General features: G+C 47.9%; 55 protein-coding genes, 2 tRNA genes, 1 rRNA gene and 1 pseudogene (1 of these 59 running past the window's edge). 16 read left to right on the top strand and 43 right to left on the bottom strand.

The window, feature by feature from the left end; genetic code table 11:
* The 4 genes and pseudogenes from DFQ01_RS21030 to DFQ01_RS21045 all read right to left on the bottom strand — a co-directional run.
* A 16S ribosomal RNA gene (locus DFQ01_RS21030) occupies positions 1-241 on the bottom strand; the annotation flags it as partial.
* 314 nt (positions 242-555) lie between these two features.
* Positions 556-2,057, bottom strand: a pseudogene (locus DFQ01_RS21035) (amidase family protein).
* Between the two features lie 169 nt (positions 2,058-2,226).
* Positions 2,227-3,276, bottom strand: a complete 1,050-nt coding sequence (locus DFQ01_RS21040) for a cysteine peptidase family C39 domain-containing protein (protein WP_110045889.1) — start codon at positions 3,274-3,276, stop codon at positions 2,227-2,229.
* A 120-nt stretch (positions 3,277-3,396) separates the two neighbouring features.
* On the bottom strand, positions 3,397-4,290 hold the full coding sequence (locus DFQ01_RS21045) for a DMT family transporter (RefSeq protein ID WP_110045890.1): 894 nt from the start codon (positions 4,288-4,290) through the stop codon (positions 3,397-3,399).
* 389 nt (positions 4,291-4,679) lie between these two features.
* On the opposite strand from DFQ01_RS21045, the gene DFQ01_RS21050 reads away from it, so the two are divergent.
* Positions 4,680-5,681 carry a helix-turn-helix domain-containing protein gene (locus DFQ01_RS21050; protein WP_181394749.1) on the top strand — a complete coding sequence of 334 codons (1,002 nt, stop codon included), beginning with the start codon at positions 4,680-4,682 and terminating at the stop codon, positions 5,679-5,681.
* Positions 5,675-5,872, top strand: a complete 198-nt coding sequence (locus DFQ01_RS21055) for a hypothetical protein (protein WP_110045892.1) — start codon at positions 5,675-5,677, stop codon at positions 5,870-5,872. Before DFQ01_RS21050 ends, DFQ01_RS21055 begins: the two co-directional genes overlap by 7 nt.
* 149 nt (positions 5,873-6,021) lie before the next feature.
* On the opposite strand, the gene DFQ01_RS21060 is transcribed toward DFQ01_RS21055, so the two are convergent.
* Positions 6,022-6,858: a hypothetical protein gene (locus tag DFQ01_RS21060; protein ID WP_110045893.1), complete on the bottom strand. Its 837-nt coding sequence runs from the start codon at positions 6,856-6,858 to the stop codon at positions 6,022-6,024.
* Between the two features lie 154 nt (positions 6,859-7,012).
* Here DFQ01_RS21060 and DFQ01_RS21065 point away from each other — a divergent pair, with 154 nt between their 5' ends.
* On the top strand, positions 7,013-7,201 hold the full coding sequence (locus tag DFQ01_RS21065) for a hypothetical protein (protein WP_110045894.1): 189 nt from the start codon (positions 7,013-7,015) through the stop codon (positions 7,199-7,201).
* Between the two features lie 206 nt (positions 7,202-7,407).
* Here DFQ01_RS21065 and DFQ01_RS21070 read toward each other — a convergent pair whose 3' ends face one another.
* Positions 7,408-7,818: a VOC family protein gene (locus tag DFQ01_RS21070; RefSeq protein WP_110045895.1), complete on the bottom strand. Its 411-nt coding sequence runs from the start codon at positions 7,816-7,818 to the stop codon at positions 7,408-7,410.
* 318 nt (positions 7,819-8,136) lie between these two features.
* Complete coding sequence (locus DFQ01_RS21075) at positions 8,137-9,159, bottom strand: LacI family DNA-binding transcriptional regulator (RefSeq protein WP_110045896.1); 1,023 nt, start codon at positions 9,157-9,159, stop codon at positions 8,137-8,139.
* Between the two features lie 262 nt (positions 9,160-9,421).
* Here DFQ01_RS21075 and cysD point away from each other — a divergent pair, with 262 nt between their 5' ends.
* Together cysD and DFQ01_RS21085 are read left to right on the top strand one after the other, a co-directional pair.
* Entirely contained in the window at positions 9,422-10,318 is an 897-nt protein-coding gene (gene cysD, locus DFQ01_RS21080; RefSeq protein ID WP_245946818.1) for a sulfate adenylyltransferase subunit CysD, read from the top strand.
* On the top strand, positions 10,318-11,922 hold the full coding sequence (locus DFQ01_RS21085) for a sulfate adenylyltransferase subunit 1 (protein ID WP_110045897.1): 1,605 nt from the start codon (positions 10,318-10,320) through the stop codon (positions 11,920-11,922). The genes cysD and DFQ01_RS21085 overlap by 1 nt, the downstream gene beginning before the upstream one ends.
* Before the next feature lie 161 nt (positions 11,923-12,083).
* On the opposite strand, the gene DFQ01_RS21090 is transcribed toward DFQ01_RS21085, so the two are convergent.
* The 12 genes from DFQ01_RS21090 to DFQ01_RS21145 form a co-directional block, all read right to left on the bottom strand.
* Positions 12,084-12,884, bottom strand: coding sequence for an aminoglycoside phosphotransferase family protein (locus DFQ01_RS21090; RefSeq protein ID WP_425452426.1), 801 nt, complete (start codon positions 12,882-12,884; stop codon positions 12,084-12,086).
* A 104-nt stretch (positions 12,885-12,988) separates the two neighbouring features.
* Entirely contained in the window at positions 12,989-13,720 is a 732-nt protein-coding gene (locus DFQ01_RS21095; RefSeq protein ID WP_110045899.1) for a spore coat protein, read from the bottom strand.
* Between the two features lie 254 nt (positions 13,721-13,974).
* Positions 13,975-14,280, bottom strand: coding sequence for a hypothetical protein (locus DFQ01_RS21100; protein WP_110045900.1), 306 nt, complete (start codon positions 14,278-14,280; stop codon positions 13,975-13,977).
* A gap of 949 nt (positions 14,281-15,229) precedes the next feature.
* Entirely contained in the window at positions 15,230-15,766 is a 537-nt protein-coding gene (locus DFQ01_RS21105; protein WP_110045901.1) for a GNAT family N-acetyltransferase, read from the bottom strand.
* Positions 15,767-15,792: 26 nt separating this feature from the next.
* Positions 15,793-16,776 (bottom strand): hypothetical protein, encoded by a 984-nt coding sequence (locus tag DFQ01_RS21110; RefSeq protein WP_110045902.1) that lies wholly within the window; start codon positions 16,774-16,776, stop codon positions 15,793-15,795.
* A 402-nt stretch (positions 16,777-17,178) separates the two neighbouring features.
* Complete coding sequence (locus tag DFQ01_RS21115) at positions 17,179-17,415, bottom strand: hypothetical protein (RefSeq protein ID WP_110045903.1); 237 nt, start codon at positions 17,413-17,415, stop codon at positions 17,179-17,181.
* 256 nt (positions 17,416-17,671) lie between these two features.
* Positions 17,672-18,073 carry an ASCH domain-containing protein gene (locus DFQ01_RS21120; protein ID WP_110045904.1) on the bottom strand — a complete coding sequence of 134 codons (402 nt, stop codon included), beginning with the start codon at positions 18,071-18,073 and terminating at the stop codon, positions 17,672-17,674.
* The gene (locus tag DFQ01_RS21125; protein ID WP_110045905.1) at positions 18,051-19,100 is read right to left on the bottom strand and encodes an N-acetyltransferase; all 1,050 of its coding nucleotides are present in this window, start codon (positions 19,098-19,100) and stop codon (positions 18,051-18,053) included. Before DFQ01_RS21125 ends, DFQ01_RS21120 begins: the two co-directional genes overlap by 23 nt.
* Position 19,101: 1 nt before the next feature.
* Positions 19,102-19,644 carry an ATP-binding protein gene (locus tag DFQ01_RS21130; protein ID WP_110045906.1) on the bottom strand — a complete coding sequence of 181 codons (543 nt, stop codon included), beginning with the start codon at positions 19,642-19,644 and terminating at the stop codon, positions 19,102-19,104.
* 396 nt (positions 19,645-20,040) lie between these two features.
* A complete protein-coding gene (locus DFQ01_RS21135; protein WP_110045907.1) occupies positions 20,041-20,889 on the bottom strand; it encodes a sulfurtransferase in 849 nt (282 codons plus the stop codon).
* 141 nt (positions 20,890-21,030) lie between these two features.
* Positions 21,031-21,903 carry an alpha/beta hydrolase family protein gene (locus DFQ01_RS21140; protein WP_174812914.1) on the bottom strand — a complete coding sequence of 291 codons (873 nt, stop codon included), beginning with the start codon at positions 21,901-21,903 and terminating at the stop codon, positions 21,031-21,033.
* 215 nt (positions 21,904-22,118) lie between these two features.
* A complete protein-coding gene (locus DFQ01_RS21145) occupies positions 22,119-23,351 on the bottom strand; it encodes an MFS transporter (RefSeq protein WP_110045908.1) in 1,233 nt (410 codons plus the stop codon).
* A gap of 129 nt (positions 23,352-23,480) precedes the next feature.
* On the opposite strand from DFQ01_RS21145, the gene DFQ01_RS21150 reads away from it, so the two are divergent.
* Positions 23,481-23,972, top strand: a complete 492-nt coding sequence (locus DFQ01_RS21150; protein ID WP_425452427.1) for a GNAT family N-acetyltransferase — start codon at positions 23,481-23,483, stop codon at positions 23,970-23,972.
* 25 nt (positions 23,973-23,997) lie between these two features.
* On the opposite strand, the gene DFQ01_RS21155 is transcribed toward DFQ01_RS21150, so the two are convergent.
* The gene (locus DFQ01_RS21155; RefSeq protein WP_342770006.1) at positions 23,998-24,327 is read right to left on the bottom strand and encodes a hypothetical protein; all 330 of its coding nucleotides are present in this window, start codon (positions 24,325-24,327) and stop codon (positions 23,998-24,000) included.
* A gap of 237 nt (positions 24,328-24,564) precedes the next feature.
* Here DFQ01_RS21155 and motA point away from each other — a divergent pair, with 237 nt between their 5' ends.
* Together motA and DFQ01_RS21165 are read left to right on the top strand one after the other, a co-directional pair.
* Positions 24,565-25,374 carry a flagellar motor stator protein MotA gene (gene motA / locus DFQ01_RS21160; protein ID WP_110045909.1) on the top strand — a complete coding sequence of 270 codons (810 nt, stop codon included), beginning with the start codon at positions 24,565-24,567 and terminating at the stop codon, positions 25,372-25,374.
* Positions 25,352-26,200 carry a flagellar motor protein MotB gene (locus DFQ01_RS21165; protein WP_110045910.1) on the top strand — a complete coding sequence of 283 codons (849 nt, stop codon included), beginning with the start codon at positions 25,352-25,354 and terminating at the stop codon, positions 26,198-26,200. Before motA ends, DFQ01_RS21165 begins: the two co-directional genes overlap by 23 nt.
* Positions 26,201-26,263: 63 nt before the next feature.
* Here DFQ01_RS21165 and rluF read toward each other — a convergent pair whose 3' ends face one another.
* From rluF to DFQ01_RS21180, 3 genes are all read right to left on the bottom strand, one after another.
* Entirely contained in the window at positions 26,264-26,971 is a 708-nt protein-coding gene (gene rluF / locus DFQ01_RS21170) for a 23S rRNA pseudouridine(2604) synthase RluF (protein ID WP_110045911.1), read from the bottom strand.
* Between the two features lie 6 nt (positions 26,972-26,977).
* Entirely contained in the window at positions 26,978-27,763 is a 786-nt protein-coding gene (locus DFQ01_RS21175) for an NAD-dependent epimerase/dehydratase family protein (RefSeq protein ID WP_245946819.1), read from the bottom strand.
* A gap of 105 nt (positions 27,764-27,868) precedes the next feature.
* Entirely contained in the window at positions 27,869-29,689 is a 1,821-nt protein-coding gene (locus DFQ01_RS21180; RefSeq protein ID WP_110045912.1) for a PAS domain S-box protein, read from the bottom strand.
* A 418-nt stretch (positions 29,690-30,107) separates the two neighbouring features.
* Here DFQ01_RS21180 and tadA point away from each other — a divergent pair, with 418 nt between their 5' ends.
* On the top strand, positions 30,108-30,608 hold the full coding sequence (gene tadA, locus DFQ01_RS21185; RefSeq protein ID WP_425452428.1) for a tRNA adenosine(34) deaminase TadA: 501 nt from the start codon (positions 30,108-30,110) through the stop codon (positions 30,606-30,608).
* A gap of 9 nt (positions 30,609-30,617) precedes the next feature.
* Here the strand turns inward: tadA and DFQ01_RS21190 are convergent, their stop codons facing one another.
* The 3 genes from DFQ01_RS21190 to DFQ01_RS21200 form a co-directional block, all read right to left on the bottom strand.
* Positions 30,618-30,812: a Spo0E family sporulation regulatory protein-aspartic acid phosphatase gene (locus tag DFQ01_RS21190; protein WP_110045913.1), complete on the bottom strand. Its 195-nt coding sequence runs from the start codon at positions 30,810-30,812 to the stop codon at positions 30,618-30,620.
* A 173-nt stretch (positions 30,813-30,985) separates the two neighbouring features.
* On the bottom strand, positions 30,986-32,245 hold the full coding sequence (locus DFQ01_RS21195) for a DUF1648 domain-containing protein (RefSeq protein WP_110045914.1): 1,260 nt from the start codon (positions 32,243-32,245) through the stop codon (positions 30,986-30,988).
* Complete coding sequence (locus DFQ01_RS21200; protein WP_110045915.1) at positions 32,242-32,646, bottom strand: GntR family transcriptional regulator; 405 nt, start codon at positions 32,644-32,646, stop codon at positions 32,242-32,244. Before DFQ01_RS21200 ends, DFQ01_RS21195 begins: the two co-directional genes overlap by 4 nt.
* A gap of 158 nt (positions 32,647-32,804) precedes the next feature.
* Between DFQ01_RS21200 and DFQ01_RS21205 the strand changes: the two genes are divergently transcribed.
* The 3 genes from DFQ01_RS21205 to DFQ01_RS21215 all read left to right on the top strand — a co-directional run bounded on the left by DFQ01_RS21205 (position 32,805) and on the right by DFQ01_RS21215 (position 34,939).
* Positions 32,805-32,881: transfer RNA gene (locus tag DFQ01_RS21205), tRNA-Arg, on the top strand.
* Between the two features lie 171 nt (positions 32,882-33,052).
* Entirely contained in the window at positions 33,053-34,114 is a 1,062-nt protein-coding gene (locus DFQ01_RS21210; protein ID WP_174812913.1) for a tyrosine-type recombinase/integrase, read from the top strand.
* 96 nt (positions 34,115-34,210) lie between these two features.
* The gene (locus DFQ01_RS21215; RefSeq protein ID WP_110045917.1) at positions 34,211-34,939 is read left to right on the top strand and encodes a M48 family metallopeptidase; all 729 of its coding nucleotides are present in this window, start codon (positions 34,211-34,213) and stop codon (positions 34,937-34,939) included.
* Positions 34,940-34,960: 21 nt separating this feature from the next.
* Here DFQ01_RS21215 and DFQ01_RS21220 read toward each other — a convergent pair whose 3' ends face one another.
* The 8 genes from DFQ01_RS21220 to DFQ01_RS21255 all read right to left on the bottom strand — a co-directional run bounded on the left by DFQ01_RS21220 (position 34,961) and on the right by DFQ01_RS21255 (position 45,344).
* Complete coding sequence (locus DFQ01_RS21220; RefSeq protein WP_110045918.1) at positions 34,961-37,900, bottom strand: type I restriction endonuclease subunit R; 2,940 nt, start codon at positions 37,898-37,900, stop codon at positions 34,961-34,963.
* Positions 37,897-39,066 carry a restriction endonuclease subunit S gene (locus DFQ01_RS21225; RefSeq protein WP_110045919.1) on the bottom strand — a complete coding sequence of 390 codons (1,170 nt, stop codon included), beginning with the start codon at positions 39,064-39,066 and terminating at the stop codon, positions 37,897-37,899. The genes DFQ01_RS21220 and DFQ01_RS21225 overlap by 4 nt, the downstream gene beginning before the upstream one ends.
* Positions 39,056-40,540, bottom strand: a complete 1,485-nt coding sequence (locus DFQ01_RS21230) for a type I restriction-modification system subunit M (protein ID WP_110045920.1) — start codon at positions 40,538-40,540, stop codon at positions 39,056-39,058. The genes DFQ01_RS21225 and DFQ01_RS21230 overlap by 11 nt, the downstream gene beginning before the upstream one ends.
* Positions 40,541-40,845: 305 nt before the next feature.
* Positions 40,846-41,106, bottom strand: coding sequence for a DUF2442 domain-containing protein (locus DFQ01_RS21235; RefSeq protein ID WP_110045921.1), 261 nt, complete (start codon positions 41,104-41,106; stop codon positions 40,846-40,848).
* Positions 41,107-41,822: 716 nt separating this feature from the next.
* Positions 41,823-43,571 (bottom strand): hypothetical protein, encoded by a 1,749-nt coding sequence (locus DFQ01_RS21240; RefSeq protein WP_110045922.1) that lies wholly within the window; start codon positions 43,569-43,571, stop codon positions 41,823-41,825.
* Between the two features lie 203 nt (positions 43,572-43,774).
* Complete coding sequence (locus tag DFQ01_RS21245) at positions 43,775-44,212, bottom strand: hypothetical protein (protein ID WP_110045923.1); 438 nt, start codon at positions 44,210-44,212, stop codon at positions 43,775-43,777.
* A gap of 249 nt (positions 44,213-44,461) precedes the next feature.
* A complete protein-coding gene (locus DFQ01_RS21250; RefSeq protein WP_110045924.1) occupies positions 44,462-44,755 on the bottom strand; it encodes an HNH endonuclease in 294 nt (97 codons plus the stop codon).
* Positions 44,733-45,344, bottom strand: coding sequence for a hypothetical protein (locus tag DFQ01_RS21255; protein ID WP_110045925.1), 612 nt, complete (start codon positions 45,342-45,344; stop codon positions 44,733-44,735). Before DFQ01_RS21255 ends, DFQ01_RS21250 begins: the two co-directional genes overlap by 23 nt.
* 148 nt (positions 45,345-45,492) lie before the next feature.
* On the opposite strand from DFQ01_RS21255, the gene DFQ01_RS21260 reads away from it, so the two are divergent.
* The 4 genes from DFQ01_RS21260 to DFQ01_RS21275 all read left to right on the top strand — a co-directional run bounded on the left by DFQ01_RS21260 (position 45,493) and on the right by DFQ01_RS21275 (position 49,790).
* A complete protein-coding gene (locus DFQ01_RS21260) occupies positions 45,493-45,708 on the top strand; it encodes a helix-turn-helix domain-containing protein (RefSeq protein WP_110045926.1) in 216 nt (71 codons plus the stop codon).
* A 795-nt stretch (positions 45,709-46,503) separates the two neighbouring features.
* Positions 46,504-47,466: a carbohydrate ABC transporter permease gene (locus tag DFQ01_RS21265; RefSeq protein ID WP_110045927.1), complete on the top strand. Its 963-nt coding sequence runs from the start codon at positions 46,504-46,506 to the stop codon at positions 47,464-47,466.
* On the top strand, positions 47,463-48,284 hold the full coding sequence (locus DFQ01_RS21270) for a carbohydrate ABC transporter permease (protein WP_110045928.1): 822 nt from the start codon (positions 47,463-47,465) through the stop codon (positions 48,282-48,284). The genes DFQ01_RS21265 and DFQ01_RS21270 overlap by 4 nt, the downstream gene beginning before the upstream one ends.
* 87 nt (positions 48,285-48,371) lie before the next feature.
* Positions 48,372-49,790 (top strand): ABC transporter substrate-binding protein, encoded by a 1,419-nt coding sequence (locus DFQ01_RS21275; RefSeq protein WP_110045929.1) that lies wholly within the window; start codon positions 48,372-48,374, stop codon positions 49,788-49,790.
* A 773-nt stretch (positions 49,791-50,563) separates the two neighbouring features.
* Here DFQ01_RS21275 and DFQ01_RS21280 read toward each other — a convergent pair.
* From DFQ01_RS21280 to DFQ01_RS21320, 9 genes are all read right to left on the bottom strand, one after another.
* Complete coding sequence (locus tag DFQ01_RS21280; protein WP_110045930.1) at positions 50,564-51,730, bottom strand: serine hydrolase domain-containing protein; 1,167 nt, start codon at positions 51,728-51,730, stop codon at positions 50,564-50,566.
* Between the two features lie 288 nt (positions 51,731-52,018).
* On the bottom strand, positions 52,019-53,329 hold the full coding sequence (locus tag DFQ01_RS21285) for an NAD(P)/FAD-dependent oxidoreductase (RefSeq protein ID WP_110045931.1): 1,311 nt from the start codon (positions 53,327-53,329) through the stop codon (positions 52,019-52,021).
* Between the two features lie 21 nt (positions 53,330-53,350).
* Complete coding sequence (locus tag DFQ01_RS21290; protein WP_110045932.1) at positions 53,351-54,061, bottom strand: methyltransferase domain-containing protein; 711 nt, start codon at positions 54,059-54,061, stop codon at positions 53,351-53,353.
* Positions 54,054-55,340 (bottom strand): type III polyketide synthase, encoded by a 1,287-nt coding sequence (locus DFQ01_RS21295; protein ID WP_110045933.1) that lies wholly within the window; start codon positions 55,338-55,340, stop codon positions 54,054-54,056. Before DFQ01_RS21295 ends, DFQ01_RS21290 begins: the two co-directional genes overlap by 8 nt.
* Before the next feature lie 182 nt (positions 55,341-55,522).
* Entirely contained in the window at positions 55,523-56,605 is a 1,083-nt protein-coding gene (locus DFQ01_RS21300) for a hypothetical protein (RefSeq protein WP_110045934.1), read from the bottom strand.
* 131 nt (positions 56,606-56,736) lie between these two features.
* Positions 56,737-56,895 (bottom strand): small acid-soluble spore protein P, encoded by a 159-nt coding sequence (locus tag DFQ01_RS21305; RefSeq protein WP_110045935.1) that lies wholly within the window; start codon positions 56,893-56,895, stop codon positions 56,737-56,739.
* A 34-nt stretch (positions 56,896-56,929) separates the two neighbouring features.
* Positions 56,930-57,130 carry a hypothetical protein gene (locus tag DFQ01_RS21310; RefSeq protein WP_110045936.1) on the bottom strand — a complete coding sequence of 67 codons (201 nt, stop codon included), beginning with the start codon at positions 57,128-57,130 and terminating at the stop codon, positions 56,930-56,932.
* A gap of 17 nt (positions 57,131-57,147) precedes the next feature.
* On the bottom strand, positions 57,148-57,495 hold the full coding sequence (locus DFQ01_RS21315) for a hypothetical protein (RefSeq protein ID WP_110045937.1): 348 nt from the start codon (positions 57,493-57,495) through the stop codon (positions 57,148-57,150).
* Positions 57,496-57,638: 143 nt separating this feature from the next.
* A tRNA-Ser gene (locus DFQ01_RS21320) sits at positions 57,639-57,671 on the bottom strand; it runs 56 nt beyond the window's last position.

Here is a 57,671-nt window from a genome sequence, read left to right on the forward strand (position 1 = left end):
CCATCCACAGGTGACAGATTGCTCCGTCTTTCCCGATCTCCCCATGCGAGGAAATCGATTATCCGGTATTAGCATTCGTTTCCGAATGTTATCCCGGTCCTGCAGGCAGGTTGCCTACGTGTTACTCACCCGTCCGCCGCTAAGCATCAGAGGTGCAAGCACCTCATCAACTCCGCTCGACTTGCATGTATTAGGCACGCCGCCAGCGTTCGTCCTGAGCCAGGATCAAACTCTCCATAAAAGAAGTGCTTGTTTAGCTCATTAAAAGCTGACTTACTTTAAAACATATCGCTCATTGTTCAGTTTTCAAGGAACAAGTTATTTCGTTTGCATTTCTCGTTACCGGCGTGTTTCTCGACCGGAATTAGATCATAACATGTTTCGATTTCGTTTGTCAAACACTTTTTTCAGTTAAGTATTTAACATTTCGTAATCGGCCGCCGTTTCAGTGGCGGAATTACATAATAACATACGTTGTTTACGAAAAGCAACACCTTATTTCAATCTTTTTTACGAGTAATTAACGATGAGGAAGTTACCCTTATAAATACAGAGTCATAAGTCAGATGCTAGTTCGGAACTCATTCTAAATGCGAGATTCGGCATTGTTCTATGCTTCGTCTTTTGTTCAAATGAAAATGCTATTCGGATAAGCGTCGATTCACTAAATCCCGCTCCTGCGAATGTAATGCCGAATGCTCTTCCGTTCTCTTGGAATCCAGCGGGCACAGCTATTGATGGATAACCCGCTCGCGCACATAGATCAGCACCGACATACGAAGGAAATAGAATGGCATCTAATCCATACTTATCTAAAGCATAGTCGATACCCTTGTTTTGCGAGTAATACAAATCAGTAACAGACTCTAATATGTACTTCTGACTCTTTAAGGGCTGCTTTAGCTGTGAACGGACTTCCAATGCATCTTGACCGTACTTCAATGCCTTATCGGCATTCTGCTCGTTCCATTTGGCCAACTCATTCAGACTATGGACAGGAAGATGTGCGGGAAGGCTTTGCAAATAGTGTTCAACGGAATGGGCAAACTCATGGCTCGTTTTATTGTACTCCCATTCTCTATTGAACGATGGGATTTCAATATGATCTATTACTATAGCTCCAGATTCCTTAAGAGTGCTCACGGCATCATTAAACAGCTGTTCATCATATTCGCCATTGTCGCGGTACTTCGCAAGGGGAGCACCTCTGAATACGCCTATGGCTGCCCCACATAAACCTTCCTCATCTAAAAATGCTGCGTAGTCTATACTCGATTGTGTATTCCTCCAAGTAGCAGGGTCGTCTTCATCTTTTCCTGCAAGAACACTCAATAAAATAGCAGCGTCCGTCACCGTCCTTGCCATAGGCCCAGCTGTATCCTGGGAGCAGCTCCACGGAATGATCCCTGACCGGCTAATCAAACCTACGGTTGGCTTAATACCAACAATAGCATTCTGCACGGCAGGGCTTAAAATCGAACCAGAGGTCTCCGTCCCCACTGCGACCGTAGTAAAATTCGCAGCGACGGCCGCAGCGGAGCCCGTACTTGATCCACCGGGAAAATGATCCCCGTAAGGATTTTTAGTTAGTCCCCCTATCGAGCTATATCCAGCCCACATAGTTGAAGACATGCCATTTGCCCATTCCGTCATATTTGTTTTCCCTAGAATAATGGCACCTGAGTTTCTTAGTTTCTGGACAAGAAAAGCATCCCTTGAACTTACATGGTGCTCCAAGGCCAATGCGCCTGCATTTGTATGAATTTATCTTTGGTTTCAATATTCCCCTTCAATAAAACCGGTACACCATGAAGAGGGCTTCTTGCCCCCGTTAATTTTCGTTCTTGGTCTAAGGCTTCCGCGATAAAAATCGCATCCGGATTAATTTCCATAATCGAGTTTATCAGGGGGCCGCTCTGGTCCAACATCGCAATGCGATACAAATAATGCATCACCAGCTCTCGCGAGGTAACTTCTCCACTATTGAATGCAGCCTGCAACTCCAGTATCGATGCTTCTTCGCTGTTAACATTTATCAACTCGAATATATCCTCCAAATCGAACCCCTTCTTTCGATGTCTGGACTCTTGTTCGAATCCTTTACTCTAATTATAGAATTGACTTCTGAATATAATAGATAAAGAACAGTTCCTAATCATTGTGCACATAAAAAAGGTTTGTCGGAGACATCCCAACAAACCTTGTTGTTATAGAACACTACACAACTCAAAGGGCCGAGTAGATTTCTTTTATCCTGCCCATTGCTTCCCCATCTAATGCCATAAGCTCTCTTAAGATTACCGCGCATTGTTCACTCTGCTTAAGCTCGAACTCTCTTGGTTCCGTGTACGGGTAAGTCTCCTTCAAAACTTTATACTTAGAAGCAATTTCGGTATAGGTATGAATAAGCTCATCTATTATCCCTGAATTCAAATGATCAAGGTTGCCTTTTAATTCAGTAAGAAAAGTGATCGCATGACTCCTTGCTTCAAATAAGATTTCAATAAATAAGCTGAAAAAGTACTTGTCCAGTTTATTGCTTTCCAAGGCCGATAACCACTTTTCATAAGCTTGAGAACCAACAAGGTACGACTTCCCGAACGATTGATACGACCCTTGCTCATTTAAACGAATAACGAACTCGAGTGCTTCTTTTAAAGAAGTTCTCTCATCTGCCGATTGAATGGGCTCTCCCCAGTGCAAAGAGATCAGACCGCTCGATTGATCCGTTAACGTCCCTGATGACTTGCGATCATTCACACAGTGTATACAAGGACATTGACCTAATCCTAACGAGTTCCAAGGGATTACGTCCTCACTGTTCTCGTACCCGGTATGCCAATTGTACCTGTAATAACCAATATCATCGTGTGCATAAATGACCGACGTTTGATTGCGGATATCTATATTTTTTGCAAAAACAGGCTGGCCTGCGCTAATAGCCTGTCTGGCTCTATCCCATGCCTCCGCTTGCAGACGGGTAAATTCCTCGCCCTCGGCTGTAGTGTGAAAACCTTCAATATTGAAACCTATATTGCGAGCAAGTCGATAAACCTCCGGATCGGGCGGCCCTCCATTCGGCTCGACCATATCGTCATCAAGTACATGCAAGAAGGCAAGCCCCGTCATGCCATATATTCTGGATGCGGTTACCGGAATTTGATAATAATCAGCAACTGACTTAACAGCCCCAACTACAGATGAATCCAATCCACTAAAAATATAATTCTCCAGCTTTACAGTACCATTGGCTTGAACAATCATATCCTCCTGCATAAACACACCTCCATTATGTACAATCTGGTTAATTATACCATAATTTAAAACTCCCTGTTGATCTGTCGGATGAAGTGGACAATTCCTTTTATAATATGAAAAAGCCATCCCGAGGGATGGCTATGCTTGCGCTTTTGCTTGTTCGGTCGCACTTTTGCGACGCATTGGGAAGTTCAGCAGCAGGAACCCCGCTACGAAAATCAACGTACCACCAATAATATAGATGGTAATCGGATCGCGGAAGAACAGATACGCCCACAACACCGAGAAAAATACCATGCTGTTGCCTACAAGCGCAACGATCATAAACGGTACTTTCTTGATCGCCTCTGCAAACCAGAAGAAACTCAGTCCTGTTATAACACCAAGCAGAATCAATGCTGCCCATGCCCACACCGAGACTGGGCCGATAAAACCATGCGAATAGACGGGAACTGGGGCCGCAACAAGAATGGTACTGACGAGAAAGACAGACAAGTTCATGTTTCCATTATCCATCGTCTTGAGGAGCATTCGCTGGCTTAAGACGTGTACGGCAGCTCCAATTCCAGCGAACGTGAATAACAGCGTCGTCAACCCGCTTCCCTGTGCCAGCTCATCCACGGGCGTGCCGTTCCAGCCAACCACAAGCACGCCGAGCACGCATAGTGCTGCAGCCGCCCAGCCCCGTGGCGCTATGCGTTCCTTGAATAGCCAGCTAGCAGCCAACAGCAATACAACGGTCTGGACAGGCTGCACAAGAATATTGCCGTACGAATATCCGATCTTGAGGGCGATATTCTCGAAGACATAATTGACCGCTTTGCCAGCTGCTCCGATCCAAATCCATTTCATCCCTAACCGAATCTGCACTTTGCCGTCCCTGATGAACAAATAGATGACTAAACAAATGACGCCGAAGAAAAAACGCGCAAAAGAAATAATAGCGCTGTCCACCATCGTCGCCGCTGTCTTGACGAGCACGCCGACGAAGCTCCAAGCCAACGTCGCCAGCAGGAGCAGCAAATAACTCACAGAGGTACACCTTCTTCAATCGTTTCGTTTACTAACCGACCTTCGTATTCAAGCTTACTCACTCGGATTCCGTTAATCAATAACCTTATAGCAACTTATCGTTACTTGCAGCTCAACATTTACTGATTACGCTCACTGCTGAGTACAAAAAATAAAATCGAGAGGTGATGCTTTTCCTCAGGGCACTATGAGCTTTCACTATTATTAGAACGGATGAACGGGGTCCGACAATATTCAAAGAGCAGCTGCTTCCAGCCCATCATGCTTGGCATATGTACTTGTACGAACGCTGCAATCGGCTGATTAACGAAATACTGGTGGATGATAAAGCGGGGGACCTGGGATGGTTCAGACGGCATTTGTCATTTCAGGAGTTGATGGGCTTATTATTGGAGCATAATTGGCCTTCGATCAGAGATACGGGAGATATGGGAGCCGTTGAAAGAACGATCCGTTATTTGGAGGACCACTACTCCAACCCGATAACGGTGAAGCAGCTTGCTGAGCAAGTAAAGCTTACTGCATCGCGATATAGTGCCATGTTTAAAGCCCTTACTGGAAAGAAGCCGCTGGATTACTTGAATCAGCTGCGTATCAATCGGTCCAAGGAACGGCTATTATCTGCGAACATGCCTTTACGTGAGATTGCCAGCAAGGTTGGTTTCGTCGATGAATATTACTATAATCGCCGATTTCGGCAGATTACCGGGACGACCCCAAGGCAATATGCCCAATCGGTCCTTCAGGGGCGGAATGTTCAGGATTGGACTGGCCATCGGGTTCAAGTTCCGATACAGCCGCAGCGCATTCTCTATTACGGGGAAGCCTTGGGAGACCTTCTCGCTCTGGGTGTGCGGCCAATTGGCGCGAATGTAAATACGATGCGGGATACATGGATGGAGGAAGCTGCTAAGGATATCGAAGATATTGGCATTCCGTTTAACTTGCAAAAGGCCGCAAGCTTGGAACCGGATTTGATCATCTTCTCAAGCCCGGACGAACAGCAGTATGAGCAACTGGCCAAGATCGCGCCGACAATTACCTATGATACGTTCGCGCCGCTAGAGCAAAGGCTGCCTCGCTTAGGCGAGTGGATTGGCAAGCAAACGGAAACCAACCAGTGGCTGAATGAATATATCAATCGTTTAACGGAAATGCGGCAGCAGCTTCAAGGCATGGTCCAATCGCATGAAACAGCAACGGTGTTAATCTATCATCGCGGGCGCCGTTTATTCGTCATGGGGACAGGCGGTCTGGCCGGATTGCTCTATCAGGCATCCTTATTCGGGCCAAGGCTGCTGTTCGCCAAATGCTGGACCAAGGGGAGTCGTACCGCGAAATTATGGAATCGGATTTGCCGTTGTACGCAGGAGACCGGCTATTCGTGCTGATGCCTAGCATTCGGCCGGCATATCAGGCAACGCAGGAGCTGATGGCCAGCAAGGGCTGGAAGGAACTGACCGCAGTAAGAAATGGGAAGGTACATGTGCTGGATGAGGCCAAATGGAACCTGATGGACGCTTGCACGAGAGAGCACCTAATTCGCCTGCTGCCGGCGTTATTAACGGGACAGTTATCATGAGGATGCAAAAATGCAATTCTATTGCGACATTGACATCTCCGCCGCTCTTTATGTGCCAAATACACCGCCAATGCTTTTGAGCAGCATGGCGGTGTATTTAACGTATCGATACTTTTTTATGATGATCGACTCTTACTCTTCCCCCAGAATCAATCAGCGAAGTTCAAGCCATCGAAAACCTGGTCGGATGTCATATTCAGACTGCGAATGGTATTGAAGTCGTCTACAGCAAACCATCCCTCTTGGCTGCCTTTCTGTACAAGGCACCATTCCTTATCGTCACAGGCTTTGATTACAGCCTCATCGCCCGGATGCAATGTGAATGATTCGGATTTGTTAGTCCTTGTCTTCTGCAAGGTCAGTTCAACCAGCGCTTTCACCCGAGTGTTCATTTCATATAAATCCTGCTTAATCGGCTCCCACTCATCTTGCGCAGTTAAACGGTAGGTTTGGTCATGAAACCAGGTATGTAGAATCTGCCCCCGAACCCGACTGGAGGTCACCGTACCGTCGCCCAAGAATATCAGTTGATCCCCTTTACCTTCCAGCTTTCCGACCGGTATGATTGTCTGGTCCCGATAGGCGAAGAACCACGTTGCATCATCACTACTCGGACCTGATTCAGGCACTGCAATGAGCGTTGTTTCTGGATTCAGCTTCACGAGCGCAAGCTTTCCATCCACACCAACGGCTTCTTCAACAACCACCGATGCATCGCCGAGCTTCAACGTAAATCCGTCCTGATTCTGATCTTCGCCGGAAAGAACGATATGCTCACTCACCCCATTCTGATCAACATCCGCATCGAGACTTGCCTCCCCCGCTTCTGCAGATCCACTGTCAACCGTTTCGCTTACTACATCCTGAACCACCTCATTCGTTGGTTCCGTGTTTCCGATTTCCTCATCGTCCGAGGCATTCCCACAGCCTGAAATAAGGACAGCACTAAAGATCAAAATTACGCACGCACTCCAAATCCGTTTCATCAAATCTCTCCTCGTCACCATAAATTACCAACTATTTATTTTAGACGAAATAGTTGGTAATTAGTTACCGTAGCGTTAGCCCTAGATTGAATAAAATGAAAACCACGGGCGAATAATCTTTTGGTAAGGAAACCCTTTCTAAAGGAGAGTCGTTATGACCGATAACAAACCATTTGACGAAGTCGAAAATCTCGTAAGCCTTGAAGCGCTATCTGTAATGGCCGCCGCCCTCTCGCAGGATGAGAAGGAGCCCTCCGACAATCATCACGATCATAATCTGAAGAACGAAGATCAATTGTTGGATACGCCGACTCATCAACATCGCCAGGATGACTTATCGTAGTTTCGCCCGACCTTCGCCTCGGTAAAACTCACCGTTTGGGTCGAACCCGATTCATGTCTTCTACATACCTACTACAATAGCTGCACGAGGTGCGGCTATTGGGCATGGGCCACCGAACCCATTATATAGTCGTGCAATACACCGCCATGGCGCGTGGGCCGCATGGCGATGTATTCACGATCTGCTTACGACTCTCCTCAATGGGGTTAACTGCTGAGCTCTCGAGCCTCGGCATTTATAGGCGTTACCTCAATAATATTGATGACATGACCATCAGGATCGCAAACGTCGAACATGACATGATGATTCCACGGCGAGGTCCATTCTTCGATTGGCTTTAACTTGTACCCGCTAAGCTCCAAATCTCTATACATTTCCCGTACATTGGTCGAGTTAAGGCAATAGGTATGGTAATCCAAGACTTGAACTTGTTCGGATTCAACCAAAGTCAATAGCGGCCATCCGCCATGGTCCAGAGCGAAGAAAAACGTAGCTCCGCGACCTGGATCCCAATTCTCGATTCCACGGCAATGCAGCCCTAGAGCGGAATAGAATGGAATCGAATTTTCTAGATTGGTTACACGTACGAATACTGACCCTAATGATTGCACTCCCATTTGTCTGCCTCCAATATCATGAATAGTTACTCCACTCAATAAACGACTATATGTAAGAAAACCAAACACCTTGATAGATACAAATATTCTGTTACCATCGCAGGCCGTATCCCTGCTTTGTTGATTCCCTTCTTAAATCGATAATTTCTTTATTGTGGTTGTTGATTTGTCTATTTTTCAGGGAGAAGACTTGGATATCCTTATAACGCAAAGAGGACCGAGCAGGTCACTCATCGGCAACCTGTCACAGCCCTCAAACCCGCGCCCGACGCGGCCTTTTCCGTTTCTACTCTTGCCGTAAACGGGAGCATTGTAAGTTCAATTTCTATTAGCGACGCTTTCTCGAACAATCAGCTTGTTTGGCAGCAGCACTTTGGCCGGCAGCTCGTGACGCTTGTTTAGACGATCGATTAAGAGCTGAACCGCCCAGTTGCCCATCTCGACAATCGGCATTCCCACCGTCGTCAGCATCGGAGATACATATCCGGACAGCTCGATATTGTCCATGCTAATAATCGACAGCTGCTCAGGCACCTTGATTTTGGCCTCCGTAAATCGTCGCAGCGCAGCTATTGCTGCAATGTCGGTTGCGCAAAATACCGCAGTCGGAAGCGGAGAAGCTTTCGCCAGAAGCTCCTCGGCTCCCTGGTAGCCGCCAGGACCGTTCTGCGGGCAGTTGCTCACCCATTGATCTGAGCACTCCAGTCCGTATTTGCGAAGGATATCGCAGTAGGCTTCATATCGTACCTCGTTTAACGTCTCGCCAATATATCCGATTCGTTTGTGTCCATTGGCAATCAGGTGCATCATCGCAATCTGTGTAGCTTCATACCCGTCGCAAATGACCTGATCACAGCTGGCGGAAATAACGTTGCGCCCTACATAGACCAAGTTTTTGTAATGCTTCTCGAGAAAGCTCATGCTGTCGTTACTGAAGCGGCCCAATATAATGGCGCCGTCCGTATGCGATGATTCGATTTGATCAAGCAGTGTATCGGTCTCAATATCGAATAGCGAATAAGAATGACGAACGGCATAGCCCAGCTCCAGCGCTTGCTGTTCGATGGCACGTGACATCTGCGCAAAGAAAGGGTCATCCTCCAATTGTCTGGTGCGCCCCAAGATGCACGAGATGGAAGGAGGGGACGACTTTCGAGAAGTACGTTTGCCAAGCTTGAGTTCTCTGGCATTCTGATCCGGTACATAGCCGATTTCTCTCGCACACATCCATACCCTATCGCGAACTTCTTTCGTGGCAAAGCTATTGTCAGGAGAATTCAATATGCGCGATACAGTTGAAATGGATACACCCGCCATATTTGCGATCTGCTTTAAAGTCATCCAACATACCCCACGTTTATGCTTGTTTATTGGGATATGATAGCTTGTTTTCGCGCAAAATAAAAGTAGATTTGCGCAAAGCTCACGCAAATTTGCGCGACATATTTAAGTGAAACGTTTGCGTAATCAGTTCTGGTCATCCAAATCGAAAAAACATATACTTAGATGAACATTATGCTGATTTTTCGGGTTGGGCATGTCGAATTACATCGATATATCGTGGTCAGCTGCGATTCAAATTGGCACTATAGGAGTGATACACTTGTCGCTGACACACTTAGATAAACTTGAGGCAGAGGCGATCCACATTTTCCGGGAGGTTGCCGCTGAATGTGAGCGCCCGGTCATGCTCTATTCGGTAGGTAAAGACTCATCGGTATTGCTGCATCTGGCATTGAAGGCTTTCTATCCTGAAAAGCTGCCATTCCCGCTGCTTCATGTCGATACGAGCTGGAAATTCCAAGAAATGATTCAATTCCGTGACCGCAGAGCTCAGGAGCTCGGCGTTGACCTGATTGTTCATCGCAATGAAGCCGCTATTGCGGAGGGCATCAATCCGTTCGATCACGGATCGGCATATACGGATATTATGAAGACGCAGACGCTCAAAGAAGCGCTGACGAAATATCAGTTCACCGCCGCTTTCGGAGGCGCACGCCGTGATGAAGAGAAGTCGCGCGCGAAGGAACGTATCTTCTCGTTCCGCAACGAGAAGCATGCATGGGATCCTAAGAACCAACGTCCTGAGATGTGGAAGCTGTACAACACCCGCATCAATAAGGGTGAAAGCATGCGCGTATTCCCAATCTCCAACTGGACGGAGAAGGACATCTGGCAGTATATCCAACGCGAGAACATCGAGATTGTTCCGCTGTATTTTGCAGCAGAGCGTCCGGTTGTTGAGCGTGACGGCAATCTTATAATGGTGGACGATAGTCGCATGCGGCTGCTGCCGGGAGAAACGCCAGAGATGAAGAGCGTGCGTTTCCGTACATTAGGCTGCTACCCTCTTACGGGCGGGGTTGAGTCGGAAGCGGATACGCTGGATGAGGTTATCGCAGAGACGCTGTCAGCAACGACTTCCGAACGAACAAGCCGCGTCATTGACAAGGAAGCTGCAGGCAGCATGGAGCGGCGCAAACGGGAGGGGTATTTCTAATGAGTCAGACAGCGAGCAGTCTTCTTAAATTTATAACTTGCGGCAGCGTGGACGACGGCAAGTCGACACTAATCGGTCATATTCTATACGATTCCAAAATGCTCTATGCCGACCAGGAGCAGGCTCTTATGCTGGACAGCCAGGTTGGCAGCCGCAACGGAGCGATCGACTATTCCCTGCTGCTTGACGGTCTGATGGCTGAGCGTGAACAAGGCATTACGATTGACGTTGCCTACCGTTACTTCAACACCGATCGTCGCAGCTTTATCGTTGCCGATACGCCGGGACATGAAGAATACACGCGTAACATGGCCGTCGGCGCAGCTTTCGCAGATCTCGCCATTATATTGATCGACGCCAAACAAGGCGTTCTGGTGCAAACTCGCCGCCACGCACGTATTTGCGCGTTGATGGGGATTAAGCACTTTATATTCGCAGTGAACAAAATCGACCTTGTCGGTTACGATCAACAACGTTTCCTGAGCATCTCTGAGGATATTCAGCAGCTCCGCAATGAGCTTCGTCTCGAGAATGCGGTGATCATTCCTGTCTCGGCAACAGAGGGCGACAATGTAACGAAGCGTTCTCCCAATATGGAATGGTATGACGGCCCAGCATTGCTCGAGCATCTGGAAACGGTCGACATTTCGATGGATAACACCGAGAGCGGCTTCTACATGCCGGTTCAGCGCGTAAGCCGTCCGGATCACACCTTCCGCGGCTTCCAAGGACAGATTGAGGCAGGCCAAGTTGAAGTCGGCGAGACGCTGACGATTCTGCCTAGCGGCGAGACGGCAATCGTTAAGTCGATTCATGTCGGAGATAAGAACGCAGGCAGCGCTATCGCTGGGCAGCCTGTTACGATTCAGCTTGATCGCGAAGTCGACGTTTCACGCGGCTGCGTGCTGACTAAGGATGCAGGCTTGAAAACGGCAACCACCATTACGACGACGCTCTTGTGGATGGATGAACAACAGCTCGTTCCGAGCAAGGAATACTGGATTAAGCTGGGCACGAAGATGCTGCCGGCCGTGGTGACAGATATCCACCATAAGGTAGACGTCAATAACGGCAGCTTGCTTCCGACTGCTACCGCAGTCAAGAACGAGCTCGTCAGCTGCGATATCGTAGTGTCCGAACCGCTCGTTGTCGATGAATTCCTGTCGCACAAAACGATGGGCGCACTTATTCTGATCGACCGTGTCTCCCATGCAACGGCGGCATGCGGTGTCGTTGTATCCGTAGGCAGCGAGAATCAGGATGGCGTGCTCTTGCAGGACGGCGATAACAAGCTGCAAGTCAATCTGTTCGACAACTTCTGGTATGAGCCAGACGTAAACATGGTGCTGCGTCAGAAACATCCAGCTGCTACGTATAATAAGGGAGATGCGCTGCCTCTGAACAGCGAGCAATGCGCATATCCTGCCGATTTCGATCTGCAGTCGGACGTAGGCTTCGCTAACATCCGCGGCGGCGTATTTACAGGCTTCGGCCCTCGGAATTCGCAATTGCCTTTGCTTGATGTAAGCGGAATTGAAGTAGGCAACGGCACAGCCGGAAACTTTGGCAAGTACCGTAATATTCTCGTGCGCAATAAAGGATAAGACATAGAGACGGACAAACCGATCTATGAATGATTGCGTGTGGAGACAATGACATAAAGATGCCCCCCTTGGAGATACGCCTGTGTGAACAGGTGCCTATCTGAGGGAGGCATTTTTTATATCGGAATACGCGCTGGCCCTGAAGCTCGAGCCGTCTATTTCTAAATCCACTCATGGAAATGACCGGTTACAAATTGAATCTCGCTCTCATAATGAGCCAAGTGTCCCTCATCAACCATTTTTTGAAAAGCAAGATTTCCTTCAGCAGCACCATTTCGCAGCGTATCGCACATTGTAGTCAGTCGTTGAATAATCCACTCACGCAATGAATCAGGGGCGGGAGTCCCGTACGATTCAAAAAACAAATGAATTCGTCGACGTCGCTCTGCAGCATGTAAATCCGATTGGTACGCTACCGTTGTTCCCGAAGAAGGGTCAGGTGAGAAGCTTGCAAGTGGAACCGATGTATAAAGCGAATACGCAATGTCCCACATACGCGGACCAGGTCCAGCCATGTCAAAATCAATCAGCGCTACAGGAGTCTCCTGTTGAAAGACCACATTGTACAACGCAGCGTCATTATGACATATCACTTCGTGCTCGCTATCATCAACATAACGAAGCTGCCATTCACCCTTCGTCAGGAGTGCGGATCCTTCAGTCGCATCATGAAACCGGCGTAAAAGACTTGCTACATCCACGAGCGTTGTATCCGACCACATATATGGTTTAAGCTCGGGATAATCGTTACCCGGGACTTCCCCTGATATGAACGTTAATATTTCACGATCATGCTCATCGATTCCGAGAAATCTTGGCGCTCCCTCAAAGCCTTGCTTCTCTAGATGGATAAGTAGTTCATGCACACACGGGCTCCAATAACCAGTGGGGCGAAGAACAGTATTTGCCCTGCGGACAATGTGATTAACATTTCCGCCGGTTAACACTTCTTCCTGCGTCACTATGCCTCACCCTTCTCGTTTCGGTCGTATTTGTACTGTGATCCTGTTTCACCACAATTATCAAATAGACTGCCCGTTTGTTCAATGGCCCAGTATCATTACCCTCATTGAATAGTCGAACCAAAGATCGCCACATTCTGATTGCTCAAAGCGAACTGATTCCCATTCCATGCCAAGGTGTTCAACACATAACCCAACGCATCTGCGTTATATCTCCCGGCTATCTTCTGATACGCGAGCAGCTCATAAACCTTATTCCCGTCGAAATCTACAGGATACAACCCGCTTAGCGGATTTACAAACCCGGATATAGGCTGCTTCAGCTTCCCGTTGGTCTGATAGATCTCACCAAGATACTCCTTGTCTCTACTGGAAATATCAATGATGTATTTCATCTTGTTCAACTTGCTGACAACCTCAACTTTATAATTGTCCTTGTAAGTCACCGTATATTGATAGAGGTCATTATAAGCCTTGTAGTTAAAAATGATGGTCGCAACGTTATTTAAGTACGAGTATACGAAGTGATACATGATCCCTCCGCTCCCGCCGGAATTGATGCTGACCAGAATCTGATTAACCTTGTTCCCGGTAAAGTCGCCTAGGAAAAGGGACGGACTATATCCCGCATTATCCTGTAATCGCGTATGGGTTACTCTGCCGCTGCTTCCGTCTTGCACGACCAATGTGATTTGTTGAACAAACGGACTGTCTGCGGTCCGAACCCCTGTAAGATATACGTTGTCGGATACCCCATCTCCCGTCACATCACCCTGCGCAGACGCTACGATACTCGGTTGGCTCTTTACTAGCCCACGATAATAATGATAACTCATCCCGTTATCTCCCTTGTATAAAGACCCTGGATTTTAACACTCGTTCTTAGGATATGGGCATTCGGTGCATAGAGTTACTGTGAATGAGAATGACAAGTCCAGTCCGTTTTGAGTCCATAATAAAAAATACATCGCGAGGGCGCGTGGGCCGCATGGCGATGTATTTAGTGATTAAATACTTTTATTTCATTGAAGTGTCGCAATAACTAATCACTCTCACCCCAACCATAGTATGACCCCTGATCTTAACAGTTTTACTCGGACTTAAGAGCCATCTTTTCACGTAGTGCTGTCCTACGTCCATTGCGATACATGGATTCAAACACTATAACCGCAGCAATCACTACAAGCAGTTTCCCAATATAGGTGAGTGCAACTAAAATGCTCTCGTTGGCTAGTTGCGATGCTTGTACAGCTGATTGTGCAAGTCGTACATTAATATCATACTGTGTGATAAGATCCGAAAATTTCTGAAAATAGTAAAGAAAGAAGCCGATAACAATAACCCTAATAATCCACATGATCATAACAGAAAAAGCATTTCCGATTTCTCTTAGCATATACCCTCACGTCCATCTCAAAGAAGTTATTCCAATTGTAAGATTATTAATTCGAGGTTTCTATGTAATATATGGATAACTAAAACTTTATTTCGGTGCCCTGATACAAGCAATTGACTGCGAGATTCGTTCGAAAATACATCGTGGTATCCCCTGAATACCCATCCGACGTACTGCTGCCTTCGAATCAATCCGCCAGCGATTTATTCACCTAATCTCATATAGGTCTATCAACGTTTCGACCCACATGATCATGGACAGATGGGCTGTGGTTGTGAGGATATAAGAAGTATGAACCTACACCCTTTATGATCAGAATGTAATCACATTCGAACCCGTGTTGACTTCAACAAATAAGCCGCCATGGCCCTCGGGCTACATGGCGACTTATTTGTTGTGTACATACTGTTATACTTTGCTCGGTTTCTCTATGTCCCCCACAGCAATCGGATTCTCACTATACGAAATCCAATCACTCCAATTGAAGATGTGCTTCTAGGGAGCCATCAGAGCATACATCGGGGGAATCAGAAGAACCGTCCGTGGCTGGCACTCCCACTTTGTATCGTCAGGATCATTGTATCAAACGGAAGCAAGCGGTGAGTCAGGATCCTGGTTCAGGGAAAGCCATGGTTGGAATGAAGAAGCGTTTGAGCCATTGGTTCGCAGATCGGAGAAGGCGGCGCAGCATATAACTCTCCGCATGAAGATGCCACCCTAAAATATAACAAAAATAAAAAGAAATGAGCAGACCATCATAAAAAAGCATCTGCTTTCTTAGTTAGTGGAAGTGTTACCTTTCGGACGAGGACTTCATCGATTGTTGCCATTGGTTGCATTGACTATCGAGACTGTAAACCAACCTACCCCAGTCGAGGCTACAACAACACAACTAACATAAATACAAAAGGCGAACCACATCTGTGCACCTTTTATTTGATACTAATCATCAAATATCCACAAGAAAACCATTATAAACATACTCAATTGTATTTTGTGTATAATATCCCTCTAGCATTTGAGTTTCTACAAAGTTATAGGCTCTTATATGACTCTCAAACATATCTTTTCTGTTTTGAGAAATTGTAATAATCGGCTTTCTTGTACCTAAAAATTCAAAACATTTCTCAAACAATTCAGTCCCTATCCCCAAATTCCGGAAATCTTCATGCACTCGGAATGTACAGATCTTTTTTTCTTGTGCTCTCCTCTTGAGAATTGCAATTCCTGTTAAAACAACCTTATGAGCACTTTGTGAAAATACAATTATTATCTCGCGCTCACCTTTTTTTCGCTCCACTTCAGGTATTACTACGCTATAAAACCAGTTCTCAAACTGTGGGTAACTTTCAGAGAGATCTTTCAAATAGTTGTACAACTTATCCTTTGCCTTCTCACCAACCTCATTTAGCATATAGCGTCGCAGCACTTCTGGTTCAATCTCTGATAGATTTATGAATATGTTCTTTAACTCTCTCGTATACAATGTTTATCTCCCCTAATTGTTACAGGTTATAAACCGATTAGTTTTGAAATCCAATTCCCTAAAACTCCTGCAGCAGCACCTAACAATAGTACCCCTAATATATAAATAGTCAGTATTAAATTGGTGGATTTTTGGTACTGGAATCTCGATAAGTCGGAAAAACTTTCAATGTATCTTGACACTTCGAATCTTTTACTATCACTATTATATATTTTTTCAGCCTTACTTTTTATGTGATATGCAATAATGTTATGATCAGCATTATCTATATAGCTTTTCCATAAATCGTTTTCTAACATTCTACTATTTATCTCTTTGCCATAGTGAATAATCATATCATTCGCATCTCGTAATATTAAATAATGAATAGCTAGTAATCCAAACTTGTTTCCTTTATGGAATTGTTCTCTCAACTCTTCACTACAACTTCGAACATCATTTAATCTAAAATCAATCACTTCTGTACTTGTAAATTGGTTACTAAATATACTAACTCCTTTTATCGCATCATTTATAAGTGCAATTTGTTCTTTTTCAACCTGTATCCTTATTCTGAAATAATACCTGTTGATTTTATTCGGAACAATCGATTTTGTTTTAATCTCTATTATTGTGCCAGTAGATGTACTGTTCCTCTTGCACGCCCTTAGCTTTATTTGACTTTCAAGCTCCAGTGCATATATTGCAAAGGCAGGTTTCTCATCCGTTCCATTTACAATTAGTTTCTTCGGTTCTCCATCTGTCGTGGTGTAATTCTCATTAAAAATAGCATTCACTAACTGATTATTGGATATTAATCCCCCAAGGTCTCTTATATGTTCCTTTTTTAGCGTAAATGGTGCATATAGATAAATACAGTCAATTTCACTGATGTCTTCAACTAATAGTCCAATATCAAAGCAGTACTGCTTTTTTCCATGTACAACTTTATCCCATAGATTTATATGAACCGTCGCTTCTTTCCTTGGCTCTGCTGAATTTGCAGAGTACCATAATGCAAAGCTTCTCATCTTAGCATCCCTTTCGTTTGATATAGGGAGTAACCTCTTTACTATAGTTATATACAATATATTACATACATAATTCAAAGTAAATTCAACTGTTCAAATAGTGAATGTTAGTTTAAAGAGAACTATCTCTCGCTATCGCAAAAGGACTTTAAGGAATTATTCACCCTACTTGTGGTACGGATCGACTCAACGGGTCTATCGGCGAAAAATACTAAAGGAGCAGTGCCCACGGCATGCTCCTTTAGTTTTGAGTGCAGTATATTATATGGATTTTCCGGTAACAATACTACGCCTAGCTTCCCTAGTACATGCGAATCGGAAAAATTAAAATTGCTAACTCTTATTTATCTTCATTATTTTGAAGCTTTTTTATTGCCTTGTTAGTGTTTCTCAGTTCTTTTTTTAGCTAATCACTTTGTTATAAGTTTTAACCTCAAAAGAACTTCGGTAACCTACCCTCCTAATTAGCCCCTCATCAATTTTAATCAGGAGTGCTAACAAATCACTTTTTATACTTTCTTTTATACCTTCGTGGACTATTAATTTAAAAATTTCTTGTTTTGTATTATTAAGACTCTTAATAACTTCTATAACATCAGCTTCTGTTAATGTAATACATTCATCTTCTTTTTCTTGCATTTCCAAGAACCCCCACATAATTAATTGTTTACCTAACCCGTCTTCACTATTGTCCTCTTCATCAATAAACTTTACTGATTGTCCCAGAAGTCATACAGGTGAAAGAATAAAACCATTCATTAAAACAACAAGGGGAACGTCATAATAAACGCTCCCCATTATATGTTATACAATTATCATCCTGGAAAAATTTATAAATATTCACAAATCCATTAAACCTCATAATAACGAGCCAGCGTATAAATCTCCACAATCGTCATTCTTTGTTCCTCTTTTTTTGATAGTTATCGTCAATATAAAAAAATGACTGTGGTGCAGTAAAGGAGTCACTTAAAGTTTTGGGATCAATTGGTTCTTTATAACGTGTTAAATAGCCGATTTTTATTGCATACGCTTCATCTTTACTTTTAAAGTACTCATTATAAAAGCCATATGATATCCCTGAAAAATCATTTGTAGCTTCCCAAATCTTTTCTGGTTCACCACATAAGATATCCTCAATTTGAAATTCCCCAACAATCATACCTTCTGGCATTGTTGAGTAAATAATCACCTTATCAACTTTTTGCTTGAAGATTGATTTTCTATACTCATACCGCTTCTCTTTGGTGAATATCTTTTCCACAAATTCGGGTTTAATCGATAATAATACGTTCACTTATACCACCTTCTTCGATTATATTTCTAAACTGACCGTCGGTCAGTTCAAAAAATGACCATCTCATTTGCCGATCTCCAATTCGAAGATTATCAATTAACTTTTGGCGAATAAGTCTCCTACTTAACGCTGCATTGTATGTCATTTTAACAGTGAAGCATTTACCTTTCCTATACCATAGCTCTAAGTCTGAACGGTCAAAGATGCTATATTTCGTGGCATAAGTATAGAACTCCTCAAAATCAGCAAATTCGTTCTGACTTTTTACTTCTTCAACAACGCAGACCGAAGTTACTACGGAAGAATATTCTGCAGTTTTCCCTTTATCTGCTGTTCGATACATTACAAATATATCCCCACGAGAAGCTCTATTAACAGGCATTCTCGTAACATATATTTTATGAATAGAATTTGTATAGGACACGTCTTCAAGTATGTCTACACTCTCATTGTTAAGAATTGAATCTGGAAACATACTGGAGTGATATTCCGGGTATATTGCAAGAATATATTTATCTGCATCATAGGTAGAAATCAAAGGATAATTTAATATTATATCATTTTTATCTTCATTCAGGTTCTTAACTAAAACGAGTTCTTGACCATTCTGTGTATCTTTAGTTCCATGTAGAGTAAAACCATACTTTTTAAATAAGTTAACTAAAGTTTGATGTTTATCGAAAACGGTAACGTAACAAACATCAACATCCTCCACTAAAGCATGATCCAGCGCTTTTTTTATAAAACGTTCACCGAGTCTTGTTTTATGCGGATTAATTTTCATTGTTCCAATCTTCAGCGCTTTATTACACTCAATATGAGGAGTAATATCTTTTATTGTTCCGCTTTCGATTTTGAAGTATAGGAAGCCTTCGACCTTGCAATCTTTATGCAAAAGATATGCTTCTTCACTGTTCTTACGTTTAAACCAGTCTTCAAACTCCGAATAATCTGATTTTAACGAGTCAAAGAATGAATCACTTAGGTCAATTTCACTAAACTTTTTCTTTACAAGATAGCCTTCCATGTTATACCCCTCCATTACTTTCAATATATTTCGAAATAAACTGATACGCTTGGGGAATATCAAATGGAAACTCTAATTCTAAAAGCGGCACCCCTAAAGCTTTGCATAATCCTCTAGAGTATTCAATTTCTTGTACTTGAAGATCATTCAACAATTGCATATCATAATGTCTACCATCTCTATCCATCAACCTTTTATGAATTTCTGAAACAGAGTCCTTTAAAACTAAGAGAGCGGACGGTGAGATCTCCCGAAAGATAATTTCAGGAATCCTACTAATTTGGCCTTCACTTGTTAACAAGCAAAAGTGACCGTCCAACATAATATGTAGGTCCACCTCTAGCTCTGATAAAGCCATAACTAGATAATTTTGATTGGACTCAACCTGCTTTACATACTTAATGGTTGAAGAATTATCTTTCTTCTTTTTCCGAATTAGTTCACTAGCTGAATAATGGGGGATATTATAATTTTGAGATATGTGATTACAAAAATGCGTCTTTCCTACACCATGTATTCCCCCGATAAATACAAGCCTTCTCACAAACTCTACCCCCCACCAATATTTCCACTATCTTACTATATATATAACAAACAGACCATATGGGATTTGAAGCTATCGATGTTATTAATCCCATATTTCCACAATACTTATGATACAGTTACGCACAATTCATCTATAAGTTTGCACTGTTGACTCATCGTTGATTTGCCGCAAATAATCTTTTACATGTTGGCCTTGCTAAATAGGTATGTTCGAAAAATGGTTATGAGGTTATAAGAAGTATAGACCCACACTCTTGATGATCACACAGTGTAAACACTTTCTACAACCGATTGTTGACTCCGTGTTGACTTCTAGGCATAAAAAAACATCGCTGGGGTATGTGGACCCCATGGCGATGTATTCAAAGTTGAAGTGCTACTATACGCCTTTCGGTTATTCCCCGTCTCTCGTCGCCACCGGATTCCCCTCATAACTAATCCAATCACTCCAACTGCCCGCATACAGCCTCACCCGTGTATAGCCCGCTTCCTCCAGCGCCATCACGTTCGGCGTTGCCGTCACGCCCGAACCGCAGTAGACAATGATCTCGTCGGCCTTCGCCAGTCCTGCCTGCTCAAACCGTGCAGCATGCTGCTCCGGCGACTTCCACGTACCATCCGCCGTACGGCCTTCGCCCCAGAACAGATTCATTGCGCCTGGAATGTGGCCGGCCTTCTTGTCGATCGGCTCGACTTCACCGCGGTAGCGTGCGCCGTCGCGTGAATCGATCAGCTTCACTCCGTCCTCCTCGAGCTTCTCACGAACCTCGTCCATCTCGATCAGCTTGCTGTGCTGCACCTCCGCCAAGAACTGCTTCGGAGCAGGCGTAGGAATCTCTGCTGATACGGGATTACCCACGTTTACCCATGCCGAGAAGCTCTCGTCCAACACGTAGACCTTCTCATGGCCGAGATACTTCAGCAGCCACCATAGGCGGGAAGCCATTGCTCCTCCTTGATCGTCGTATGCGACGACTACCGTGTCGTTACCAATACCCGCCCGGCTCAGCGTGCCCGTCAACTGAGCAGCGTCTGGCAGCGGATGACGTCCGCCTTCGCCGTCTGGATCGAGCGGTCCGGATAGATCCTTCTCCAGATCGAGATAGATCGCACCTGGAATATGCGACTCCTCATATGCCTCGCGTCCTGCGTCAGGCTTGCCCAGCTGGAATCGGCAATCTACAATTGCTAAGCTATCATCGCCTAGATGAGCTTGCAGCTCTGTTTGAGGTAAAACGTTCACGTCTAACCAACCACCTTCACAAATTTTCTTCAGCTCATATTTCTAATTGCGCCTCGTCACTATATGTACACCTTGTACCTACCGTACTGCACCACGATCGATTTGGCAACTGTCCTATCGGAACGCCACCACACGCCTTCTCTAGTCCATCTCCAGCCCAATTCGCTCGCGCTCGAACAGCCCTGCCGCGAATCCGCGCGTCAACACAATCGCCTTCTCCAAGGCCAATGTCGTCCCGACCCAAGGATGCTTCGTTCCAAACGTATGATCCACTTCTAGTAGCAGCACGTATCGGTGCTGGGGCGCTTCTTCCTGCAACCGATGGTAGCCCTCGACCAGTCTTGGAGTATCGGCATCCCCCTGCACGAATAACGCTGGCATCTGCAGCGAAGCTGCCCGCTTTACAATATGATATCGCTCCTGATTGAGCGTCAAATCTTCAAAGAACGACGCCGCGATCGGCATCTGCTGCTTCGTCCGTGCATTGGCCACATAGCCAACGCCATCCTCCAGTACCTGCTCACGGAACTCATCCGAGAACAGATTGCAATCTGCAATCCCGTTCCATGACACGATGCCCTTTACATCCTCCGGATACTCCGCCGCATACAGCACGCAGTCGCCACCGCCCCGGCTGTGACCAACCAGCATCACGCGGTCCGCATCCATCTCCTGACTCAGCGGCATTCTTCCGTCCTGAATCGCACCGATCACTACACCTAAATCCCGCAGCTCCAACGTATGCGTATTTCGCGCAAACTTATCTAGCTCATCGAATTCGGTGCCGCCAGCTCCTACCCCATTGTGCGAGAAATTGAACGTCACAACCGCATACTCCTGACCCGCCAGACGCTGTGCCACGTACGGGAACATGCCCCAATCTTTGAAGCCTTTGAAGCCATGAATGAGGACAATGACCGGCTTACGTTCCCCATCCGCATATACGCGAACATCCCCCCGCAGCATAATCCCCGGCTCCAGCTCCCAAGCGAACGTTTCGTGCATCATACTCATGGACGCCCACTCCTTCTATGTATTGTGACCCAGTCAGTCCGTGTGTTCCTCAAGTGTTCATCCATCATAGCATTTATCACCAGCTACCAGATAGGCTATCAACGACCTACATCGCGCGCACTACCCTTTACCTGTTCCGACATAAAATAAAGCGCAAGCACTGTTCGCTCGAACAATGCCTGCGCTTCTTCGCTGTTCAATCCCAAATTTCGTGCTTATGGTGTCGTTACCGCGGTCGGTTCCGGCTCGCCGTCCATCCGGCGCTTGCCGGCAGCCGCCATGAAGGCGAATGCGAGCAGCATGAGCAGTGCCAATCCGGCGATCAGCCACATCGTTCTCGTCGTGCCATAGCTGTCCATCAACCAGCCCGCCACACGTGGGAAAATAGCTCCGCCAATACCGCCAGCAGCAACCATCAAGCTCGTTGTGCGTTCCGTCAGCCCTTGAATACGGCTATTCGCGTAGACCAAGCCGACAGCGAACATACCGGACATCACGAGGCCGGCTATACACGTCCACACGACGAGCCAGCTGAACGACATGGTCATCGCCGATACGGCGAAAATAATCACTGTTCCGATACACGAAGCCATCAGGTAGACAGGATAGCTGATCCGGTCCGCGAGCCTTCCGGCGAACAACCGCCCAATGACCATGAACAGCCAGAACAAGCTGAGCACGGACGCCGCATTCGTCTCCTCCGCACCGGTACGCTGCATCAGGAAGGATGCGAGATAGTTGGAGAAACTCATTTCAAGCCCTACATAAATTAAGAAATACAGAATTCCGCCGAACAGAAAAGGCATCATATACCGCTGATACTTCGGCTTTGCAACAGGCATCTTGGCCCCTGCCGCTGTACGAGCCTCTGTCGAACGCGATTGCCAGCCAATCTGATCATCCGCCTTGCCGAACGAGACGGTGAGCCACAGCAGCATCGTCACACCCGCGATCGCGGTGAGCAGCGGGAATGTCAGCTGCCAGTAACCAAGGTGAATGAGGTACGCTGCACCAAGCGGCATTACAAGCGCCCCTACACCGAAGAACACTTCCAGGAATGACATCGATGAAGCTTTGCTGCTCTCATCGGACAGGTCGATAATCGTCGCGCCGACGATTGCTTCCGCCATACCGAACCCGACTCCTGCGAGCGGAGCGATGACCAGCATGAGTCCCCATGGCGGCAGCATGCTGTAAGCAGCTTGAGCAACGGTCAAACAACCGAATGCGATGACGAGCGTGCTTCTTTTGCCGATACGGGCTGTTATCAAAGGAGCGGCCAACACGCCGAGCAAATAGCCGACGAATTGATCCGAGATCCACAGACTGCCCTCTTTATAGTCCAAGTCGTAATATGCGATAATCGGCTCCAATACTGCACCAGTAAGAACCATAGCTAAACCTATGAGAAAATAGGACAGACTGCCAATGGCGATCAGTTTGCGCATAGAAGCTCCTTAAGTGTCAGGCTGGATTGCGTTACAATTTACAATGTTATCATCATATCATGATCGGAGCTGCGTTTGTTATAATGGCCCTGCAAGGATTCGAATCTTTCGTGACAGGGGTTGAGACAAGTGACGCAATATGTACCGCAGTTTCGCTTCGTTCCGATGACAAGCGAGCATGCCGAAGAGCTGTGCAGCTGGCGCTACGAGCCGCCCTTCGACCTCTACGGCTGGTCCAACTTCCGCCAGATGGAGGCCGATGGCACCGAGTTCGGCGACCCCGACATCCGCGCCAAGCAATATATTACAGTGCTGAACGACGAGGGGCAGATGATCGGATTCTCCCAGCTGTTCCCGCTGCTCGGTGTTACTCGGCTGGGACTTGGACTACGTCCCGATCAATGCGGCCGCGGCCTTGGCGCAGCGTTCGCCCGTGCGGTCGCAGAGGAAGCACGGAGACGCGCACCCGGCGACGAGATCGATCTCGAGGTACTCACCTGGAACGAGCGCGCCATCCGCGCGTATCAGAAGGCTGGCTTCCACATGACGGACACGTATGTACGGAACACCCCTACCGGCCCCGCCGAATTCCACTGTATGGTCTATGCCGCCGCTGACTGAGCAGCGACGGCGGCCGTGTTTTATTTTAAATCAAACGAACGACTTGAATGACATTGCCGCCCTGCACAACCTCAATCACATGCCGCTTCGGCACATAGACGACAGCACCGTCGCCAACCCGAATGTCGGCCTGCTGACCAAGCCCATAGAAGACGTCATCGGCCAAAGCTTCCATTACTTCGGCCCGCTCCGTCTCGCCAAGCTCCTCCCATTCTTCCCTTGTCATCTCAAAAAATGTATAGCTGTTCGGAATTGCACTTACCGCAGCCGTCAAATCCGTCAATATATCTGCATACTCGCGTGCGTGTCTAACGCCCATAACGTCATCCCTTCCTTCTTCCATCATCTTGATCATGGTGGTCATTCCATTTTACAACAAATTAAGAACCCTTTCATTGCCAACCCAAGCTATCGCGCAAAAACAATTTGTAACCGCTTATCCGATGAGTTTCGACCCGATTCCACAAAAAGGACAGGCAATCTATAACTTCTACCCCCTGTCGTGTCGATATAGATAGAAAAGAGATGCTTTGCGCATCCAGGCGCTATAACGAAATACGCCGAAATTTTCTACTAATAGACGGGGTGTATTATGGAGAAATCAACTGGAATCGGTATTGGACTCGGGATTTTTGCGCTCGTATTCGGCATGTTCCTGAAGGGAGCCCCGATCGTCAATCTGGTCAACAACCCGGCTGCTTATGTCATCATTTTCGTCGGTACTGCAGCCTCCCTATTCGTCGGCTTCCCGATGGCCGAGATCAAGAAGTTCCCTACGCTGCTCAAAATTACGTTCGCGGATCAGAAGCTTCCGAAACGTGAAGACCTCATCCGCATGTTTATGGAATGGGCGACAATTACACGCCGCGAGGGCCTGCTCGCCCTGGAAGCGAAAGTTGATGAGATCGATGACACCTTCCTGCGCAACGGTATGCGGATGATTATTGACGGCAATGAACAAGAGTTTGTACGTGATGTTCTTCTTGAAGACATTTCTGCGACGGAGCAGCGCCATAAAGCCGGTGCACAGTTTTTCGCCCAAGCCGGTATGTATGCACCTACTCTCGGGGTACTCGGCGCCGTTGTTGGTCTGATCGCCGCGCTGTCGGATATGACGGATATGGAGAAGCTTTCCCATGCGATCTCCGCTGCGTTCATCGCAACACTGCTCGGTATTTTCACTGGTTACGTCCTGTGGCACCCAATCGCGAACAAGCTCAAGCGCTTGTCCCAACGTGAGACGGAGCTTCGCATGATGATGGTGGAAGGCCTGCTGTCGATCCAAAGCGGTGTATCCACAATTGCAATTAATCAGAAGCTGTCGGTTTACCTGACGCCTACGGAACGTACGAAGATGCAGGAGAAGGAGGAAGGCAGCGGTGAAAAAGCGCAAACACAGTGATCACGAAGAGCACGCCGACGAATCTTGGCTGCTTCCTTACTCTGACCTGATGACCTTGCTGCTCGCACTATTCATCGTATTGTTCTCCATGAGCTCCATTGATGCGAAGCGCTTCGACGAGATGAGCCGCGCATTTAATACAGCGCTTGATGGCGGTATCGGAGTATTGGACGGCTTCAAGACGCTGGACACGACGACAACGCCAACGAAGGACGATAAAGAGAGTCAGCAGGAGCAAACGCCCGCTATAACGAAGGCTTCCACGAAGAGTCAGAGCGATGAAGATCTCGAGAAGCTGCGGAAGAAAGAGCAAGAGGACCTCGAGAAGCTGAAGAAGCAGCTCGACCAATATATCAAGACCGCTGGCCTGACGACCCAGCTAGATACGAAGCTGAACCAGTCGCAGCTGCTCATTACGATCAGCGACAACGCGCTGTTCGCTTCCGGCAGCGCCGTCATTAAGCCAGACTCCAAGAAGCTCGGCCAAGCGATTTCGAAGATGCTGAAGCAGTATCCAGGCTATGAGATCATTGTAGCAGGTCATACCGATAACCAGCCGATCTCGAACAGCGAGTTCCGCAACAACTGGGAGCTCAGCTCGCAGCGTGCGCTTAACTTCATGGAAATCTTGCTCACAAGCTCGTCGCTTGATCCAACGCTCATCAGCTCGACGGGATATGGCGAGTATCGTCCACTTGATACGAATAAGACCGAAGCTGGACGTGCGAAGAACCGCCGCGTAGAAGTCTCTCTTATGCGTAAGTATCAAGATCTCGACTCGGTTGCGAACAATACAGTGGCTACGGCTGCCGCAACGACGAATTAAACCTAAACAAAGGCTGAACCACGAATCACCCTTAGGTGATACACGGTTCAGCCTTTGTTCGTTCTATTCCGTTCCCGGATGATAATTAAGCGTCTCGAACAGCTCGTCCAGTTCATCACGCTGCAAATCACGCCATCTGCCGATCGCCAGGTCGCCCAGGTGGATATTCATAATCCGAACGCGTCTCAGCCGAACGACCCGGAAGCCAAACGCCTCGCACATCCGGCGGATTTGACGGTTCTTCCCTTCGGTCAGAATGATCTTGAACACCCGCTCCGCTACACGTGTCAACTTGCACGGCAGTGTCATCGCACCAAGGATGCGGACGCCTTCACTCATCCCTTTCAGAAACATCGGCGTGACCGTCTTGTCCACCGTCACGATGTACTCCTTCTCGTGACGACCTTCCGCACGCAATATCCGGTTGACGATGTCGCCATCGTTCGTCATCAGAATAAGTCCTTCGGAATCCTTGTCCAACCGACCGATCGGGAAGATGCGTTCCCTATGCCCGACGAAGTCGACAATGTTTCCCTTCACCTGCTGCTCCGTCGTGCTCGTAATACCAACCGGCTTGTTCAACGCGATATACACATGGCGTCTAGAAGCTCCGACACGCTTGCCATTCACGCGAACGTCGTCACCCGGCTCAGCCTGACTGCCAAGCTGAGCCTTCACACCGTTAATCGTTACTCGGCCATCCTCCACGAGCTTATCGGCTTCCCGCCTTGAACAAAATCCTGTCTCGCTTATAAACTTGTTAATTCTCACTTGTCTTCACCCCATCATGCCGCTATCCGTACTATCGTTCATGCTGCCGTCTCTGCCTTGCGATGGAGCGCCAAGCTCAGCCGTATCCGCCGAGTTGTACACATATACGCCTTCCGTCGCCATTCGCGTGCCCGCCTGCAGCATCGCAGCTGCAACGGCATCACCGCTAATCGGCCGATATCGCTTCAGTGCACCGAGCATTAATGGACGAATCGCAAGCGCAGCCCAAGAGCCCAGCAGCTCTCCGAACCGTACCTCCTGCCGTTTGCCCAGCAGCAGAGACGGACGGAACAAGTGAAGCTCCGGCAGCTTCAGCTCTGCCAGCTCCTCCTCGAGCTCCCCTTTCACTCTGCTATAGAAAAATGGTGAAGTCGTCGAAGCGCCCATTGCGGTGACCGCTACATACTTACGAGCCTGCCGTGCCTTCGCCCATTCACCGAGCACCAGTGGATAGTCGAGATCGACCTTTCGGAACGCTTCCTTCGTCTTCGCCTTCCTAATCGTCGTGCCAAGCGAACAATAGACAACATCTGCCTCAACGTCGGACAACGCCTCGTACATACGATCGAAATCAGCGACGATAACCCGCAGCTTGCTTGCATGCACGCCTGCTGCGGCAACGACACGCCCCGATGCGCCGTCGAGCGGGCGACGCGCCAATACCGTTAAGCTGATGCAGGAAGGCTGCGCTAGCAGCCTTCTGAGCAGCGCACTTCCAACAAGGCCAGTGGCACCAACTAACAGCGCCCGATACTCCATTGCAGGAGCGGACCGCGATTGGTTCCGTTCCACGTGCCGATCCCCATCCTTCATAAGCCGCATTCAAGCAAATCGTTCTGTATCGTCTATTGTACCTGATTTCGGCTCGTCAATCGAGACTCGCTTACGAGACAGCGATCAGGAAATATGCTTCATCGTTTCCATCATGCCGTGTTCCTGCTGCAGCTCCGATACAGAATCACCGCATGGCAGTGTGATCGCAGCTGTCGTACCGACGTCGATCTGGCTTTTGAATTCGAGTGTACCTCGATGGCTCTGAATAATGCGCTGGCTGACCATAATACCAAGGCCTGTACCGGATTCCTTACCCGTCACGAACGGGTCGCCTAGCTTGCGAATCATATCCTCGGAAATGCCGCAGCCTTCGTCGGTAATTGTAATAGTCGCTTCACCATTCTCCCCCCTGCCGCCTATGATACTGATTGTCCCGCCTCGCGGCATGGATTCCATTGCATTTTTCAATAAGTTGATGAACACCTGCTTTAGTTGATTTTCTTCACACAAAATGTAACACGGCGTGTCCGGGCACTCGTACTTGAACACGATGCCGTGCAGATGCGCCTCGCTGTCAAGCAGCGACAGAACATCGCCCATAATGTAACGAATATCTTTAACCTCAAACTTTGTTGCCTGCGGTTTCGCAAGAATAAGAAACTCCCCAACGATCAGGTTGATTCGATCCAGCTCTGCCATCATCATTTCGACATGATTAATGTTCAGCTTGTTCGTCTGCCGCTGCAGCTGCAGAAAGCCCTTCAGCGTCGTCAACGGATTGCGAATCTCATGCGCTACGCCAGCTGCAAGCTGGCCAACCGTTGTCAGCTTCTCCGATTGCCGCAGCAGATCCTCCATTTTGTTCCGCCCCGTCATATCTCTCGTAATGCTCGCGATAGCACGAACCGTTCCAGCAGCATCACGAATCGGCGAGGTCGTCACACTGACCGCAAGCCATTCACCGCTCTTGGTTACGCGTGTTGACTCCATCGGCGGCAGCACTTTGCCAGCCTTCACCGCCTCCATCGCCTTCTGCTCCTCCTGCTGCCACTGCGACGGCACGAGCGGCAGATTAAACCCGACAGCCTCTGACTCCTTGTACCCAAACATCTGGGTGAACGCATGGTTGACCGACAAGATACGTCCGTTCAGGTCGACGACATGAATCGCATCGGTCGTATGATTAATGAATGATTCCAGGTGGTCCTTCATCGCTCGATTTTCTTCAAAAGCAAGCCGCAGCTTATTCATATAAACACTGATGTTTTTGGACATATTATTCATCTGTAGGGATAGCTGACCGAACTCGTCATGGCCTTTGACCGGGATCATATCATCGAACTGCGCGTTCGATAGCTTCCCGATCTTCCAAACGATCGTATCCAATGGTCGGAAAATGCGCCCAAGCAGCAAATACGCAATGAGTGTCATTACGACCAGCAAAATAGCAGAAAGCATAATTTGCTCTGTCATCTGCTTGCGCATAAGTATATCGGCATTCTTAAGGCTCATTACGGTTCGCACGACAACAGGTTCATCACGATCCAACAGCTTATAGAATACCATTGCATGCGTCCCATCATTGAGGCGAACATCTTTGATCTTTTCCTTGTTATCCACCATGTTGCGGATGATGTCCAATTCACCGCTGCCCCGGTATAGCCTATAGGCTCCGTCCACAAGCACGGGCTGGCTGTCGATTATTCGAAAAGCACTCATCTCCACAACTTCATTCACAACGAGACTGTGCGGGGTCCCCACCGAGTCTATGTAATTATGCATGGCTTCATCATTAGCCAACCTCGCTGACACATCTCTAAGATAATGCGAGGCTTCTTCCTTCAAATTATAACTAGATGTCATCCGAAGATGAACCAAATGTGCAGCAAGAAGGACGAATATAATACCGGCAATGATTAGCGTCAGTTTCTGCTTGACCGACACAGTGCGACACATCCTTTATTTTCGGTTTTTCGCTCATTTTCGATATAATTCTCTGTATTTGCATCATACCATATTTTCCATCAAATGAAAGTAACTAGGCCAACGGAGCTTTTCATAAACTTCATATCTCTATTTATCCTCAAACCAGTGTGCATGAAATGTGTAGAAATGGGCCATTACTCACATTTTACGCACATTATCCACATAGTTACCCACAATTACACACAAGCTGTGGATGAATAAGTGGACAACTCGACCGATTTATTCCCAGTTATCCACATAACTATGCACATGGTGTTAACAACGAATGTTTGTTCGTGGCATAATTCGATTTTGTTCGACATATGAACGGCGTCGAAATGTGTTTAACTCGTCAGTCCATCTAATTCGGGTTACAATATAGGCGAGGTGAACCATAGTGGATGTGAATAATTCCGGGCAACGGTTTGAGAGAGAAGATGATCGGCGCTGGATGGCCGAAGCGATAGAGGAAGCACGTAAAGCAGAGGCGATAGGGGAAGTGCCGATTGGCGCAGTCATTGTACGAAATGGCGAGGTTATTGGACGCGGCTATAATCTGCGGGAGACTGGGCATGATGCAACAGCCCATGCGGAGATGATTGCGATTCGGGAGGCAAGTCAGCATATCGAAGCTTGGCGTCTGCTAGACTGCACATTGTACGTAACGCTTGAGCCATGCCCGATGTGTGCAGGTGCGATTGTACAATCGCGTGTGAAACGGGTTGTCTACGGGACACATGATCCGAAGGCAGGTTGTGCGGGGACGCTGATGAATCTATTGCAAGAGCCCCGTTTCAATCACGAAACGGAGCTCACTAGCGGGCTTATGCAAGAGGAATGCGCTGACTTGCTAACAACATTCTTCAGACGACTTCGCAGTAGACGTGAATCACGATAGCCTTAGCTATCAAATGGAGTTGCGCGGCTCGACCGCGCAGGATCTCCCTTGCATATGCAGCTGCTGCAAAACAAGAATGATACGATCCGCTTCCTCACTGACAGCAAGTACATCCGGGTCCGTCAAATTCCCCCGCTCTTCAGCCATTTCATTAAGCTTCAGACGGAGCGCTTGAAGTTGGGTGAGCAGTTCATTCTTATTCATGACACACGCTCTAGGCTCGCTCCTATCGTTCCGACCACGATGGTGTTAGTATCTAACTCATTATAACCAAGGTTATACGGTTCGTGTGTTGGAATGTGTCGAATAATTTGGGAAAAACCCTCATATTTTTCGACAAATGTATGCTAGGAATAGGACTATTCACCCTTTCTGCATTAGCGCCCCCGAAAACGTCTGAAAAACAGAACCCCTGCGACCAATATGCCAATTAGTGCAAGCAGTATCCAAGTACCCACCTGTGTAAAATCGAACGTCCATCCCAATCCCGTCGTTTTTCTCACGACAATACGAGAATTAAACAGTGGAACAAGTGCAATAAGAACAATGGGGCCAAACAGCGTAAGCCATGCGGATGGTTTGGCAAAGTTCATCGTCCATCCCAGCCCCGACCGCTTCTCGATGAATATAGCCGGGTCTTCCGGATTCCAGTACAAAGTGCCCAGCTTCCAATGTCGGTCCTGGTCACGGCTGAGTCGGTCGAACTGGCTGCGTTCACGGTTCATCCGGAACAAACGTACCATCCAAATACCAGCCACTAGAAGCGGCAGCATGCTAATGATCACCATACTGCCTTCTAACTTGCGTTCGTACAAGGATATGGCTTGTGTCCAGCCCATCATCATGACGAGCAGGAAGCTGAATACCAGAATGAAAAGCGATGTGCTGCGACGATATTTCCGCTCTGCCTGCGCCGATTGCTCGGGTTTGTTCGGATCGAGTGAAGCACGGCTCCACCGGATCGACCAATTCACCAGCACCATGATCGCTGTCATCACCAATTGAACAACGTTCAGCGAAAGCACGACTCCCCAAGATTTCGGGCTGGAATCCGTCACCGTTCCATCCCAATCGAAGTGTGTGGGGATCGTGTCCGGCAGCGAATCGTAGGATCGTACAGCGATAAACACACAAGCGGCGATAATGATCAGATGCGGCAGGAACCAGATCAGACCGTAAGTTACGGGGCCATTATGGAACGACAGCTGCGCCGCGGCAAAACGGTTGTTCATCTTCTTCTGCCAGCCCTCTTGTTCCTTCAGCGCCAGCATTCGGTGATGATACCAGACGAACATACCAGAGCCGATTAGCAGCAGGACAAGCGTCGCTCCAACACCGAGGAGCGATTGTGCGTCTTCGATATGATTTGCGCCTGTGGATAAATCATTGGAGCTGGTACTGTCGATCACACCGGTGCCGTGCAGCAGCACGACAAGGAGAGCCACAACCACAGCAGCGATCGATATTCCCATTGCATACGACTTACGAAGCGCCCGAATGGCCGGATGCTGCCGCTCCTCCGTTGGAACGGATACGCCGAATGGCGTCCGCAGAGAAGCATAAGGCGTTGCTCCCAACGCGACAACGACGAGCAGGAATGGAACAAGAGTAACAATCCATTGCGTCATATTGTTCATGAAAGTTGACTCCCTTCACGCTTGGCTTTCAATTGCTCAAAGGAGGCGCGGCTGATAGCCAGCCAATCCTCTAACGACATCCCCCGGCCAAGTGACTCTGCCGCCATCGGCCTGAGCTGCTCCGCTAATCGTTCCCTATACGCGTCATCTGCAGGCGGCATGCCGCCCGACTGCACGACGGCTCCCTTTTGCCGATGAATCTGGACGAACCCGCTATCCTTCAATATCGTATAGGCTTTGTTAACTGTGTGCAGATTAATCCCAAGATCGGCTGCAAGCGACCGGACGGATGGCAGCGCCTCTCCCGGCTTAAGCTCCCCCGTCGCGATCCCTTCCATGATCTGATTCGTAAGCTGTGTATAGATCGGTACGTCCGACTCCAGATCGATCCGAACAAACATAGGCGGACATCTCCTTGTTGTATTATTTATTGTATGTGTTATATATCTAATATAACAGTTGGGTGTAGAGAAGTAAATAGACGCTTATTGACGTCTATTTAGCTGCGACTCTGAAGTTGCGCCATACAGACTCCCCATGGTAAAATATGAATTACTGCGCGCCCGTAGCTCAGCAGGATAGAGCGACAGTTTCCTAAACTGCAGGTCGTACGTTCGAATCGTATCGGGCGCGCCATTTACTACAAACCCGCATCACTACAACGTTTGCCATAACGTGAATGATGCGATAGGCTTGGCGTAAGGCACACAGTCTATAACGAAATATCGATGGAACTGTCCGCCATTAAGCGGAAAGTATACAACGTAAATGACGATCTCCTACGGAATAAACGTAGGAGGTTTTTTTGTGTCCAATGATCCGCGTAAAGGTAAACCCTCGGTTAGAGGGAAACGCAATGCTGCTCCCACTTCGCTGAAGAGTACGATAGGTCTTGATGAAGCTTTCGAGTTATTCTTTAACGCTAAAAAAGCAGAGGGAATCCGAGAAAGTACGTTAACTAAAGAATACATCCCTAACTGGCGGTATTTCCGCAATTGGCTTTCCACAGCTTATCCACATGCGGGGCTGGTTGACATATCAGCGAGTGTTATTCGTGAATACGTTAACCGCATTTCCACCAGGTCTAAGTTCGAGGATGCCCCACACCGGCTTCAAGAGAGTATCACGCTCTCTCCCTATACCGTTGCATTACGTCTTAGAACGTTACGTACGATTTTCAACTTCCTCTCTCGTGAGAACATTATCCCGGATAGTCCGGTAACAACAATTAAGCAGCCACGTTTCGACGAGGAGGATAAAGAGACGTTTACTGACGAACAGCTACGTAAGCTACTAGCCGCACCAGATAGAGATACGTTTGCTGGCCTCAGAGATCATACACTCATGTTAGTACTTGCTGATAGTGGCTTACGAATTCAAGAGGCCCTTCGACTTACGACAGAATACCTTGACGTCAAGGCACGTTGCTTCCATCTCCCCGCCTGGATGAATAAGAATCGTAAGCCAAGAATTGTTCCGATATCCTCCGAAGTCCTTCGCGAGGTAACCGCTTTACTTACAGAGAACAAAATGCATTTTGATACTGAGTATCTCTTCATCAGCAATTACGGCGATCCACTCAAAGCCGATCATTTTCGCAAACGTTTGAAGGTTCATGCGAAGACAGCTGGTATAGATAAAGTGTGTAACATACACCCTCATGCTTTCCGCGCATACTTCTGTACGAATTTCTTGCTCGGTGGCGGGGATTTATTCAGTTTACAGCGGATTGTGGCACATTCATCGATTGAGACAACACGAAGATATATGAGGGTGAATGATGAGAATATCCGTCAGCAACATGCCAACTTCTCACCGATTACTAAATTGGGGATGACACGTATAGGTAGAATTCGCGGAAAACAATAAAACTGCATCAATCTTATTCACTATTATAGTCAGCCGTCTTTGACAAGACTAAACTATCATGCAAAGATAACGTTAGATTCAATAAAGGAGCCGCCCATGCCCGAACTACAATACGGCAACACCACAATTGAATATACATTGGAGCATAGCTCAGAAGCTCAAGATATCATCATTTCGGTCGATTGGATTGATGGCGTTAAAGTTATAGCACCGTTTGCAGTCGACGACGTAAAACTTCAAGAAGTGTTACATAAGAAGTCACCGTGGATCTTGAGCAAATGGTATGATTTCGAGGAAATTGCAGCACCGCCTAGCCCCAAAGAATTCGTGAGTGGCGAGAAGTTCCTCTATATCGGCAGATCATATCGACTGAAGCTTGATAAGGTAAATACAAATATCATGCCTTCTCTCGTTTACCAACAAGGTCGATTTAACGCAACCGCTTCTACCGATCTAACAAGCAAGGAGCTTGCAGACCAGCTTCGACCGCATTTTATTAACTGGTACATAGAGCGGGGACAAGCCAAGCTCAACGAGCGGCTAAGTATCTACAGCCCTAGAATGGGTGTGTCCCCTACCAGGTTGCGGTTAAAGGATCAAAAGATGCGCTGGGGCTCTTGCGCTGCTGATCACAGTATTTACATCAATTGGCGTATCATGATGGCTCCGATGAAGATCATTGATTACGTGCTTGTCCATGAGATGGGACACTTGAAATATCCGAACCATTCCGCAGACTTCTGGCAATTCGTACGCTCGGTTCTGCCTGATTATGATGAACGCAAGGAATGGCTTCGAATCAATGGGCCGTTATTGACTCTTTAACAGCAAGAAGAGCGGAGGGCATTACTTCTTGTAATGCACCTCTGCCAATGCTGCCAGCTTTATCGTCAGCTCCTCCAACTGATCCTTCGGACATTTCGTTACGCGGAGCTGCTGCTTGATCTTCTTTCTCATCTCCCGCTTCACATCGTCCTTATAGATCCACTCGACAACCGTCTGCTCCATAATCCTCTCGGTTACGATCAGCGTTAAGTCTCTAATTACCTCTTGATCGTCCTCCGTTGCAAAATACTGCTCAAGCATCTGATAGAACGGATACTGTTCCCGCGTCAGCCCTTGGATCTGACTTTTGTTAGCCGTATCTCGGATATTATCGAGCATGCCGCTAAGCTGCTCCACAAGTTCTACAATGTCCATCTGATGCTGTTTACGCGCCTCGATCAGCTTCTCCAACTTCTCTTTCAAGGAAGTGTAGTAAACGGGGTTCTCTTGAATCTTGACTCTGATTTCATGCCGGATCGCATGCTCCATCTCGGAAGCTTTGGCTTCAGGACTTCCCAACTCATTAACCTTCTGCTCGAACTTGCTGGATAAGATGTCGATGGGATCGTGTAAAATCTCTACAGATGAAGCCCGCATATGTTCTGCAATCAACTGCTTGACCTTCTCTCCGCAGTCCGATATATCCATACTTTCGTCACGGAAACGGGACTTGGCAAGCTGACGAACTTTTCCCAAGAATTGAAGATCATTCACGTAAGGCTGCGCCTTCGGATCTGGCATAATCATATCCATGCTGGAAGCAAAACGTTTGAACGCAAGCTCAAACTGCTGACGCACATCCTCTGGCTCAAGTACCTGCATGCACGACTCAACATCATCTTTGCGGATATAGTCGAAGAACTTCATCGCTGCTCTGTGACGGGTCTGTAGACGCGGGATTTCACTGTCAACGGGCATGAGAGCGCCTTGGATGTCCTGCTTCGAGAATATAGCCAGCGCCTTCTCCAAGAATCGTGAGACGCCGAAGTAATCAACTATAAGGCCATAATCTTTCTTATCATAGGTACGGTTCGTTCTTGCGATAGCTTGAAGCAGATTATGCTCCTTCAGTGGCTTATCTAGATACATAACCTGCTCAATAGGCGCGTCAAATCCCGTAAGGAGCTTGTCGCACACTATAATGAACGCCAGCTTGTCCTCTGACAAAGGCTTCTTGAAACGAGCAATGAGTGCTTTCTCGTCTTCTTTGCTGATGTGGTGTTTCTTAAGGTGCTCTTTATCATCGGTACCTGACGAGAACACGACAGCTGACTCCAGATCACTTAGCTCGTCCAGCTTCGACTTGTACATGACTGCGGCTTCGCGTGTGACTGCGACAATCTGCGCCTTGAATCCATTAGGCATGATATGGGTTTCATAATGTTTGATGATGTCGAGCACAATCTGTTCAATACGCTTAGGCGACGCAATGATCGCTTCTTCCGTTGCATATTTCTTCATGATTCGCTCTCGCGTCTCTGCGTCGTACTCGCGGAACTTACGATCAAACAGTTGATCGAGTGTTTCGCCCTCAACATGGAGCTGCGTCAATCTCGCTTCATAGAAAATCGGAACGGTCGCGCCATCATCTACAGCTTGTTCAATCGTGTATTTGTCGATATACGGGCCAAACGTACGCGTTGTACTCTTATCTTCCTTATCAATTGGCGTTCCCGTAAAGCCCAAATAACAGGCATTCGGAAGCCCTGTGCGCATGTTCATAGCGAGGCCCTTGTACTGCGACCTATGGCTTTCGTCGACCATGACGATGATGTTCTCTGCATCTGAGAGTTCTGGAAACTTGTCTTCCTCGCTACTTGTCTGGAATTTCTGAACAAGCGTCATAACTGTCGAGCCTGGGCCTTGTCTTAGCAGTTCCTTAAGCTGAGCAACACTTGAAGCCTGTTGTGGATTAGCAAAACCACAGCGGCGGAACGTCTTCGTAATCTGATCGTCCAAGTCTGAGCGGTCAGTTACGATGACGATGCTCGGGTTTTTCAGAGCTTCGATGCGGCGCAGCTTAACAGCAAGATACAGCATCGTAAGGGATTTGCCGCTGCCCTGCGTATGCCATACAACCCCTCCACGTTCACGAGGGGACTTGGCTGTCATCAGGCGGTTGATCGCTTTATTGACCGCACGGAACTGCTGGTAACGAGATAGCTTCTTGATCATACGTCCATTCTCAGGCTCGAAAACGATGAAATTCTGGATGAGATCTAGCAAATTAGCTTTCGATAGCATGCCCGCGACAAGGATATCTTGCGGCGTTGGATGATCGCCTACTTCAGGTGACGTTAACGGATATGGATCTTTCCACTCTCCAAAATGCTTAAGCTGTGCGCCAATTGTACCTGCTTTGGCACGATCGTTGCTCGTTGCGATCATGAACTGGTTGTAATGATACAAGTGCTCACATTGATTTTGATACCTTCTCAGTTGCTTAACAGCTTTGCCTATTTGTTCATCTACAGCTACCATCGGGCTCTTACATTCGATGACAACGAGAGGAATTCCGTTTACATAGATGAGCAGGTCGGGACGAATGGTACCGCTGGCATCGCTGATGCTGAATTGATCGACGATGAGGAACTCGTTACTAGGCGGATAGTCAAAATCGATGATTTTGACCGTTTGGTTCTTCTTGCCTTTGCCCATATCCTGTTGGATGGACGTGTAGTTTACCAGAATGTTATGGAACGCTTCATTGGCTTCCATTAGGCTTGTTGCTTCTATGTAGGTGATGCCACGCACGATCTTGTTCAGGTTGGTGTCGTTGATCCAAGGGTTAAGGCGCTTAAGCGCTCGGGTCAGACGGTCGTGCAGGATCACCGCACGAGTGGACTCCCGCTCCGTATCCAAAGAAGGGCCATGAATATGCTCATAGCCCATTTCTTTCAGTTGCTCTATTAGTCGGTTTTCAACAAGATGTTTCTCGTTCCATTCGCTTGTTGAGGTCATGTGTTCACCGCCTCTGGATCGTCGACTTTGACTCGGACTTTACCTGTTAGAAGTACTTGCATTAAGCCCTTTTTGAGCGTCTGTATTTTCGAAAGTTTCAGTATCTCTTTATCGATCTTATCATCCATCGAATTCAATATTTGGGAAATATGTTTCTGTTCTTCGATGGGAGGGACTGCTACTTTCAATTCCTTAAAGAACTGTAAACCTATAGTTTTAATCGTACTACCTACAGCAATGCGTTCGAATAGCTGTTTCCTATATTGTAAATCGTAATAGAGATACCAGTTGAATAACCGATCTCCACATATATAGTTGATAAAATGTTGACTTGTAGCCATTGGGTAACGCATTATCCCACTTTTACCAACAGTCGCATCCCTTGAAATAACAACAGTTCCTTCAGGTAATAACACTGCAGATGAATTATTAATCCCATCGGTTGTTGTATAGTCAGTCGTCTCATCAATAAAGCGGTTATCTAGTCTTGAGGTATCCTTTAAGGAAATCCAAGGTATGTCACCACTCCAATAATTGGATTTCTTTTTATCAGGTGTATGACCAGACTTTCTTAGAGCAACTTCATCTAGTAAACAGACACCCCAGTTCTCAGGAATCTCCCCGAAGTCAGTCTGTTTAAACTTCAAATGTCCAATCCCTTTGGTAAGAAGTTGCTGCATGAGCCCCTTCTTTACTCTCTCCGTTTGTTCAATTATAGCTTCGGTTTTGGAGATGGCATTATCGACGGTGGTAAGGATGTCGGCGATTTTACGTTGTTCTGTCAATGGAGGAACTGGAACTTCTATGTTATACAGGTTATTCCTATTCAAACTTGGAACACCTGTAGCTTCGTTCAACCTTGATAAGTCATAATTTGAAATGAAATAGAACAACCACTTCAAATCAGCATTTTCAGTAAAGAGACCATATGCTGTGTCAATAATCCAACAATCATGCTCAATGAAGATCGGCTTATTAATGGTGCCTTTTCGGCCAACCATAATTAACGGTGCCTGAAACAGCGGCTTATCAGCATAACCTGTAACCCCGCTTGTTCCGTATAAAGGATATTCTGAAAATTCGACCCTCGCATCGGAAGGTGCCTTCCCATATTCGATGTTACATAGATCTTGAAGTATTGTTGTTGTCCATTCACTAATTTGCACTATAGCCCAACTCCTTCAAGTACCTGAACATGATGGTTTCAATTTCAGTACGCTCTACTTCCAATCGACGCAAATCCGCCAATGCCTCTTCCACATCAATCTGCTCTTCTTCCTCAGCTGAGTCGATGTACCGAGCGATGTTGAGGTTATAATCATTCTCTCGAATCTCCTTGATGTCGACAGCTCGGCAATACTTATCTTGCTCTTCCCACTTGTCATATGCCGATACTATCTTCTCGATATCTTGATCACGCAGGACGTTCTGATTTTTCCCTGGCTCAAAATCCCCTGCGCCATTGATAAACAGCACTTGCCCCTTCTTCTCTATCGCTTTGTTACGGTTCAGGATCACTATGCTTGCTGGAATACCAGTACCATAAAAAAGGTTCGACGGTAGACCGATAATCGCTTCAACGAGATCCTCTTCAAGTAGACCTTTACGAATGGCTGCTTCTGCGCCACCACGGAACAAGATGCCATGTGGCATAACGACGCCAGCTTTACCTTCATGGTTAAGTGTTGCCACCATGTGCTGAACAAACGCAAGATCACCTTTATCTTTGGGAGGAAGACCAAAACGGAACCGACCAAGCGTATCCGCTTCTGCTTCTTCACGTCCCCAATTACTTAAGCTGAATGGTGGATTGGCGATCACACGATCATATAGAATAAGCTCTCCATCTTCAAGCAACTTAGGTTCACGGATTGTATCACCTTTTGCAATCCAGTGGTCGCTAAGTCCGTGCAGAAGTAGGTTCATTTTACAGATCGCCCAGGTATTAAGATTACGCTCTTGACCATGAAGGGTCAGATTGCGTGGATTCCCGCCTTGGGATTTAATGTAATCGACAGATTGAATAAGCATACCACCAGATCCAACGGTTGGATCACAGACACGCATGCCTTCTTCTGGTTTGATTAACTTGACGATCAATTCAACAACTTTGCTTGGTGTGTAGAACTCTCCACCCTTCTTCCCTGCGTCATCGGCGAACTGCTTAATGAGGTACTCATAAGCGCGGCCAAGCATATCGGGCTCGGACAAGTTGCCGTTGGACAGTTCAATTGCCGTGAAGTGCTGAATGAGACGCTGTAGGAGCTTATCTGGCAACTTCTCCTTGTCGTTAAAGTCGATGGTAGCTAGTACACCTTGAAGGGATGCATTCTCTTCCTCAAGCGATTCAAAAGCTTTGTTGATCGCGTCTCCGATGTCTTGGGTTATTGTCTGGATATGTTCCCAGCGTGCACGTTCAGGAACGAAGAACTGATGCTCGTCGCGGTCGTACCATCCGTAGTCGTCCCCTTCTTCCACCTCGATCTGTTTAGCGGTTTCGACAAATACGTCATTCAGACGCTTTAGGAACAGCATGCCGAAGATATAGTTTTTATAATCAGAGGAATCGATGCTCCCGCGTAGGATATTAGCCGATTCCCATAAGTGCGATTCCAGTTGTTGTAATGTAAGTGTGCTCATAATGCCTCCAGGCTGATATTGTGACTATAGTACCATTACTCATTCGCCATATTAATGACAAGTTCCTTCATTCTCAGTATATGTAACAAACCCATGAATCAAAACGATCGATGATCTTCTACATGCGTAAATGTTCCGATTTGTGGAGTATTAGGAAAGGGAAAACCCGCGTGGTTACTGCATATTTTCATTTGAATGTTACTTCAATCGGAACTGCTCATAATCCTGCTACTGGCAAACGTTACTGCGCAGTTCTGAAACACAATAAAGCGCTCACCGAGTAGGAGAGCGCCTTGTTTTTATATTTAGCTGAGTTGTGCGTCTAGTTCACTATTGTCGTATAGAACATCGGGATCGAGGTCAACACCATTACTCCAGCCGACTGTTCCGGTATCTTCGACTACATGTGCTGAACGGAATAGCTCATAATCGCCGATGATGTCTCCTAGTGGTGAAGCCTTATCGCTCAGTTGTTTTTTCGCATCATATATACGGTATTTACCATCGGGATATTCGAGTATGAGTTTATAAGCCCGAGTGGGATACACTCCGATTATTCTATTCATAGTAATGCCCCCTTAGATCAACTGAATCATTGGACTGCTTGACGTAGCTTTCCAGATATCCATTAACCGTTATAGAATAGTTTCAATTCATTTTATGTGAATTATAACATGGCTTCCAGTTCAACGGTATTGATGGTGCTGCGATTGTGCCGGACAACGATCGATCTAATAGCATAATCCGCTATCCTGTCATTTGAAGAACGTATCAGAGTATTCAGCGAACAATATTTCACACTCTATTTCTATGAATTCAACGTAATGTGACGTCGGAAGTCTGTATATGTTTCGTTGAATACTTATTTAGCGAATGAAGTGCAAGCGGCTACTTGTGCAGGCGCAATGATCAATCCGTCACCGATTACCAATGCATAGCACTACTTTCTTTCACGAGCTGATAAGCGGGCTACCGGCACTCACTCGCAAGAAACGCCCCACAGTGATTCCACAATACCCCGCCTGAATACGTACGAACGATTGCAGAACCTCCCGTACATCGGAACTTAAATCGCCAACCGAGCTAATCTTCGATTCAGCCTTCCTGTAGTGAAGAAATTCACTTCACTACAAGACGACTGTAAATATGAGAGATGAAAGTCCTCATTTTTATATATAAGATAACGTTACGGTGAGGACTTTAAAACCTGTATCTGAATGTGTTGGTGACCATCAGGGAGTCAACGCGTTCAGAATGAGCGTAGCGAATTGGTTTTCTGTTATCAACTTATTCGCGTAATATATCGCGACTTAACTTCGATAATGCCCGCATTAATAAGCCGTTGTATTTTTTCGTCTTTAAGTGTACGACCGAAATTGTTCGCATTAATATTACGCGCTTCTTTACATACGACAGCTTTTGCTACACGCTCGCCAATCGGCAATGACAATAAATACGCCTCTAGTCGATCTGCCTCTGTCTCTTTCGTCTCTTTACTCGTCATGTTCTGTGCAACGTCTAAATCAATCGTCTCCCCACGACGAATACCCGGCATATGCCGTTCAAGCGCTTCGGTAATATCAGGATCGTTATTCACGATAAATATTTCCGCCGTATGGTTATTGTCTCGATTGATTCGTTTAACAGCTTGATATATCTCACCAACGAGATGACCCATGCGTATATCTTCAAACCTCTGATCTTTAAACGAGACCTTCCCTTTTTTTCGTTTGTGCAGCACAATATCTATACTTCGCTCCTGAAACTCTTCACGGGTAGACATCAGCCAATATAGCGAATAGACTTCCATCGGAATAATCGCGTTGGACACGATCCATACTTGATTAAAGTCGCGCCAATCGTTCTTTCCGATGATGTTACCGAAATACGCTATTTGAACGTCAGGGTCATCGTTGCCGAGCGCAGCTTGTAGCTTCGTCTCGAACTCCTTTTGCGTTACGATGAGCGTCTTATCGTCAGGCTTCTTTCGTTCAAGTACCAATTCCATGAGTCGGCTGTGGTAATCCGCCGTTCGTCTAATACTAGACTTTGACGAGTTATACGGAATATGATGGATCGTCCAATTATCGTGATTGATGACGGGGGCTTGATTATCGACTGTGACGGTATCATCGAATGAGTACCGCATATCAAAATTACCATTGGCGTCTAAGATAATATTGTTACGCAGACCCCAACGTACAATTCGTGGATCGTATGAAGTAAGTCGCCCGTCTATGCAGAGCGTTGTATTAGCGATAATGACCTCCAGATCGTTCACAAACTCAGATATAAGGTTACTTGTCTTCATGTCGAATGATTGTGCGTCAGCCTCTTCCTTGAAGCGCTTAATGGACTCACTACAGTCCAACGGATCACAAACGACGATCTGTTCCTGTGACTTGGACAATCGTTGTATCTCGTGCAGGAATGGCTCGTAAGCGTCCACAAGCGACCTCTGCATCATTAGGGGCCACACTTGTTGAACCGCTCTAATCTTCGTCGCTGAGAGCGTACATACGGGCGGAAACAACGCTTCATCAATGACTAGGGTATGGCGTCCCTCGGTAAAGAAAGCACGAGTATATGCGTCCAATGCAAGGTCGAGATAGCGCTCATGAGTTATTACCACAACGAGGAAATCGCTGATACTCTCAAGATTCGCTTTGTAGTCGCTCCAATTCTCCGAGGTTATTCCTAAGGCTATCTCGCCGCTACTTACCTGATTAATACGTTCAGCACATCCGAGAACATCATCTTTGAACTTCTTGATGATTAGAAAACGTCTGAGATCGTCATTTCTTCTTACAACCGTATGTCTTTGCCCTCGAGTCAATTCTGAACGAAGATATTCACCGACGATACGATCTGTTTGCAGACTCTTCCCTATACCTGCTTCAAACGGTAATACTACGAATTTACCATCTCCTGTTTCTGATTCGGTTAGTCGACTACGGAGATGATCAAATATAGATACATATTGACTTCCATATCTCTGTTCAAAATGTTTAATTGTTTGTAACCAGATCATAAACTTGCTCCTTCTCGTTAGGCGTATACTACAATCCTCTCGAGAAATAAAAATTCGTCCGCATTTTTCAGCGAATACTTCGCAAACAAAAAAAACCAAACACAGAAATGCTCTGTACTTGGGTGTATTACTTGCTTCATCGTATTCGTTTAACTTTCATTTTCGAGTTTTTCGTCAAACCAGCCATCGTCTACAGTTTCATATTAGTCTTCCTCAATAGCTTGCCGATGGCTTTCGGGCCAATCCATATAGATACCGTCACGACATTTGGGACACGTGAATTCGTCATGCCATATCTCTTCTTCCGTTCTGCTTTTCTCGACGAAATCATTTAACACCAGTGCTGTACCACACTTAGGACAGTTGGGATCGATGTAGAACGGTTTGTTATTCGGTCGTGGATCAGCTGCACTGTTTGGCGGATTCGAGTGTGAGTCATTCGAGGCTATGTACCTTACTTTGTTCTCTTCGCGGAATTTCCGAATCGTTTCCAAGCATGCGTCATCTTCTAACAGCCAGAAGTCACTCCATCGTTCACGAAATATAAGCTCGATCAATTGACCAAATCTGAGGTCAGGAAAGGAAGTCCAACACTCGTTCAATGCATCGGTTATGATACTAATTCGATTCAAGTCACGCATCTCTCAAGCTCCTCTCAGTATAACGCGATCTGTCTCATCAGCGACAGAAGATCATCTCTATCGGACGAGGAAGACATCCCCCTCGTTTCGACAATTCTATAAAACCCTCGCCATACCAAACCTCACCTTGCCCTGCCACGCCGAACCTAACCATGCCGGACCGAGCCCCACCAGACCGATTTAACCTGTCATCCTCAGCGGTGGTCGGTTATCTCCACCGGACGGAGCAATTTCTCCGTTTCGACATTCTCAGCCTTCCCATACGAGCTCACGCCAGTTAGGCGGTATAATGCCATCATTTAATGCTGAAGCAATCATTCCGCGATGCTTAACATCCGCTCGTAGTACGTGACATCGTCGACACAACGTTCTCAGATTACTTAATGCGTTCGATCCCAATTTGCCGCTCTGAATGTGATCGATATGACACTCCTGTAGCGTCAAGGATGTCCTGCAGCGTACACAACGTCTTTGATCACGTTCCCATATAATCGGACGAATATTACTTAACCATACTTCTCTAGGCGGTCGTTTTTTGGGCATTATCGATAATCACGAATGATGTTATCTCAAAGCGTCCGAATCCGATCGCTCGACCATCAGCTAGTCCTACAAGCGCTCCTGCATCAATACAAACAGCATGCATTTGATCCCGATTCACCAGTGTGTTATCCCACATGATTGTGAAAGCAGCTTCCCATCCCGTTGATACGGCAAGACGGTAGCGTACGTTTCTCCCCTTAGTCGCAGGATTACGAACAGAACGAACGTCGACATATACAGGCTGCGTTGGATCGTTATGAATCACTTCCATTAGATTAGACGGTACAAATCTATTCATCAGCACCTGCTCATCAAGAACTTGTAGCGATGCAGCCACTGCCGACTGAATGGAGCCTCTTCCTTTCTTAGTATATCTCGCCGCTTCTCTAAGACAACCAAATACATACGATGGATCTATAAATAGCTGTCCATCGGCGTTAGACATAAAGGACCGCTTCCACTCCTCTGGATCATTGCCTGCAACTCCGGTACGCTCTTTTTTCTCTAATGAGATCGTATCTGTTGTGAAGCAATGCATCAACATCGGACGCACTCCTCGAATGTTAACCATGGCTTTTACTATCGACATCTCCACGTCTCCCATTTAAAAATATTTCATAAGAAAGTATCTTCTTCCATTTATAAAATAACACACCTCCTCACGATCTGTCGACTATAGTCCGTGGTGGTTGACGCTTACCTCTATGACTATTGATGTAGGATTGGAGGGGACCACCATGGAGCTTGCGAGATTATTCGGCGAGTGTTTGCAAAGCATTAGAAAACGCCAAGGCATTTCTCAAGAAGAACTTGCTCACTTGTGCGATCTGGACCGAACATATATCAGCCTACTCGAGAGAGGAAAGCGACAACCTTCCCTGACCACAATTTTCGTTATAGCTAAGAACCTTGGTTATAAACCTAGCGATTTGATAAAGCAGATCGAAAATTAAACCTACAATAGCATGAATCCCTGCCTAACTCTGATGCAGCACATCAAAAAGAAACACTTAAAAAATGTTTGACTTTGCATATGCCAATCTGTATAATAGAAGTATAAAAACAAAATTTTTATTGCGAATTCCTGCTCGTTATGGTATCCTGATTATACCATTAAACGAGGAGGTGATATGTGTTTGAAAAATGAGAAGTTGGTTTTTGTTTACGAGATGTCCAGGCTACTTACTTTAATCATCATAACCTACATGAATACGATGCACTAATTTACTAACTTACATATCAGGACCGCTCTCTTCTTGAGGGTGGTCTTTCTTGCATAGGAACGATCAATACAAGCATGATGATTATTGATATATCGTCAATACTCACTTATACTTAATGAAGTAACAACCAATAACCGTAGGTCATCGTCATAACTGTATGCCATCGTTTGAATGACCGTTATAGGCTGCGTAAGGCTTCCGAGTACTCGACGGATCTGAGACAGTTTCCTAAACTGCAGGTCGTACGTTCGAATCGTATCGGGCGCGCCATTGAATCCAATAATAAAGAACCGCGAGCAATCGCGGTTCTTTTTGTTTTGGTCCGGCCGCTCCGATCCTATCGGGGCGGCTGCTTTTTAATTTAATCTCAGGAAATTGACCCCGCTCAACCTCTCAACCGCTCGACCGTTCTTAACACATACTTAATTCCCCCAAAACTTCCAGATTACACTATAGAGATACGATGGCTTGGGACATCCTACGACATCGCCAACCTCTAATTCTCAACTTGAAAGGAGCCTGCGGATGAACAGGCTGGACGACACTTTGCATCTTCCCCATGAAAAGGTACAGGTTAGACCCGCGCAGCTGCGTGGTGCGAGAACGATAAGCGGCCTGAAATGGCGGGAGAACCTGCTAGCTTATATTTTTCTGGGCCCATCACTGATCTTGTTCATGATCTTCTTCTTCTATCCCATGATCCAATCCGTCTATCTGAGTCTACACTCGACCGATCTGACTGGACGTGTGAATGGCTTCGCCGGACTCGATAACTTCAGCTACCTCTTTAACAACCATCTCTTCTTCAATGGGTTAAAGGTTACCGTATATTTCGCGCTTCTGACCGTTCCGACGGGTATCATTCTGGCCTTGATTCTGGCAGCCTTGTCCAACGGTAAAAGCAAGGGCCTTACCATCTTCCAATTCGCCTTCTCACTGCCGGTTGTTCTTTCTGTCGGCTCATCGTCTGTCATCTGGATGTTCTTATTCCATCCAAGTCTCGGCATGCTCAACTATTTCCTTAGTCTCTTGCACCTGTCACCGATTAATTGGCTGGTCGATCCTAAGTGGGCACTGCTTTCCGTATCCATCATGACCGTATGGATGAATCTAGGCTTCAACTACATCATCTTATCCAGTGGATTACGCGGCATTCCAGACGAGATCCGCGAGAGCGCGTCAATCGATGGTGCTGGTCCGCTTCGACTGTTCGGCCAAATTCTGCTGCCGCTGCTATCGCCGACCCTGTTCTTCCTAGTCATCGTCTCTGTCATCAGCTCATTCCAAGCGTTTGGCCAGGTTAACATCCTAACCCACGGCGGTCCGATGAACAGCACAAGCGTGCTCGTCTTCTCGATCTATCAGGAAGCGTTCGAGAACTTCCGTTTCGGCACAGGCAGTGCGCAGGCACTGGTGCTATTCGTCATCATCATCATGCTAACGCTGATACAGTTCAAATGGGCAGAAAAGAAGGTGCATTATCAATGAGGCGTTATTTCCCAGCAACCGTTCACTATATCGTACTTACGATCTGCGCGTTTGCGGTGATGTATCCAGTGCTATACGCTATCGCCACTTCCCTCATGTCGATGGGCGAAGCTAGCATGTACCCGCCGCACGTGATCCCGCATCATTTTAATCTGCGCAACTTTATCGATGTATTCGATCTCGTACCGATAGCGACGTTCATCGGCAACACGTTCCTCGTCTCTATTGTCGTCATGCTCGGACAACTAATAACCTCCAGCATGGCAGCTTACGCCTTCGCGCGAATGAACTTCAAAGGCAAGAACCTGCTGTTCGCCGCATTCATGGCGACGATGATGATTCCGTGGGAAGTAACGATCATCCCGAACTACCTGACCATTCGGGGGTGGGACTGGCTTGATTCGTATCAAGGCCTGATCGTTCCGTTCCTAGCAGCTTCGTTCGGAACGTTCCTGCTGCGTCAGTTTTTCATGCAGCTCCCCACGGAGCTGTTCGAGGCCGCACGTATGGACGGCTGCGGACATGTTCGAATCTTCTTCTCTCATGTCCTGCCGCTGTCGAGGCCAGCGATTGGAACGCTTGCCGTCTATTCCTTCCTCCAGATGTGGAACGCCTACTTGTGGCCGCTGCTCATCACGAACAGCGACAGGATGCGGACCGTGCAGATTGGCGTTTCTATGCTGCAGCACCAAGAGACGACACAGTGGAACCTCGTGTTCGCAGGCATCGTACTCGTCATTCTGCCATCTCTGCTCATGCTTGCGCTTGGGCTGAAACAATTGGTCCGCGGCATGACTGTCGGCGCTTTGAAGGGATAAAGCAGCCCTTCGACTTGCGATCCGCTGCGATAAGCAGTTGATTGATAGATTATACAAATGGATAGAAAAGGGAGAGAGTATCGAAACATGAAGAAGCTTCGTTCGAAAGAAATGTTGGCCGCATCCTCCATTGCATTTCTTCTTGTGGCAACCGCATGTGGTAGCACTAACGACAGCAATACTGACAAGTCTTCGGAACAGACTCCGGCAACGGCATCCACCAGTAATGAATCGACTCAACCAAGCAGCGCCGACTCGACAAGCACAGCCGCTCCAGTGAAAATTACGTGGTGGCACTCCATGTCCGGCACCAATGAAGAAGCGATCAAGAAGATCGTATCCGACTTCAACGCCAGCCAATCGAACATTCAGGTTGAAGCCGTATTCCAAGGCACGTACGACGAGAGCCTGAGCAAGCTGAAAGCTTCCATGGGCTCGAAGGACGGCCCGGATATCGTACAAGTATATGAGATCGGCAGCCGCTTTATGGTGGATTCCGGCTACATTACCCCGATTCAGCAGTTCATCGATGCTGACAAATTCGATCTTACCCAGCTGGAGCCGCACATCACGAACTACTACTCGATGGACGGCAAGCTGAACGGCATGCCCTTCAACACATCGAACCCTATTCTCTACTACAATAAGGATGCTTTTAAGAAGGCCGGCCTGGATCCAGAGAGCCCGCCGAAGACGTATGAAGAGTTCGAGGCAGATGCTAAGGCACTCACGAAGTCCGGCATTACAGGTGGTTCCATCGCTATCTATGGCTGGTTCATGGAACAATTCTTTGCGAATCAGAACGCTGAATACCTCAACAATGGCAACGGCAGAACGACCGCAGCTTCGGAGTCGCTCGTAAATACAGACGCAGGTGTTAAGACGCTGACTTGGTGGAAGAGCATGCTCGACGAAAAATCCATCTCCAACCTTGGCCGCAAGACGGCTGACACGTCCGCTGCTTTTACAGCTGGCCAAATCGCTATGACACTCGACTCTACTGCATCGCTGCGCAACATCGTTAATGGCGTAGCCGGCAAATTCGAAGTCGGTACAGGCTTCCTGCCGCGTCCATCTGACGCGAAGGAAGGCGGCGTCGTTATCGGCGGTGCGAGCAACTATATCCTAAACAACAAGTCGGAAGCAGAACAGAAGGCAGCCTGGGATTTCATTAAATATTTGGCGACACCAGAAGTGCAGGCCTTCTGGAACGTAAGCACGGGCTACTTCCCAATCACGAAGGCAGCATACGACCAGCAAGTGCTGAAGGATAACATGGCCAAATTCCCACAATTCCAGACGGCGGTAGACCAGCTTCACGCTTCCATCGATTCCTCTGCGACGAACGGTGCGATGATGGGCGTATTCCCAGAAGCGCGTCAAATCGTCGAAGGTGCGATTGAAGCAACGCTGAACGGCCAGCAGGATCCGAAGGCTGCATTGGATGAAGCTGCAAAGCAAATCAACGATAAGCTGGCAACGTACAACAGCTCAGCGAAGAAGTAAGCTGATTGACATGCTTCTAATTTGACAAACGAACGGGCAATAACGAACAAGGCATCCTTCAATCTCTTATCCGGCCGAGTCAGGTAGAGGAGAGAAGATGCCTTGTTTATGTTTATCTATCAGTAGGATTATGTATACTTGAGCGATTCCACAATAAAATAAGAGTCCCGCTTATCCAAGATAACCGGAACTCTTACCATAACTCTTCTTCGCTATTCAATTGTCCAGCATCTCCATTCCTTGCATACTCCCAAAATCCTCGTCTTTCGACATCCTTTCCTAATTTGCTTTCCATCCATTGCAATCTTGCATTGCCACATCACTTACGAGGCTCGTCCATCCTTCCGTGAAATTGTTATCCAAAGTGTCCTAAGCTATCTGCAATCCAACTGCCCTTCACTTTCTTCAGAATAACGGTTACCCGCGTGTTCGCTAAGCTCTCAAGCACCGACACGCTTCGCCTCACCTAGCCCAATGGACTATCCCCTCTCTGTTTAGGTTTGTTAAGATTGTTTGTGTTGCTGACTTCAATATACACTGTTATTTTAATATTGTAAATATTCAGATAATTTAAGGAGATGTAAAATAAGCTCGAATTCGCCCAATATTCATGCCTATTGTATATTTATCTTCGTTTTTCGAGGCTTTTTACGAATTGCTATTTTTCTACCGTTCTGGAGCCGTTTAACCATGATATGGATCCCCCGTTTTGAAAATAGCCGTTCCACCGCGCACATCCGTGCTGGCAGAACAGCCTTTTTATAAGCAAACACCTACAACTGCTCAATTGCCGCCAGTACCGTGTTATTGAAATAGTCCGCATACATATTCTTGAACGGCCGATTATGATCCAGCTCAACCGATAGGTGCACGGTTACGGTGCCGTACAGTGGATCGACACAGACGAATGGTCCTGCCGCTCCCCAATGCGAGTAAGCGCCGCTCGAGAACAAGTCGCCGCCGTCCCGCTTCGTGCCATTGATAGCCCATCCATAGCCCCAATACGCTTCAGGAAACGACTCATCGCGATATTGCGAGGAGACGCCAGGAATCTGATTGCGTGTCATTTCGAACACCGTGATCGGGCTTAGCAGACGAACACCGTTATATTCACCGCCGTTTAGGAACATTTGGCCGAAAATCGCCAGATCATACGCTGAACCATACGCACCACCGCCTGCAGACATCGACTGAATCATGTCCTCCGCTTCAATCCACTCCGCACATGCCGCTTCTGGTGCCCGGCGTACAATTCGATGCCGTTCCGAGTCTGGCACAGCATAGAATGTGTCGTGCATACCCAATGGCTTGAAGATCCGCTCCTCGACAAAACGGGAATAAGGTATCCCGCTCACCCGAGACACGATCTCGCCCAGCAATTCGTAGCCGAAACCGCAGTACTGCATCATTTGTCCCGGCTTCGTGCGAAGCGGTACTTCGTAGCCGTAGAACAACGATTCGTGCGTATCCGGGTCTTGTCCCTCCGGGCAAGACGGAAGCGCAACCCCTTGCTCACGTTTACGAGATTTGATCTTCCATGCGTCCTCGCCGTTAATGCCCGACGTATGCGTAAGCAGATGATGAACATGAACAGCCTTCTTGCCTGGACCCGTAAATTCCGGAATGTAGTCGACGACCGGTCGATTGAGGCCCATGAGACCTTCCTCTACAAGTACAAGAACAGCCGCGGCTGTAAACAGCTTTGTAATCGAGCAGAGTGGGAATAAGGCATTACACGTTAATTCTGCCGCGTCTGGTTCAGGCCCAAACTTACCGTTTGCCTGATGAACAACGACAACGCCTTTCCTTGCTGCAACGACAACCTGCGCCGGCGTTACTCCGTTGTTGACCATTTGCTCCGCTGCTTCTGCGATCCTTCTTACCCGCAAGTCCGACATGCCAACCTGCTGTGCCGATCCATACTCCAGTTTATTGCGCATTTGTGTGGTGGCCTCCTAATGTTGAACGCTGAATATGTAATGTTTTTATTTACTATTGTACATTTCTATTAACAATTCCTTCCTCTTTATCGAAACCACATAAATTTTATATTGAAAATAATTATGATAATCAAACTCCGCAACGCTTCCCCCTTCTGCTCGAATGATTCCTCCCAATACATGAAAAAACTGCTTCGTCCACGGACGAAACAGTTTCTATACCCGGAAGAGAACTGCTTCGTCCACGGACGAAACAGTTTCTACTACAGCTCCTATCATCGATTCCGATCAATGAGTCTGCAGCCTAGTCGCCTCAACAAGCCGATAAGCCATACTGGGAGCAAGCCGGCCAAGACCAAGCAGCAGCGCGGACAACGCCTTACTCCCGAGACCAGCCTGAAGACGAAGCCCCCAGCGCAATGGTCCGGCAAAATCCCGCTGAAGCGCCTCGGTGTACGCCGTTCTCCATTCCGTTAGCGATAGGGTGCCACGCAAATATTGGTCCGCCAGCGGCGCGCACAGCGCCGCCGCGTGCAGCCCCATCGCCATCCCGTCCCCGCACAGCGGCGGGATGACCGAAGCGGCATCGCCGACATGCGGCACGATGCCCCATGCCCGCGGTTCGCGGGTAAGCACCACCGGCGTCGCCGCGGTGGTTCCCGCAACCGGCTGCGCATCGCGCAGCCGTCTTGCCAGCGCCGGCACCTGCCGCGCTGCCGCGTCCAAGACAGCGGCGGCTGACTGGCCCGCCGCTGCAAAAGCTTCCGGCGTCACGAGCGCAGCCGCGTTCGCCAACCCATCGCCGGCGGGTACAAGCCCTAAGTACCCGCCGCGGAAGAAGAACAGCTCCACCACCTGCTCCGATGGAACGCCGGACAACAACGTCCGCACGCCGAGCAGCCTTTTATTCCTGCCTGTCCCCCCGCTGCCTGCCTCGGCGCCCGAACCACCACTCAGCCTACCTCGCCAATCGGTTTGTCCACGCGGCTCAGGCTGACGACCATGCCGACCGAGCCCACCCCGCCGAAAAGCGCCGGCTCCTACGCGCAGTCGATCCGGTTCCTCATCCTTCACAAGTCCGACCGACTCCGGCTCCATGCCCGCTTCAAGCCACTCCGCAGGTGCATTCCGTCCCCATGCACCGATGACAACGCGCGCCATCATCTCCATCTCGCCATGCTCGCGTGAACGAATGCTGACGCGCCAGCCGTCCGCAACGCGCACTATCCCGCGTACCGTCACGCTGGTGCGCACCTCTGCCCCTCGCCGCAGCGCCTCCTGCTGGAGCGCATAATCGAGCGCATAGCGGCTAATGCTCTGCGCGGGCGTCCGAAGCCGCAGCTCAAGCGGCTTACCCAGTGCAGCCGCAAGCCGAATACGTTCGATGGGTTCAGGCGCTGGCACCTGCTCTACCAACACCTGCGCAAGCCCCAGATCTGCCAATGACCGCGCCGATTCCGGCGACAGGAATTCACCGCATACCTTGTGCCGAGGGAACGAATGTCGATCGATCAACAAAGTATTCCAGCCCCGTGCTGCCATCGCACATGCCGTGCTCGCCCCTGCAATCCCCGCGCCAATCACGATGACATCATGCATCGCCCTACGCTCCCTTGCTCGTCACTTTCTAGCCCAGCAAGCATAACGAAACAATGGCCGCCAAGCGTATTCCAACTTAACACCATCCTGCAGCTTGTCCCGTAACCGCCGCCAGTCGGCAGCTCGAAACCCTTTTGCCACCGACAACGGACCGTCATGCCGGATATAGCGATTGCGCGACACCAGTCTCGTCACCAGCCACACCGCCGTCCAAGCAACCGGATGGCGATGAATATCTCCGATGGCGCAGCCGATTCTCGCCCCCCGCACCATCGCTGAGACAGCCTCCGCTACCTGCTTCTCGTCAAAATGATGCAGCACCTGCGAAGCCATCACAATGTCCGCCTCGCCCGGCCTTAAATCGAATAAATCCAGCTGCCTCACCGTCACCCTCGGCTTGTCCTGATAGAGTGCTCGCGCTTCCGCGCACGCTTCCTCTGTCAGATCCGATAGCGTTAAATGCAGCTCGATGCCTTCCCGCTCCGCCCAACGCAGCAGCGAACGGTTAATATCACCCGCTCCGCAGCCAATATCAAGCACTGACAGCTGCCGCGGCCGCCCCGCCTCATGCCATAACCGTTTCACCGCGTACAGAACAGGGCCAGCCGCTCCGAATATCCCGTTCAGCCGCTGCAGATGACGATGCGCCTCCCGGAGCGCATCCCCTCCGGTACCATGATCGTCCATCAGCTCCGGCCGCAATGCCCGCTTACGCAGCTGCAGATCAGCCATAACGCCCACCGACAACCGATGCCTCAGTTATATGACGGTAATGGCTCAGACCCCAATCCCGACTTGAGCTCTCCCTTGCATCCCCATCCGAAACGAGCTCATCCTCGATGTCCCGCTCAATCCGCGTATCGCCATCCGCTATACTCGGTACATACGTCATTCGCATCAATTCAGCCGTTAACCCCGGACCAAACGCAACCGCCAGTCCTTCCAATGATCCGCTGCCCTGCTTTCTCATCTTTTCTCTCACCTCGCGCAGCACGAATAGAATCGTCACTGAAGACATATTGCCATACGAGCGCAGCACCTCTCGGCTTGCTCGTGTATCCTCATCGCTTAGCTCGAACAGCTTCTGCACCGCATCCACGATTCCGCGGCCTCCCGGATGGATAGCCCACCAGTCGGGCTTAAGATCAGGGGCGTACTGTTCCACCATATTCGGTACATATCGGCTGAGCAGCTCCGGAACCTGCGGCGACAGAAACAGATCGAACCCGTTGTTCCCTATCGTCCAGCGCATCGCTTCCGCCGCTTCTGGGGCAAGCCCCGCCCAGCCTTCGGCCAGCAGAAACCGATCACCGTATGCACCCTTCTGCTTCGAGGCACGTCCTATGACACAAGCCGACGCCCCATCGCCAAAAAATGCTGCCGCATACAGCGACTCTCGATCCCCCGACGGCTGCGTATGCAGCGTACACAGCTCAACACAGACGATCAGCGCAACAGCCTGCTCGTCCGCTGCGACAAGCTCGCGCGCTGTGCGCATCGCTGTCATACCAGCTGCGCAGCCAAGGAAGGTGAGCGGCAGCCGGCGCGTACCGTCATTTAATCCGAGCCTATGCGTCAGCTCCGCATCTAACCCAGGCAAATACATGCCTGTACAGCTCACCGTCAGTACATGCGTTATATTATGCGCAGCGACGCCGCTGTCCACCAGTGCATCTCTAGCTGCCCGCTCCGCTAGAATAGGTGCGAACTCCCGATACATCGCCATTCGTTCTGCCGTCTGTGGCACGAGCTCTGCCGCCGTTCCAGGGGCAAATCGGCTCTCCGATGCCGGTCCAGACAAGCTGTCCACGCACGTATGCCGTGTCTCGACGCCGCTCTGATTGAAGATGCGGCGAGCCCATCGAGTCGCATCCCGCTGCCCTGCTGCTTCCAGCCCTTCCGCCAGCCGCAGTGCCGTATCGCGTTGATCTAACCGACATTCCGGCAGCGCTGTACCGATGCCGAGCAATGCCACCTTATTTTTTGAAGCTCTAATCCGATATCGTCCCATATTGTTGCCCCTCCTCTATTCGAACGTTCAACCGTCCGCCCCAGGCACTTCAGGGACAAACTGTTCCCATTCTATTCAGAAGCTAGAGCTGATAGAACAATCCGGTAGAACACTCCCTCTCTACGGCATAAAAAAAGCCCACACCCGAACGAACGGGTATGGACTCTCTACTATAATGGCTATTATTGCAATACCGGCTGCGTCAGATCAACACCAAGCGACTTCGCCAGATCCTCGAGCTTCGTTGTATCTGTCGGAATCTCTTGCTTGAACGTCTGCTTCTTGTTGATATCGGAATATTGGCTCTGAGCGGACAGATTCAGCTTCGTCTCTGCGTTGTTCTCATCCGTCACGACCACATCCGCGTTCACGCCTTGGAACGTCATGTAGCCGTCCTTCACACCAGTCGTCAGCTTGAAGTTGTTTACTTTCACTGCCTTCTTGATCTCTTCAATCGCTTGTGCGCTGTTATCCGTCAGTTCCTGCTTCGCCTTATCGAGATCTTCCTTCTTCAGGTTCAGCAGATTCATGTATTCCTCATCGGAGGACAGTAGATCAAGAATAGCAGGCGCTACCTTGTTCGCGATAACTTCAACCGCTGCAGGGAACGTTTCGCTAGTCAGTTGGAACTGAATCAAGTCGTCATATTCCACGTCTTGTGGCAGACCTTCAACATCGGCTGCCTTCGGCTCGCTGAAGTAGTCCTTCGACTCAAAAGGTTCAATGACAGCAAGCAGCAAATCGCTGCTCAGTTTAATCATTTTATCGCTATCGAGAGCAGTGGCTGCTGTACCCGCGCCTTGCTCTTCCATTAGCTGCTTCATATCGATCTCAATGAACTTGCTCGTAATGCTCTCCGGCAGTGGGAAGAACGGCACATTCGGGATTTTTACAAACATCTTCTCATCCGTCATAATGACTGGAACTTCAAGCGTCGTAGAGGAGCCATCCGACTTATATTCGACTTTCATCGTCATATCTGTACGCTTCGCGTCACGATCATATTGGCCATCGAATGAAATCTTCGCGCCCTTCAGCATCGAAGTGAAGAACGTAGCGAAACCGAACTTGTCCGACTCGCTCGTTGGAATCGATACATCATTAATACCAATCGTACCGGTAAAAGCGTACGCGTTCATTTCCGACATTTTTTTAAGCGAATCCACCACCGCATCCTTCGCTGGTTTATCACTGCTGCTGCAGCCAGCGACGACGAGCAGAACCGCGATCATTGCGAGGACTGTTACGCGCTGCATCCATTTCATCGTTGAATTTCCCCCTTTGTTTCATACTCATACATCATACGTGATGGGCATTCTATGTACAAGCTTTAAACAGGCTGTCAAAAGCAAAAACCCGCTTCCACATACTGCGGAAACGGGCTATATATGTCAGTTTATGAACCTTCGCCGTGATTCTGCCTTGAATGGTTCCGCTGCTTCGTTTTTTTCGATCCCGAGAGCGGCTGCTGTGGCTGATTGCCTTGACGGGAACGGCCGCTTGCGCTGCTATCAGACTCCGGAGTTGGTACAGGTACGCTGTCTGGTTTACTCATCGTAATTTACAGTCCTCCTGCAAAATAGTTTGAATTAGCTTCCGCTGCCGGACGAACCAGCACTAAACGGGGTCGACAGATCAGCCGAGTCATCATGATCCATACTCGCTTGGTTGCGTCGGTCATTCACATCCTGCTGCAGCTGCTGCGCATGATGGCTGTTCACCGGATTGCGGTCGAGCTGTTCAACGACGTTCGTCAAGTTTTTGTCGACGCCATTCTTCGCTTTCGTCATAGTTGCTCTCTCCTTCGCTAGTGGTGCGTGTTCGAATTGACCGCTTGCGCGCACTCATGAATGTGACGCTTATAGTCGAGCGCGAGCTGCTGGATGATGTCCGTACGCTCATCGACCGACTGACCCGCCTTCTCAACATCGATTAGTTCAACATTGACCTCGCGGCTATCCACATATCCTACTTTAAAATCAAACGAATAATCCTGATGCCCCGCCGTATGAATGGTCACACGCAGCGCATTGGGGTCGCCTTCATCGGGCCATACCTCTGCTTGGTCTGCCTCATTAATCGTAGTTGGCAGCGTACTTGCCCAAGCGGATGCGAGCTGATCTTGATTGATTGGTAACTCATCGTTATGTGCCATGACTGTCCACCTCCACACCGTTTAAGATGCGAAGATGCAGTTCTTTTTATGCTTGTACCACAGTCCGTTTAACGATTTACACACAAAAAAAAGAGCCGCGCAGGCTGCGCAGCTCCCAGATGTTATGCAAGGTAAAAGTAAACTGGCGGAGAGGGTGGGACTCGAACCCACGTGAG

Origin of the sequence: Paenibacillus cellulosilyticus, from assembly GCF_003182255.1 — a bacterium.
GTDB classification, from domain to species: Bacteria; Bacillota; Bacilli; order Paenibacillales; family Paenibacillaceae; genus Paenibacillus_T; species Paenibacillus_T cellulosilyticus.

Coding starts and splice junctions, on each gene's coding strand:
- DFQ01_RS21040 (WP_110045889.1), bottom strand. CDS start 3,276: ATGCAGGAGGATATGATTGTTCAAGCCAATGGTACTGTAAAGCTGGAG.
- DFQ01_RS21060 (WP_110045893.1), bottom strand. CDS start 6,858: ATGAAACGGATTTGGAGTGCGTGCGTAATTTTGATCTTTAGTGCTGTC.
- DFQ01_RS21065 (WP_110045894.1), top strand. CDS start 7,013: ATGACCGATAACAAACCATTTGACGAAGTCGAAAATCTCGTAAGCCTT.
- DFQ01_RS21070 (WP_110045895.1), bottom strand. CDS start 7,818: ATGGGAGTGCAATCATTAGGGTCAGTATTCGTACGTGTAACCAATCTA.
- DFQ01_RS21075 (WP_110045896.1), bottom strand. CDS start 9,159: ATGACTTTAAAGCAGATCGCAAATATGGCGGGTGTATCCATTTCAACT.
- DFQ01_RS21085 (WP_110045897.1), top strand. CDS start 10,318: ATGAGTCAGACAGCGAGCAGTCTTCTTAAATTTATAACTTGCGGCAGC.
- DFQ01_RS21095 (WP_110045899.1), bottom strand. CDS start 13,720: ATGAGTTATCATTATTATCGTGGGCTAGTAAAGAGCCAACCGAGTATC.
- DFQ01_RS21100 (WP_110045900.1), bottom strand. CDS start 14,280: ATGCTAAGAGAAATCGGAAATGCTTTTTCTGTTATGATCATGTGGATT.
- DFQ01_RS21110 (WP_110045902.1), bottom strand. CDS start 16,776: ATGAGAAGCTTTGCATTATGGTACTCTGCAAATTCAGCAGAGCCAAGG.
- DFQ01_RS21115 (WP_110045903.1), bottom strand. CDS start 17,415: ATGCAAGAAAAAGAAGATGAATGTATTACATTAACAGAAGCTGATGTT.
- DFQ01_RS21125 (WP_110045905.1), bottom strand. CDS start 19,100: ATGGAAGGCTATCTTGTAAAGAAAAAGTTTAGTGAAATTGACCTAAGT.
- DFQ01_RS21140 (WP_174812914.1), bottom strand. CDS start 21,903: ATGAGTATGATGCACGAAACGTTCGCTTGGGAGCTGGAGCCGGGGATT.
- DFQ01_RS21145 (WP_110045908.1), bottom strand. CDS start 23,351: ATGCGCAAACTGATCGCCATTGGCAGTCTGTCCTATTTTCTCATAGGT.
- DFQ01_RS21155 (WP_342770006.1), bottom strand. CDS start 24,327: ATGATCAAGATGATGGAAGAAGGAAGGGATGACGTTATGGGCGTTAGA.
- motA (WP_110045909.1), top strand. CDS start 24,565: ATGGAGAAATCAACTGGAATCGGTATTGGACTCGGGATTTTTGCGCTC.
- DFQ01_RS21190 (WP_110045913.1), bottom strand. CDS start 30,812: ATGAATAAGAATGAACTGCTCACCCAACTTCAAGCGCTCCGTCTGAAG.
- DFQ01_RS21195 (WP_110045914.1), bottom strand. CDS start 32,245: ATGAACAATATGACGCAATGGATTGTTACTCTTGTTCCATTCCTGCTC.
- DFQ01_RS21200 (WP_110045915.1), bottom strand. CDS start 32,646: ATGTTTGTTCGGATCGATCTGGAGTCGGACGTACCGATCTATACACAG.
- DFQ01_RS21215 (WP_110045917.1), top strand. CDS start 34,211: ATGCCCGAACTACAATACGGCAACACCACAATTGAATATACATTGGAG.
- DFQ01_RS21220 (WP_110045918.1), bottom strand. CDS start 37,900: ATGACCTCAACAAGCGAATGGAACGAGAAACATCTTGTTGAAAACCGA.
- DFQ01_RS21230 (WP_110045920.1), bottom strand. CDS start 40,540: ATGAGCACACTTACATTACAACAACTGGAATCGCACTTATGGGAATCG.
- DFQ01_RS21235 (WP_110045921.1), bottom strand. CDS start 41,106: ATGAATAGAATAATCGGAGTGTATCCCACTCGGGCTTATAAACTCATA.
- DFQ01_RS21240 (WP_110045922.1), bottom strand. CDS start 43,571: ATGATCTGGTTACAAACAATTAAACATTTTGAACAGAGATATGGAAGT.
- DFQ01_RS21245 (WP_110045923.1), bottom strand. CDS start 44,212: ATGCGTGACTTGAATCGAATTAGTATCATAACCGATGCATTGAACGAG.
- DFQ01_RS21250 (WP_110045924.1), bottom strand. CDS start 44,755: ATGCCCAAAAAACGACCGCCTAGAGAAGTATGGTTAAGTAATATTCGT.
- DFQ01_RS21255 (WP_110045925.1), bottom strand. CDS start 45,344: ATGTCGATAGTAAAAGCCATGGTTAACATTCGAGGAGTGCGTCCGATG.
- DFQ01_RS21260 (WP_110045926.1), top strand. CDS start 45,493: ATGGAGCTTGCGAGATTATTCGGCGAGTGTTTGCAAAGCATTAGAAAA.
- DFQ01_RS21265 (WP_110045927.1), top strand. CDS start 46,504: ATGAACAGGCTGGACGACACTTTGCATCTTCCCCATGAAAAGGTACAG.
- DFQ01_RS21270 (WP_110045928.1), top strand. CDS start 47,463: ATGAGGCGTTATTTCCCAGCAACCGTTCACTATATCGTACTTACGATC.
- DFQ01_RS21275 (WP_110045929.1), top strand. CDS start 48,372: ATGAAGAAGCTTCGTTCGAAAGAAATGTTGGCCGCATCCTCCATTGCA.
- DFQ01_RS21280 (WP_110045930.1), bottom strand. CDS start 51,730: ATGCGCAATAAACTGGAGTATGGATCGGCACAGCAGGTTGGCATGTCG.
- DFQ01_RS21285 (WP_110045931.1), bottom strand. CDS start 53,329: ATGCATGATGTCATCGTGATTGGCGCGGGGATTGCAGGGGCGAGCACG.
- DFQ01_RS21290 (WP_110045932.1), bottom strand. CDS start 54,061: ATGGCTGATCTGCAGCTGCGTAAGCGGGCATTGCGGCCGGAGCTGATG.
- DFQ01_RS21295 (WP_110045933.1), bottom strand. CDS start 55,340: ATGGGACGATATCGGATTAGAGCTTCAAAAAATAAGGTGGCATTGCTC.
- DFQ01_RS21300 (WP_110045934.1), bottom strand. CDS start 56,605: ATGAAATGGATGCAGCGCGTAACAGTCCTCGCAATGATCGCGGTTCTG.
- DFQ01_RS21305 (WP_110045935.1), bottom strand. CDS start 56,895: ATGAGTAAACCAGACAGCGTACCTGTACCAACTCCGGAGTCTGATAGC.
- DFQ01_RS21310 (WP_110045936.1), bottom strand. CDS start 57,130: ATGACGAAAGCGAAGAATGGCGTCGACAAAAACTTGACGAACGTCGTT.
- DFQ01_RS21315 (WP_110045937.1), bottom strand. CDS start 57,495: ATGGCACATAACGATGAGTTACCAATCAATCAAGATCAGCTCGCATCC.